This is a genomic window from Methylibium sp., from assembly GCF_035762065.1.
Classification (GTDB): domain Bacteria; phylum Pseudomonadota; class Gammaproteobacteria; order Burkholderiales; family Burkholderiaceae_C; genus Methylibium.
This window is the reverse complement of record NZ_DASTPW010000002.1, coordinates 222,766-276,543: the sequence shown is the minus strand read 5'-3', so window position 1 is coordinate 276,543 and position 53,778 is coordinate 222,766. Positions and strand designations below refer to the sequence as shown.

The 53,778-nt window shown below is 69.7% G+C and carries 57 protein-coding genes, 2 tRNA genes and 1 pseudogene (2 of these 60 cut by a window edge); 18 read left to right on the top strand and 42 right to left on the bottom strand.

The features are described from left to right. Window positions 1–476: the 5' portion of a class I SAM-dependent methyltransferase gene (locus VFR90_RS01520; RefSeq protein ID WP_326404170.1), read on the bottom strand. Its footprint begins 238 nt before the window's first position; only the first 476 of its 714 coding nucleotides appear in the window; its start codon is at window positions 474–476; its stop codon lies off the left edge, out of view. Between the two features lie 173 nt (window positions 477–649). Between VFR90_RS01520 and VFR90_RS01515 the strand changes: the two genes are divergently transcribed. Together VFR90_RS01515 and VFR90_RS01510 are read left to right on the top strand one after the other, a co-directional pair. Beyond that, window positions 650–1,033: a response regulator gene (locus VFR90_RS01515; RefSeq protein WP_326404169.1), complete on the top strand. Its 384-nt coding sequence runs from the start codon at window positions 650–652 to the stop codon at window positions 1,031–1,033. 303 nt (window positions 1,034–1,336) lie between these two features. Further along, window positions 1,337–1,828 (top strand): hypothetical protein, encoded by a 492-nt coding sequence (locus tag VFR90_RS01510; RefSeq protein WP_326404168.1) that lies wholly within the window; start codon window positions 1,337–1,339, stop codon window positions 1,826–1,828. Between the two features lie 213 nt (window positions 1,829–2,041). Here VFR90_RS01510 and VFR90_RS01505 read toward each other — a convergent pair whose 3' ends face one another. The 11 genes from VFR90_RS01505 to VFR90_RS01455 all read right to left on the bottom strand — a co-directional run bounded on the left by VFR90_RS01505 (window position 2,042) and on the right by VFR90_RS01455 (window position 12,280). Then, the gene (locus VFR90_RS01505; RefSeq protein WP_326404166.1) at window positions 2,042–5,251 is read right to left on the bottom strand and encodes a hypothetical protein; all 3,210 of its coding nucleotides are present in this window, start codon (window positions 5,249–5,251) and stop codon (window positions 2,042–2,044) included. Beyond that, window positions 5,251–7,221: a hypothetical protein gene (locus VFR90_RS01500; protein ID WP_326404165.1), complete on the bottom strand. Its 1,971-nt coding sequence runs from the start codon at window positions 7,219–7,221 to the stop codon at window positions 5,251–5,253. Before VFR90_RS01500 ends, VFR90_RS01505 begins: the two co-directional genes overlap by 1 nt. A gap of 71 nt (window positions 7,222–7,292) precedes the next feature. Next, window positions 7,293–7,586, bottom strand: a complete 294-nt coding sequence (locus tag VFR90_RS01495) for a hypothetical protein (protein ID WP_326404164.1) — start codon at window positions 7,584–7,586, stop codon at window positions 7,293–7,295. Window positions 7,587–7,591: 5 nt separating this feature from the next. Next, a complete protein-coding gene (locus VFR90_RS01490; RefSeq protein WP_326404163.1) occupies window positions 7,592–8,131 on the bottom strand; it encodes a hypothetical protein in 540 nt (179 codons plus the stop codon). 29 nt (window positions 8,132–8,160) lie between these two features. Further along, window positions 8,161–9,093, bottom strand: a complete 933-nt coding sequence (locus VFR90_RS01485) for a terminase small subunit (RefSeq protein WP_326404161.1) — start codon at window positions 9,091–9,093, stop codon at window positions 8,161–8,163. Next, window positions 9,083–9,427: a single-stranded DNA-binding protein gene (locus VFR90_RS01480; RefSeq protein ID WP_326404160.1), complete on the bottom strand. Its 345-nt coding sequence runs from the start codon at window positions 9,425–9,427 to the stop codon at window positions 9,083–9,085. Before VFR90_RS01480 ends, VFR90_RS01485 begins: the two co-directional genes overlap by 11 nt. Window position 9,428: 1 nt before the next feature. Then, window positions 9,429–9,665 carry a hypothetical protein gene (locus VFR90_RS01475; RefSeq protein ID WP_326404159.1) on the bottom strand — a complete coding sequence of 79 codons (237 nt, stop codon included), beginning with the start codon at window positions 9,663–9,665 and terminating at the stop codon, window positions 9,429–9,431. Between the two features lie 246 nt (window positions 9,666–9,911). Further along, on the bottom strand, window positions 9,912–10,886 hold the full coding sequence (locus tag VFR90_RS01470) for an AAA family ATPase (protein WP_326404157.1): 975 nt from the start codon (window positions 10,884–10,886) through the stop codon (window positions 9,912–9,914). A gap of 125 nt (window positions 10,887–11,011) precedes the next feature. Next, window positions 11,012–11,455, bottom strand: a complete 444-nt coding sequence (locus VFR90_RS01465) for a hypothetical protein (protein WP_326404156.1) — start codon at window positions 11,453–11,455, stop codon at window positions 11,012–11,014. Between the two features lie 222 nt (window positions 11,456–11,677). Then, entirely contained in the window at window positions 11,678–11,941 is a 264-nt protein-coding gene (locus VFR90_RS01460) for a hypothetical protein (protein WP_326404155.1), read from the bottom strand. A 3-nt stretch (window positions 11,942–11,944) separates the two neighbouring features. Beyond that, a complete protein-coding gene (locus tag VFR90_RS01455) occupies window positions 11,945–12,280 on the bottom strand; it encodes a helix-turn-helix transcriptional regulator (protein WP_326404153.1) in 336 nt (111 codons plus the stop codon). A gap of 327 nt (window positions 12,281–12,607) precedes the next feature. Here VFR90_RS01455 and VFR90_RS01450 point away from each other — a divergent pair, with 327 nt between their 5' ends. Together VFR90_RS01450 and VFR90_RS01445 are read left to right on the top strand one after the other, a co-directional pair. Beyond that, window positions 12,608–12,793, top strand: coding sequence for a hypothetical protein (locus tag VFR90_RS01450; protein ID WP_326404152.1), 186 nt, complete (start codon window positions 12,608–12,610; stop codon window positions 12,791–12,793). Between the two features lie 8 nt (window positions 12,794–12,801). Further along, a complete protein-coding gene (locus VFR90_RS01445; protein WP_326404151.1) occupies window positions 12,802–13,362 on the top strand; it encodes a hypothetical protein in 561 nt (186 codons plus the stop codon). A gap of 209 nt (window positions 13,363–13,571) precedes the next feature. Here VFR90_RS01445 and VFR90_RS01440 read toward each other — a convergent pair whose 3' ends face one another. From VFR90_RS01440 to VFR90_RS01370, 15 genes are all read right to left on the bottom strand, one after another. Further along, complete coding sequence (locus tag VFR90_RS01440; protein WP_326404150.1) at window positions 13,572–13,949, bottom strand: hypothetical protein; 378 nt, start codon at window positions 13,947–13,949, stop codon at window positions 13,572–13,574. Then, window positions 13,946–14,686, bottom strand: a complete 741-nt coding sequence (locus VFR90_RS01435) for a hypothetical protein (RefSeq protein ID WP_326404149.1) — start codon at window positions 14,684–14,686, stop codon at window positions 13,946–13,948. The genes VFR90_RS01440 and VFR90_RS01435 overlap by 4 nt, the downstream gene beginning before the upstream one ends. A 262-nt stretch (window positions 14,687–14,948) precedes the next feature. Then, complete coding sequence (locus VFR90_RS01430; RefSeq protein ID WP_326404148.1) at window positions 14,949–15,287, bottom strand: YHYH domain-containing protein; 339 nt, start codon at window positions 15,285–15,287, stop codon at window positions 14,949–14,951. A 127-nt stretch (window positions 15,288–15,414) separates the two neighbouring features. After that, window positions 15,415–15,690, bottom strand: coding sequence for a hypothetical protein (locus VFR90_RS01425; protein ID WP_326404147.1), 276 nt, complete (start codon window positions 15,688–15,690; stop codon window positions 15,415–15,417). Then, entirely contained in the window at window positions 15,680–16,021 is a 342-nt protein-coding gene (locus VFR90_RS01420) for a hypothetical protein (RefSeq protein WP_326404145.1), read from the bottom strand. Before VFR90_RS01420 ends, VFR90_RS01425 begins: the two co-directional genes overlap by 11 nt. Continuing rightward, the gene (locus tag VFR90_RS01415) at window positions 16,014–16,208 is read right to left on the bottom strand and encodes a hypothetical protein (protein ID WP_326404144.1); all 195 of its coding nucleotides are present in this window, start codon (window positions 16,206–16,208) and stop codon (window positions 16,014–16,016) included. The genes VFR90_RS01420 and VFR90_RS01415 overlap by 8 nt, the downstream gene beginning before the upstream one ends. 142 nt (window positions 16,209–16,350) lie before the next feature. Beyond that, the gene (locus VFR90_RS01410; protein ID WP_326404143.1) at window positions 16,351–16,704 is read right to left on the bottom strand and encodes a hypothetical protein; all 354 of its coding nucleotides are present in this window, start codon (window positions 16,702–16,704) and stop codon (window positions 16,351–16,353) included. Window positions 16,705–17,073: 369 nt separating this feature from the next. Continuing rightward, window positions 17,074–17,640: an HD domain-containing protein gene (locus tag VFR90_RS01405; protein WP_326404202.1), complete on the bottom strand. Its 567-nt coding sequence runs from the start codon at window positions 17,638–17,640 to the stop codon at window positions 17,074–17,076. A 2-nt stretch (window positions 17,641–17,642) separates the two neighbouring features. Then, window positions 17,643–18,881, bottom strand: a complete 1,239-nt coding sequence (locus tag VFR90_RS01400; protein ID WP_326404142.1) for a tyrosine-type recombinase/integrase — start codon at window positions 18,879–18,881, stop codon at window positions 17,643–17,645. A 172-nt stretch (window positions 18,882–19,053) separates the two neighbouring features. Then, window positions 19,054–19,130 (bottom strand) — tRNA-Arg (locus tag VFR90_RS01395). A 28-nt stretch (window positions 19,131–19,158) separates the two neighbouring features. Next, window positions 19,159–19,665 (bottom strand): hydroxyphenylacetyl-CoA thioesterase PaaI, encoded by a 507-nt coding sequence (gene paaI, locus VFR90_RS01390; protein ID WP_414676474.1) that lies wholly within the window; start codon window positions 19,663–19,665, stop codon window positions 19,159–19,161. Between the two features lie 3 nt (window positions 19,666–19,668). Next, a complete protein-coding gene (gene paaG, locus VFR90_RS01385; RefSeq protein ID WP_326404140.1) occupies window positions 19,669–20,457 on the bottom strand; it encodes a 2-(1,2-epoxy-1,2-dihydrophenyl)acetyl-CoA isomerase PaaG in 789 nt (262 codons plus the stop codon). 51 nt (window positions 20,458–20,508) lie between these two features. Beyond that, window positions 20,509–20,585 (bottom strand) — tRNA-Pro (locus VFR90_RS01380). 21 nt (window positions 20,586–20,606) lie between these two features. Then, window positions 20,607–24,506: an ATP-dependent RNA helicase HrpA gene (gene hrpA, locus VFR90_RS01375; RefSeq protein ID WP_414676473.1), complete on the bottom strand. Its 3,900-nt coding sequence runs from the start codon at window positions 24,504–24,506 to the stop codon at window positions 20,607–20,609. Between the two features lie 48 nt (window positions 24,507–24,554). Continuing rightward, window positions 24,555–24,947, bottom strand: a complete 393-nt coding sequence (locus VFR90_RS01370; RefSeq protein ID WP_326404138.1) for a VOC family protein — start codon at window positions 24,945–24,947, stop codon at window positions 24,555–24,557. 128 nt (window positions 24,948–25,075) lie between these two features. Here VFR90_RS01370 and argA point away from each other — a divergent pair, with 128 nt between their 5' ends. From argA to VFR90_RS01350, 4 genes are all read left to right on the top strand, one after another. Further along, a complete protein-coding gene (gene argA / locus VFR90_RS01365; protein ID WP_326404136.1) occupies window positions 25,076–26,419 on the top strand; it encodes an amino-acid N-acetyltransferase in 1,344 nt (447 codons plus the stop codon). Window positions 26,420–26,448: 29 nt separating this feature from the next. Next, window positions 26,449–26,721 carry an oxidative damage protection protein gene (locus VFR90_RS01360; RefSeq protein WP_326404134.1) on the top strand — a complete coding sequence of 91 codons (273 nt, stop codon included), beginning with the start codon at window positions 26,449–26,451 and terminating at the stop codon, window positions 26,719–26,721. A gap of 121 nt (window positions 26,722–26,842) precedes the next feature. Beyond that, entirely contained in the window at window positions 26,843–27,901 is a 1,059-nt protein-coding gene (locus VFR90_RS01355; RefSeq protein WP_326404133.1) for a Fe(3+) ABC transporter substrate-binding protein, read from the top strand. Window positions 27,902–28,002: 101 nt separating this feature from the next. Beyond that, entirely contained in the window at window positions 28,003–28,341 is a 339-nt protein-coding gene (locus VFR90_RS01350; protein WP_326404132.1) for an H-NS histone family protein, read from the top strand. A gap of 123 nt (window positions 28,342–28,464) precedes the next feature. Here the strand turns inward: VFR90_RS01350 and VFR90_RS01345 are convergent, their stop codons facing one another. Beyond that, complete coding sequence (locus VFR90_RS01345) at window positions 28,465–29,382, bottom strand: DUF808 domain-containing protein (protein ID WP_326404130.1); 918 nt, start codon at window positions 29,380–29,382, stop codon at window positions 28,465–28,467. On the opposite strand from VFR90_RS01345, the gene VFR90_RS01340 reads away from it, so the two are divergent. Beyond that, window positions 29,372–29,857, top strand: coding sequence for a hypothetical protein (locus VFR90_RS01340; protein WP_326404128.1), 486 nt, complete (start codon window positions 29,372–29,374; stop codon window positions 29,855–29,857). The two genes, VFR90_RS01345 and VFR90_RS01340, sit on opposite strands and share 11 nt — an antisense overlap. A 7-nt stretch (window positions 29,858–29,864) precedes the next feature. On the opposite strand, the gene VFR90_RS01335 is transcribed toward VFR90_RS01340, so the two are convergent. The 6 genes from VFR90_RS01335 to VFR90_RS01310 all read right to left on the bottom strand — a co-directional run bounded on the left by VFR90_RS01335 (window position 29,865) and on the right by VFR90_RS01310 (window position 35,634). Then, window positions 29,865–30,239: a hypothetical protein gene (locus VFR90_RS01335; protein WP_326404127.1), complete on the bottom strand. Its 375-nt coding sequence runs from the start codon at window positions 30,237–30,239 to the stop codon at window positions 29,865–29,867. A 23-nt stretch (window positions 30,240–30,262) separates the two neighbouring features. Continuing rightward, the gene (locus VFR90_RS01330) at window positions 30,263–31,006 is read right to left on the bottom strand and encodes a hypothetical protein (RefSeq protein WP_326404126.1); all 744 of its coding nucleotides are present in this window, start codon (window positions 31,004–31,006) and stop codon (window positions 30,263–30,265) included. Window positions 31,007–31,074: 68 nt separating this feature from the next. Beyond that, complete coding sequence (locus tag VFR90_RS01325) at window positions 31,075–33,030, bottom strand: ABC transporter ATP-binding protein (RefSeq protein ID WP_326404125.1); 1,956 nt, start codon at window positions 33,028–33,030, stop codon at window positions 31,075–31,077. 150 nt (window positions 33,031–33,180) lie between these two features. Further along, window positions 33,181–33,726, bottom strand: coding sequence for a thioredoxin family protein (locus VFR90_RS01320; protein WP_326404124.1), 546 nt, complete (start codon window positions 33,724–33,726; stop codon window positions 33,181–33,183). A 10-nt stretch (window positions 33,727–33,736) separates the two neighbouring features. Then, window positions 33,737–34,633: a quinoprotein dehydrogenase-associated SoxYZ-like carrier gene (locus VFR90_RS01315; RefSeq protein ID WP_326404123.1), complete on the bottom strand. Its 897-nt coding sequence runs from the start codon at window positions 34,631–34,633 to the stop codon at window positions 33,737–33,739. Between the two features lie 5 nt (window positions 34,634–34,638). Then, window positions 34,639–35,634, bottom strand: coding sequence for an MBL fold metallo-hydrolase (locus VFR90_RS01310; RefSeq protein ID WP_326404121.1), 996 nt, complete (start codon window positions 35,632–35,634; stop codon window positions 34,639–34,641). Between the two features lie 177 nt (window positions 35,635–35,811). On the opposite strand from VFR90_RS01310, the gene VFR90_RS01305 reads away from it, so the two are divergent. The 3 genes from VFR90_RS01305 to VFR90_RS01295 all read left to right on the top strand — a co-directional run bounded on the left by VFR90_RS01305 (window position 35,812) and on the right by VFR90_RS01295 (window position 39,389). After that, complete coding sequence (locus VFR90_RS01305; protein WP_326404119.1) at window positions 35,812–37,833, top strand: S9 family peptidase; 2,022 nt, start codon at window positions 35,812–35,814, stop codon at window positions 37,831–37,833. 126 nt (window positions 37,834–37,959) lie between these two features. After that, complete coding sequence (locus tag VFR90_RS01300; protein WP_326404118.1) at window positions 37,960–38,775, top strand: phosphate/phosphite/phosphonate ABC transporter substrate-binding protein; 816 nt, start codon at window positions 37,960–37,962, stop codon at window positions 38,773–38,775. Then, complete coding sequence (locus VFR90_RS01295) at window positions 38,760–39,389, top strand: RluA family pseudouridine synthase (RefSeq protein WP_326404117.1); 630 nt, start codon at window positions 38,760–38,762, stop codon at window positions 39,387–39,389. The genes VFR90_RS01300 and VFR90_RS01295 overlap by 16 nt, the downstream gene beginning before the upstream one ends. Window positions 39,390–39,394: 5 nt before the next feature. Here VFR90_RS01295 and rsgA read toward each other — a convergent pair whose 3' ends face one another. From rsgA to VFR90_RS01275, 4 genes are all read right to left on the bottom strand, one after another. After that, window positions 39,395–40,501, bottom strand: a complete 1,107-nt coding sequence (gene rsgA / locus VFR90_RS01290) for a ribosome small subunit-dependent GTPase A (protein WP_326404116.1) — start codon at window positions 40,499–40,501, stop codon at window positions 39,395–39,397. Window positions 40,502–40,891: 390 nt separating this feature from the next. Beyond that, a complete protein-coding gene (locus VFR90_RS01285; RefSeq protein WP_326404115.1) occupies window positions 40,892–41,131 on the bottom strand; it encodes a hypothetical protein in 240 nt (79 codons plus the stop codon). A 214-nt stretch (window positions 41,132–41,345) separates the two neighbouring features. Next, entirely contained in the window at window positions 41,346–41,648 is a 303-nt protein-coding gene (locus VFR90_RS01280) for a high-potential iron-sulfur protein (RefSeq protein ID WP_326404114.1), read from the bottom strand. A 163-nt stretch (window positions 41,649–41,811) separates the two neighbouring features. Then, the gene (locus VFR90_RS01275; protein ID WP_326404113.1) at window positions 41,812–42,999 is read right to left on the bottom strand and encodes a glycerophosphodiester phosphodiesterase; all 1,188 of its coding nucleotides are present in this window, start codon (window positions 42,997–42,999) and stop codon (window positions 41,812–41,814) included. Window positions 43,000–43,117: 118 nt separating this feature from the next. On the opposite strand from VFR90_RS01275, the gene mnmH reads away from it, so the two are divergent. Both mnmH and cspE read left to right on the top strand, forming a co-directional pair. Continuing rightward, window positions 43,118–44,158, top strand: a complete 1,041-nt coding sequence (gene mnmH, locus VFR90_RS01270; RefSeq protein ID WP_326404111.1) for a tRNA 2-selenouridine(34) synthase MnmH — start codon at window positions 43,118–43,120, stop codon at window positions 44,156–44,158. A 219-nt stretch (window positions 44,159–44,377) separates the two neighbouring features. Continuing rightward, a complete protein-coding gene (gene cspE / locus VFR90_RS01265) occupies window positions 44,378–44,587 on the top strand; it encodes a transcription antiterminator/RNA stability regulator CspE (protein WP_326404110.1) in 210 nt (69 codons plus the stop codon). A gap of 87 nt (window positions 44,588–44,674) precedes the next feature. Here cspE and VFR90_RS01260 read toward each other — a convergent pair whose 3' ends face one another. Then, on the bottom strand, window positions 44,675–45,211 hold the full coding sequence (locus tag VFR90_RS01260) for a hypothetical protein (RefSeq protein ID WP_326404108.1): 537 nt from the start codon (window positions 45,209–45,211) through the stop codon (window positions 44,675–44,677). 205 nt (window positions 45,212–45,416) lie between these two features. Between VFR90_RS01260 and VFR90_RS01250 the strand changes: the two are divergent. Then, window positions 45,417–46,636: pseudogene (locus tag VFR90_RS01250) on the top strand (chromate transporter). Here the strand turns inward: VFR90_RS01250 and paeA are convergent. Then, a complete protein-coding gene (gene paeA / locus VFR90_RS01245; protein WP_326404104.1) occupies window positions 46,543–47,853 on the bottom strand; it encodes a polyamine export protein PaeA in 1,311 nt (436 codons plus the stop codon). The pseudogene VFR90_RS01250 and the gene paeA overlap by 94 nt on opposite strands. A gap of 55 nt (window positions 47,854–47,908) precedes the next feature. Further along, a complete protein-coding gene (locus VFR90_RS01240; protein WP_326404103.1) occupies window positions 47,909–49,648 on the bottom strand; it encodes a long-chain fatty acid--CoA ligase in 1,740 nt (579 codons plus the stop codon). 153 nt (window positions 49,649–49,801) lie between these two features. Between VFR90_RS01240 and VFR90_RS01235 the strand changes: the two genes are divergently transcribed. Then, the gene (locus VFR90_RS01235; RefSeq protein WP_326404102.1) at window positions 49,802–50,158 is read left to right on the top strand and encodes an FKBP-type peptidyl-prolyl cis-trans isomerase; all 357 of its coding nucleotides are present in this window, start codon (window positions 49,802–49,804) and stop codon (window positions 50,156–50,158) included. A gap of 5 nt (window positions 50,159–50,163) precedes the next feature. Here the strand turns inward: VFR90_RS01235 and VFR90_RS01230 are convergent, their stop codons facing one another. Beyond that, window positions 50,164–51,468 (bottom strand): EAL domain-containing protein, encoded by a 1,305-nt coding sequence (locus tag VFR90_RS01230; protein ID WP_326404100.1) that lies wholly within the window; start codon window positions 51,466–51,468, stop codon window positions 50,164–50,166. Window positions 51,469–51,693: 225 nt separating this feature from the next. Here VFR90_RS01230 and VFR90_RS01225 point away from each other — a divergent pair, with 225 nt between their 5' ends. Together VFR90_RS01225 and VFR90_RS01220 are read left to right on the top strand one after the other, a co-directional pair. Next, window positions 51,694–53,103: a TAXI family TRAP transporter solute-binding subunit gene (locus tag VFR90_RS01225; RefSeq protein WP_326404099.1), complete on the top strand. Its 1,410-nt coding sequence runs from the start codon at window positions 51,694–51,696 to the stop codon at window positions 53,101–53,103. A 108-nt stretch (window positions 53,104–53,211) separates the two neighbouring features. Further along, window positions 53,212–53,778 carry the beginning of an NAD(P)/FAD-dependent oxidoreductase gene (locus tag VFR90_RS01220; protein ID WP_326404097.1) on the top strand. It continues 828 nt past the right edge of the window, so 567 of the gene's 1,395 nt are visible here — the first part of the coding sequence; its start codon is at window positions 53,212–53,214; the stop codon falls past the right edge of the window.

Genomic DNA, 53,778 nt, shown 5'->3' with positions numbered 1-53,778 from the left:
TCCACCATGATCGCGAGATCGACCGTGCCGGCGGCGAGCCGCACGTCGTCCGGCGCGCCGAGCGAAGGCTTGATGAGCTCCAGCCCCGGCTCGCGCGAAAGCTTCTCGAGCATCCGCAGCATCTGCGGCTGCACGTCCACCGCGAGCACCTGGCCGCCCGGGCGCACCTGCGCCGCCATGCGCCGCGCCAGGTAGCCGGTGCCGGCGCCGATGTCGGCGACCACCATGCCGGGCGAGAGCTGCAACAGGCGCAGCAGCACGTCGGTGCGCTCCTCGCGCTCGCGCTCTTCGCGCTCGAGCCAGCCGGCGCCCTGCCAGCCCATCACGCCCGAGATCTCGCGGCCCATGTAGCGCTTGCCGATGCCGTCGAGGCTGGCGGGCCCGTTCTCGTACAGCTCGGCCGCGCGCAGCCCGCTGCCGAACGGGGCGAGGATGGCCACGGCGGCCGACAGCCATAGACGACGACTCGTGGGCAAGGCGGTTCTCCGGGTGGGGTGGGCGACAACGAAGCGCATGCTCGTCCGGTAGCGCGGCCGACATCAATGGTGCAAGCCCGGAGCCTGCGCCGGGCACGTGTCTTGCCGTACGGTCGCAGCGGTACCGCGCCATCGGCGCCGTGTCAGCAAAAACATCCGGGAGGCCGAAAGGCATGGACGACACGCGCTTGCACGATCGCATCCTCGTCGTCGACGACAACGAGGACGCCGCGATGCTGCTGGCCGCGCTGCTGCGCGCGCACGGCTACGAGGTGGATTGGTCCTGCGACAGCGCGCAGGCCTTGTTGCAGGCCGAACAGGCCGCGCCGGTGTGCGTGTTGCTCGACGTGCAGATGCCCGGCTTGAACGGCCTCGAGCTGGCGCGCACGCTGCGGCAGCGCCTGGGCACGGGCATCGTGCTGATCGCCGTCTCCGGGCTGCCGCCGAGCGACACGCTGGCGGCGCAGACCTTCGATGCGGTCGACTACTACCTGCAGAAGCCGATCGACGTCGACAAGCTCACGAGCATCCTGCCGCCGACGCACGTGGCCATGTGAGCGCGCGGGCCGCTTCGACTGCCCGGAGGAGATTGAACATCGCTATGCGGGCCTCGCCAATGCTCGCGCTGGGCACTGCGGCCCTGATCTGTTCCCCGGTTTGTTCCCCAGAAGTGCCAGCCCTACCGCTTCAGCATGTCCTCACCGCTTAGCGTGGCATGCTGCCTTCACTGGAGCATCACCATGGCTGGCGGCGGACACCACTACCCTCCCCTTGGACAAATCTTCTCGGACCCGTTCAGGCCTGCTCGGACCATTGACCCTCGGGAACTTGAACGCTGGTCGCACGGAGTAGCGGATCATTTGAAGCGACTCGATAAAGACGTCCGTCACCTGAAGCACGTGGAGGCTGTAGCCATGCAGAGCGCCCAGATTCAGGCAGTCAAGGAGCTGATGGACAAGCAGCAGAGCCAGGTGACCAGCTACAGCGCCATCATCATCGGGGTGGGCTACGCAGGATTCTTCGCGCTGTGGTCGCTGGTCAAAGACTACCCGTATCCCAAACTCCACGCGGTGGCGGGCATCCTGATCGGCGTTTCACTGCTGTTCTATGTTGGCTGGGAGATCGGCCACATGATTTACAGAGTGCTGCAGCTCAACTCGATCAGCCACGACTTTCGCGAGACGCCACCGATCGACCCCCTGAAGGCGCTGGGCGATCGACTCAACGCGATTGACCAAAGAGGATTCAAGGTGTGGCCGTGGGCGCTTATTCCGTCGGTTGTGACGGGACTGCTTGGCGGAGGCATCTTGCTGGCCATCTTCGTGCTCGAGCTGTCCCGAAAGTTGGCATAAGGGCAGTTGCACGCCCTCCAACGTTCACCCGCGGCAGCGTGCTGCGCTCAAGGCGGCGAACCTAGCCCAGGAGGCGTCGGGGAAGGTGTTGGCGCGGACCGTGCGGGGACATCCGCCGATCCGGTGGCCGGCCGTCTTGGACCGATCAGCGGCTGAGATCTCTGCTCAGCCTTCGACGACTCGGCAGCGCGCTTGATCACGCTCGCCGCGGCGTCATCGATCAGCCGCGCGTAGTCCAGCGCCGCTGCCAGCAGCTTCTTCGGGCTTGCTCGCATTCCGCTCTCCTGCCTCAATGATCCGTGCGATCGCGCGCTCGAAAGCGCGTGGACTGCGTGCATGCTGCTCCGCCGCTCGAGCAACCGCCTGGGAATCGTAGCGAAGCGCCTTCACGACGGCCTTGGCAGACTCCGCGTCGAGCTTCCCGAAGCGATGGGCGGCACGCCAGGCTGACTCGTCCACCTCGCGCACCGAGCCGACGGGGAGCGTGCGCGTGACACCGAGCTTCGCGGCCCTCGCTTCGAACTCCGCCCTCAACGTGTCGTCGACGGACTCGTCGGCGAGGCGCAAGTACTCCTCGCCGCGAATCGCGTCGGCAGCACGCTTCCGCTCGGCAACGATCTGCCGCTCGATGTCCTTGCGCACAGTGGCGTCGGATGTGCGATCGAGCAGGCGGCCGAGCTCCTGCTCGCGCGCCGTCGGTACCAGCGCATCGGCCTCGTCGGCCGACAGCTCACGCAACTCGCCCGTCGGGATCGAGCGCTCCGGCTCAGCCGTCGGAGCCTCCGGACGCAGTTCGGCCGCCTCGCCAACGGGGATCCGCTCGGACCGGAGCTTGTTCGCGCGCTCGATGAGGGCGGCCTTCAGCGCAGGGTCGAGCGTCTTGCGCGCGGTGGCCTCCAGGCTCTTGGCCTCTGCGTCTCGCGCTGCCTGCAGCTGGGCGACCCGCTGTTCGCGCTCGACCTCCTTGACGCGCGCGTCCAATACCTTGATCGTCTCGGGCGATGCGCCTTCACGCAGTCGATCGATCTCGTCGAGGCGCGCATCGCGCGGCCCGGCCGGTGCGGCAGCGCTGGCTGGCTGGCGCGCGGCACGGGCAGGCACGTCGACGTCGGGATCGAACGGCCGGGCATTCGGATCGACCTTGCGCAACAGCAGCGGCTTCGCCGGCTGCGCCAGTGCATCGTCGATACGCTTGTCGGTCTTCTTGGTCCGCCGCCAATCGTTGACGAACTTGGTCGCGGTCAGCCATGGCGCGCCGGTCGTCGCCATGTCCAACAGCATGCGCTTGACGTAGCTGCCGCTGTTGGACGAGTTGACCGAGTCGGCGGTCGGCGTGAACACGTCGCGCACGGTCTCGCCGAGGTCTCGCAACGTGACCGCACCCTGCTTGCCGAACAGCTCGTCGAGCATGCCCTTTTGGTCGAGCTGCTTGATCGCATTGTTCAGCGCGTTCGGTGATGCGATCGCGGCGCGCGCCTCGTTGCGGCTGCCGCCTCCGAAGGTCGCTTCGCGCAGTTGTCGTATCGCCGTGCCCTGCATCTCGCGCCAGGCCTGCTTGCCCTCGTCGCCTGCCGTGGTCAGCGTGCGCTTGAGGTTCTGCATGTCGGCCAGCGAGCCGCTCGAGGTCACGCGCTTGTAGACGTTCTCGAAGGCGACCGCGCGATCGGAGGTGTTCTTCTTTAGGCCGATCAGGTCGCGGATGAGGCCTTGCTCCTTGAACTCCTTCTGGTAGTCCGAGTAGAGCTTCCGCGCGGCCTTGAACAGGTCGCCGCCGGCACCATCCATCGACTCGTCGATGATGCGGCGCATGTCGCCGGCGAAGCTCTCGTTGGTCTTGTCCTTCTTCCCGCCGACGCCGATCGTCTTGCGCAGCTCGTCGAAGTCGTTGAGCGTGATGGAGCCTGACTCCAGCTTGCCGTCCGCGCCGCGCGTTGCAGCGCCGAGCCGGACCAGCTCGTCCTCCGCTGTTCCGAGCACGCCTGCATTGCGGGCCGACGCGCGGTTCTTGTCGAGGTAGCGCACCAGCGCCGCCGATGACACCGCCTCTTCCATCTCGCCGGCCTCGCGCGCAGCCGCGTAGGCCTCGTCGATCTCGACCTTGGCGCGCTCGGCCTTCGCGATGATGGGATCGACGATCGCCTTGCCGGCGGCGTCGAGCTGCGTGACCTGCGCGCCGGTCTGTTCCTCGAGCAGGTCGAAGTTCTTCAGCGCGTCAGCGTTCTGCTGGATCCGGAACGCGCGCAGCTTGCGGCCAGCATCCTGTTCCTTCGCCGTCTCGCGTTCGAACTGCTGCTGGCCGAGGTCGCCTGTGGCGTCGGCCTTGGTCAGCGCGATCGGCACGGGCAGCTGGGCGGCGCGCTCGCGCCGAAGCGTCTCGGCGTCCGTCCCTGCCGCGCCGGCACTGCCGGGCGTGCCAGCTGCCTTGGACTGCTCCCGCGCGCGACGAGGCGCGCGCACCTGGGGCGCGCCGACGGCCCCGCTGAGTGCACCCAGCGCCGCGCCGAGGCCGCCGCTGACGGCCGCGTTCGACTCGCTCTTCAGGTCTTCAAACTGCTCGCCCTCGGGCAGCGCCGCGTTCTCGGCCGCGACCACCGCCTTGTCGCCGGCCACGCCCAGCGCGGCGCCGGTCGCGGCACCGCCAGCTGCCGCAGCAGGCCGGCCACCGCCGAGGCGACGTTCGATCGCGCGGCCCGCCGCACCGCCGACTTTGATCGGCAGCGCGTTCGCTGCAACGTTCGCGACCGCCGTGACGCCGCCGGCGACGCCAGCTTCGCCGAGCGTGCCGCCACGCTCCACGACATCGGCTGATCGCTCGACGCCGCGGGCGATGCCGAGGCCACCGAGAAGCTCGGCCGGCAGCGAGGCGATGCCGCCCGCGACCTGGCCGGGCAGGCTCATCTCTTCGCCCTGCTGCGGATCGTAGAAGTCGCGCATGCTCTGCGCCGTCTCGTCGGTCGCGGCGAAGACGCGGTCCTGCGCGGCGCCGACGCCGGCCGCCATGTTGATGCGCATGCCCAGGATCGGCGCAACTGCGTCGGCCACGCTCACGGCTTGCTTGACGACTTCGAGGATGCCGGCCAGTCCCATGCCGGCCGTCCGGACAACCGGCGTCGCCGCGGAGCCGGCGGTGCGGGCTGCGGACTCGGCGAAGCCGACCTTCCGAGCTTGCGTGGGAGCAGCGGCCGGCCTGGTCAACGGAATGCCCGCGAAGATGTCGTCGGGCGGTCCGGGTACAGCGTCAGCGCCGGCGCCGCGCGCGGCAAGCGCGGTGGCTTGTGGTGCGCGAGGACGCTGCGGCGCTCGATCAGCAGCAGCAGGCCCTTCAAGCGACTGCGCTGCGGGGCTTGAGCGATTGACGGGCCGCGGTGGCGTCGGCGGGGGGCGCGGCCGTCCTGTCGGGATGTCGGCAAAGATGTCCTCCATCACGGACCTCCTTGAAGAACGCGTTGCACGGACTCGGGCGGATAACCGGCGCCGACCAAGCGCTCCGTGAGCATCTGCAAGTCGGCGCCCTGGCTGACGAGTTCCCTGGTGCGCCGGAAGTCGGCTTGCGAATCGCGGCCCGGTGCACGAAAGGTCCGCGGCGGCGCGCTCGCGGGTACGGCCGCACCAGCACCAAGCGCCGGGCCACCCGTTGGCGAGCCCGTGGCGCCGCCCTTCGTCGCGCGCGGCCCGGTCGTGAAGGTCGGCACGCCGCCCTCCGCATTGCCTGCCGCGATTTCCGCAGACTGGATCACGGCATCGAGCCGCTCTTGCTTATCTTTGATGGTGGCCTCGTCGTCGCCGATCTGCGGGAAGTAGGAGCGGCGGTATCCGATCAACTGCTCCCTGGTATAGGCGGCACCCGTGCCAAGCGTCAGCGCAGCGTCGAGAAGGTCGAGCTGTGCGGCTTCGACCTGCTGTCGCTCGGTGCTGGTGAGAAGGTTCGCTGCTGTGTCGCCGCCGATGTAGGGGATCGCGCGCGCGATCTCCGCCTTCAGCTCGGGTTTCGCTGCAGCGCCCGACTTCTGGAGCACGGTGCGCAGCTGAGCGGTCGAGCTGCGCAGCCGCGTCAGCAACGTGGCCGCCTTGCGTTCGCCCTCGGTCGTCTTGCCGCCGCCGGCGCCACCGCCGAGCACCAGATTGCGCCGGGCCTGCGTTGCCTCGTCCGGCGTGATGACGCCGGTGCGCTCGAGCCGATCGATCTGCCGCTCCTTCGTCCCCGCCTCCGTCGTCGCACCGCTCGACTTCGTCGGCGCGGCGGTCTTCGTGAGCGTCCGCGTCTTCAGCACCTCGCCCGTGGCGTCGTCGACCTCCTGCTCTTCGACGAAGCCGCCGCGGTCGACGCGCTCGCGGCGGATCTTCCGCTGGGGCGAGCTGCCGCCGATGCCGTAGAGATGCTCGAGGAACTGCTGCGGCCCGTCGCCGGCCTTCGTCTGCCCGGCTTCGATGCGCTTGCGCACGTCGGGTCGGTTGAGCACCTGCCCGAGCACCGAGAGCTGTCCGACGCGATCGAAGCCGTCCTTCATCGAGATCGTCTTCGGCACCGCATTCGGATCGCCGGAGTAGCTGCCTCGGCCCTCGGTGACGGGAGCCATGTAGCTGCCAATTGCGCCGTCGTCGCGGCGCACGGTGACCTTCAGCATCGGCACCACCTGGCTCGGATCGCTGGGATGCGGCACGAGCTGCACGATCTCCTTCGCGATGATCTCGTTGCCGTCGGGGCCGTCCTGGCCGACGCCGACCATCAGCTCCGGGGCCAGCAGCACGTTGACACCCTTGAGCGTGAGGTCGAGGTTGCCCGTCTTGATGCCCGCCTCGAAGTCGAGCGCTGCTTGCCGCACCTTCGATGGCGATCCGTTCGGTCCGTCGAGGAAGTCGCTCAGGTTGCGCCGCGCCATCACGGTCAGCGTGTGCACGAGCTCGTCGTCCTTGAGCTCGTCGATGCCGAGCTGCCCCGCTTCGATCCGCGACCACTTCTCGGCGGCGCTCTTCTTCTGGTCGAGCACGTCGGGCCCGAAGAATTCGGATCGGACCTTGTTGCGCTCGGCCCGCTTGGCTCGCGTGTCGGTGGTCCACCGCTGCCGCACGTCCTCGGGAATCTTGTCGTAGCTGCCGAACTGCTTTAGGTAGCCCTCGCCTTGCGTCTTCAGCATGCCGAGCTCCTCGTCGATCAGGGCCAGCTGGTCCTTGCGCTGCTGCCGCGCGTCCTGGCTCGCGAGGCGAGCTTCGGCCCTGTCTGCACGCGCCGCCTGCAGTCCGTACTGCTCACGCCGGAACGCGCGATCCTCGAGCTCGCGCTGCTCATCAAGCTCCGCTCGGCGCGCTCGATCCTGCTGGTCGAACAGCCGCAGGCCGAGGCCGAAGCCCGACTCGATGCCCTGAGCGGCCGCGCCGCCGATGCTGGTTGCCATGTTGGTCTCCTAAAGACAGATTCACAGACATCGAGGCCCGCGGCGCAAGCGTGGCGATGGCGCCGCCACGATCAGTCGCAATCCGGCACCAGCGGCACCAGCGGCGCGAGCGGCTCGGCGGGCTGCGGCTCGTAGGGCTTGCGTGTGGCGAGCCGACGAGCGGCGAGCCACAGCGCACGACGGAGAAGCCCCTCGGGCTCAGGCGCCTCCAGTGCACGCTGAACCCGTCGCTCGCGTTCCGCCGCGCGCTGCTCCTCGGTCATGGCGCGCCACCGCACGCACGCGAGGTGCAGACGCTCGGTGACGCTGGCCACCGGGCCGGCATCCTCTTCGAGGCGGGCGATGCGGCTTTCGAGGGTTGCCATTGCGATCACTCCGCAGCGTGCTTCGCGATCAGGTCTTCGAGGATCGCGACGCGTTTCTTCAGCTGACCCACTTCGAGCCACTGCTCGAGCTTGCCGATGCGCCTTTCCAGCTCGAACTCGTCGGCTGGCTGGGCTAGCGGGATGAGCCGCACGGCGACCGCGCCGAGGTCGCCCGTCGCGCCGACCTTGCCGTGACTTCCATCAGCGAAGCTGACGCACTCGGAGTACATCGAGTCGAAGGCTCGGTCGGTCCAGTAGTCCTCTCTCCGGAAGAGCGTCGGAGCGATGGTGAAGAGCAGCGCCGCCACGGCAGGGGGCGGCAGTTGGCCGTTCGCTCTCTTGGCCCAGGCCGTCGCCTGCTTCCACGGCATCTTTGCGGTCTCGGGCCTGTCGTTGAGCAGCACGATCGCGGCGTGCGTGCCGTCGGGCAACGTGATGACGCCGCAGAAGGTGCCGCCTTCAAAAGGCTGCTTCAGCGCCGGCAGGCTGTGCAGCGGGATGGCCTTCAACGCGGTGGCCGAGTCGAGATCGCGTTCGTCGTGCATGGTTCTCTCCGTCGTGGTGGTGGGATGGTTCACGGCTTGCGCGAGCCTTCGAGCGCTGCGACACGCGCCTCCAGCTCGGTGGTCTCGATCAGCTTCGCCAACGTGCCCAGGCCGGCCAGCAGCTGGGAGGTCTGCGTGAGCGTGAGATCGCCTCGCAGGCCGGCCGCAAGGAGCGCGCGCGCCTGGTCGGGCAACGAGCCCTGCGCGCTCGCGAGAAGCGCCTCGGTCGCCACGGTGTTGGCCTTCACCGCGTCGTACAGGCCGAGATGGCGCATCAGCTTCTCGGCCGCTGCCAGCTTGTCGTGCATGCGGACCTCGGTGCCGCCGTCGCGGGTCTGCTTCACGCCTGCATACAGCGCCGCCGCTGCCGGCGACAGTCGCCGCGTGTCGTTGACGCGCGTGCGGCCGATGCCGGCGCCGAAGCACTCAGGGCACTCGGGGTTCGGCTCGCGGCGGGCGTCGAAGCCGCCGCCGCCCTGCTCGTCGAAGGCCTTGCGCTTGGCCTGCAGCATGCCCTCCGCTGCTGCTTCATGCCGGGCGCGATCGCGCTCCACTTCGCTCGCGGTGCGCTGGTATCGGAACGCTCGACCCCAGCAGTGCCGGCAGCTGCCGACGTGGTGCTCGACCAGCTCACGAGGGTCGGCGACCAGGATCTGCCAGGCCTCGGCGACGACGCGCTCGGCCGTGATTTCGAGCTTCGCCGACACCTTGGCACGGGCCGCGTCGATTGCAGCCCGCACCTGAGCGTTCCTGAGCAGTCGCGATCCGTTGACCTCAGCCGCGTTGCCGGTCGCCTCGTAGCCCGCGCGCCGGTACGCCGCCGACGCGTTCAGGTCGATCAGGTACTCGGCGACGAAGCGCTCCTGCTTCGGGCTCAGACCACCAGCCGACCTGGCCGGTGCCGACACGCCGGCGGCCGGGCTCTCGGGCGCCGCCTGCTTGCGAGTTGCACTACTCGCCATCGCTCGCTCCCCGCGGCGTCGACGCCTTGCGCCGCTGGCCCGCCTCGTACACGGTCATCACGCGCGACGCGGTGACCTTCATGCCGACGCGGTGCTCGCCGTTCTTCTCCCACTGGCTCAGCGCGGCGTGGCCCGCGACCGCTACGGCGTCCCCGCTGGCCAGCGCGAGCAGCGCCTCCGCGGCAGAAGCCGAGAACGCGATGACGCTGCACCAGACGGCCTCACCGTCCTCGCCGGCGCAGCGCATCTGCGCCGTCACGAAGGCGGTGCCGCGCGCGCTGGTGCGCGATACGGGTGCGGCCGTCACGGTGCCTTCGATGAGGACGCTCAACACGTCAGACCTCCAGCACCGCGGCGTGGAGGCCGAGCTCCGCGGCGACCTCGCGAAACGCGGCGTCGCGCCCGGCGCGGTACTCCTCGAGCTCCGCACCCGACAAGCGCACCGGCACGTCGGGGTCCCACTCCATCACGGCGTGCAGATCGCGCCCCGCCGCCAGCCGCGGCACCGCCAGGGTGACTGTGCGGCTGCCGACCTTCCACAACCGGAACACGATCGGCATCTCATCGCTCACGGCTGTCTCCTGGCTGGGTTGTCTCCTCTGTCTCCTCCCTAAAGGGAGAGGAGACAGTTGGAGACAGAGAAAACCGCGTCTCCGAAAACACGTTGGAGACACGTTGGAGACTGGGGAGACAGGCCGCGAAGCCGCGCCGTTGCTTGCTTTCAGCCGTCGGGCGAGTTGGAGACACCGGAAGCGTTGGCTCGAAGCTCGAACGCCGCCTTGCTGCTGCCTCATTTTTCAGCAGTTGGAGACAACCTTTCACGCCCCCGGCCCTGCCTTCCCGGGCAACGCGACCACGCCGGCGACCTCGATCAAGAGCCCGGCGTCGAGCATCTTGTTGAGCTCTCGGTAAACCGAGCCGCGCACGTAGCGGCCCTCGAAGTGCTTCGCGAGCGCCCCGCGCAGGCAGCCGGCACCGCGCGCTGTGAGGCACTCGATGATCGCGCCGGAGATCTCGCTCGGCCGCTTGGGCCTCGTCGCCTTCAACGGCGCGTCCGCTGCGATGACGACGCACGAGCCGCGTTCAGTGCCCCAGCGGTTGCGTCCGAGCGTGACGGGCGCCAGCCTGAAGCCGATGCGGTCGCCCTTGCCAGGCAAGTCGCGCTGCTTCGTGACCTCAGCGGTGCGCAGGCCGGTCGTCTCGTCGACGGTGACCTCGATCTCGGTGTCGGTGGCTGCGCGTAGCCCGGACCATCCGCGCATGCCCTTGGCGGCGTCCTTGCCGGTGTGGTGGACGACGAGAAAGGCCGCGCCGGTCGCCGAACGGATGGCGTCGATGTTGCGCACGACGACGCCCATGTCCTCGCCAGCGTTCTCGTTCGCGCCGACGGCGAGCCGGGCAAGCGTGTCGCCGATGATGAGCGCGACCTTGATGCCGTGTTCCGTCTCGAGCTCGCCGACGAGGCCCACGACCGCTGCAGTGTCGGCGCGTCCGTCGAACAAGTTGATCGGCGATCGCACGATCACGAAGCCGGGCACGCGGACCGAGTGATGGCGTTGGTAGGCGCGCAGCCGCATCTGCACCGAGGCCGGCGCCTCTGTGGCGAGGTACACCACTAAGCCGCCGTCGGCGGGCTTGCCGAGCCAGGGCTGGCCCCGGCAGACCGCCGCGCCGATGTCGATGGCGGCGAACGTCTTGCCGCTGTTGCTGTCGCCGTAGAGGACCGCCATGGCGCCGCGGCCAAGCAGGCCTTCGATCAGCTCGTCGTCGAACTGCTCGTCGACGTCGGCCAAGTGCGCCGCCATGACGTAGTCGAGCCGACGAACCATCTCGGGCTGCTCGCGACCTCGGCGTGCGCGTTGCACGACGCCGGCTGCGCCACCATCCCGCTCGATCTCGGCGTCGAGGGCTTGCAGCGTCATGCGCGTGCCTCCGAGCGCAGCATCGATACCCGCGCGGCGCCCAGCAGCAGGCGCTCGCGCGTCACGGCGTCGAGCGGCCTGCCCTCGGCAAGGTCGGCAGCGCAGACCCAGGCAAGCGTCATCTCTTCGTCGAGCAGGTCGAGCGCCTGGCCGGCGGTCAGCATGCGACGCCGCTTGAGAGGCGCGCTGCCGCCGCCGGCCGCGGTGCGGGGCGGGAAAAGGTCATGCAACTCGAGGCCGACGGCGCCCGCCACCTCGTCGACGGTGCAACCGTGCCAACACCGCAGCAGCACCTGGTCTCCGGCACCGATGCCGATCGACAGCGCGCTCGGGTTGCTCCCGCCATGCGCAGGGCAGCAGGCGCGCCATCGGTCCCGGCCGTTCTCGCGCAGCTTGTGCCCTTCGAGCCGCGCCAGCACCGCATCGATCGGGCGTGTCACCGCATGCCTCGCGCGACGTCGGCCTGAGCCCAGGCTTCGGTCAGCTGCCGGTCGACGAGCTCGAGCGATCGCCACTCGACGAGCGGGCTCGGCGCCGGCGGCGTGGCGGACTCGATCGCCGCGCGAGGTGCGCGTGGTGCCCGTCGCTGCCGGCCTGCGCCGGTCGTGCCTGATGCGTCCGTAGCGCGCGCAGCGGCGCCGGGTGAAGCCTGCGTCATTTCATCAGCCATGGTGGCCTCCAATCTGGCGCAGCACCGCAGCAACCGCGTCGAGCTGGCGAAGCTCGCGGGTGTAGGCCCAGCGGGACAGGTAGTAGGCCGGCAGGCCGTCGTCGTGCTCGCTCGTGGTCAGGGAGAAGCCTGCGAGCGCGGCCTCGGCTTGCAGCGTCGCGAAGGTCTTCGGCGGGTCACCCGCTCGCGCGGCGCGTGCGCGGACGACGAGATGCGGCTCGTTGCTCGCCTCGGCGAGTTGAAGGTGGGCCTGCATGGCTCACCTCGCGGCCTGGTCGTTGAGCCAGCGGCGGATAGCGCCGGCTTTGAACCTCGTGCACCTTGGTCCGAGTCGAATTCCCGGCGGGAAGCCGCCTTCGCGGGACATGCGTGTAAGGGTGGAACGGCTCAACGCGCACATCGCGACCACGACAGGCCACGGCAGCAGCGCATCGTCGTCCTGTGCGGCGGCGATCTGCTCCGGGGTGACGGCCGTGCGGCCTGCGCCGGCCTTCTCGACCGGCTCAGGTTGCGGGACCTTGTCGGTGGCGACTCGGGCTGAAGTGGGCGTCGGCGCGACGGGTCGAGCGCGCTCGATCGCGCTGGGGGTGCTCATGAGGCGAACCTCCGATCCATGTGGATGCAGACGGGCCGATGCCGATTCGCGGGAGCGATGGCAGCGCGGGCGGGCGGGTCGAGAGCCGGTGCCGATTCGCCGAGCGATGGCGCCGTGTGCTTGCCGGTGGCGGCGCGGCCGATGCCGATTCGCGAAAGCGATGGCTGGCGGTGCGGGACCGGGCGACGTGCTGGCCAAGATCAGGTGATCAACCTGGGCTCACCGATGCACGAAGAAAAGGATAGCCCCTGATTCAGCGTGCCGCAAGCGTGCGCGAGTTGCCTTCCATCAAAGCGCGCGCTGCTACGCTTCGAGCCAGAAGAGACCATGGCGAACACGTACACCGAGACGGACCTGCTGCAGTTCCGCGCGATCGCGGCGGCACTCGATCGCGACGATGAGGTGGACGCCGGCCTTGCGCTCCCCTTCAAGATGTCCGGATGGTTGCGGCAGGTCGGCATCGACCCTCCCCGCTGGGAGGTGACGGAGTTCGGGCGCAAGCACCTCAACTGATGCCGGCGATGCCGCCCGAGTACTGCCTGCTGTGGATCAACTGGTGGCCGCTGTGCATGACGAAGGCCGAGTGGTCAGGCTGGGTTCAGGCCATCGGCTCGATCGCCGCGATCCTGGCCGGCTTCTTCTTCATCAATCACCAGCACGTCCTCCAGCAGCGAGCCGTACTCGCCGGCGAGCGCAGGCGACGCTCGGAGCTTGCGCTTTCGCTGGCGTCACGCATCGAGCAACTGCGACGTTCGTTCGAAGCGGCTTCCGCAGAGTGGCTGCGCGGTGGCGACGTGACGAACGAGGACCGAGTGCGGATGAGCAACCAGCTGACGGTGCTGGTTAAGGCGCCTTTCCCGGAGCTCTTGCCTGCATCCATGCAACACCAGTTCTTGACGGCACAGGTGGTGGCGCAGGCTGCGTGGATGAAGTACGACCAAGACGTTCTCGACGCTTCGATGCACAAGCCCGTGGCGCTTGAGATACGTGGCGGAGTTTTTCGCAGAGCGGCGCAGATCCTGAGCGAGGTCGAGACGATCTACACCAACTACACCAGGTTGGAATCGGACGTGACGTTGTAGGGAGCGGCCTGCAGCTCGGCCTCGCCCTTCGCGCGGTCAGCACCGCGTGTAGTTCAAGGTACTGCTCGACCGCGCCGGCTTGGCCGTAGTCGCCCACGAAGCGGCTGCCCGAGCTGACGAGCTCGAGCACGGAGTACTTCGAAAGGTCGGCGAGCTCGTTTGGGTGCATGCTTTCATGCGCCCCCGCAATCAACAGCTCGGACTGAGTGTCAAGAAGAAGCCGCAGCGCACACCTTGGCTGCAAAGGCCGCGGTGGACATGGCCTCTGCCTGATCGACCGCTTCGGCAAGGTGATAGTCCGCCTTCACCCGAAGAGCCCTGGTCGTGTTCACCATGTAGCCGATGCTCTTCGACTTGTTCCGCAGCGCGCCCCCGACCGTTGGGTTCGTGAGGCTGTTGATGAGCACCGAGTGCATGCCCTTGGCTGGCCCAGCTGAGCCCGGCGAAGCGAGCTGCGAGTGCCACCGTTGTGCGGTGTGGTAGCCGGCATAGTAGGACCGGCCGATGGAAGCGCGCCAGTGCAGCTCGTCAGGCGCCTGTGCAAGGGCTTCGCCCAACGTCAGGAGGTCGGCCTCGCAGATGCTCACGATGCCGCCGGCCGCTGCTTCGAGACGAAGGCGACGGTGACGAACGGAAAGATCAAGTCATCCTCGGCGAGCCGCTCTGCCAGCGCCCAGGTCATCTCCGCGGCCTCAGCCGGCTCCACGTCCACGCGGTAGTTCAAAGCAAAGAACGGGTGAGCTGCCGGCGTGCTCGAGGCTATGAGGTCTGGCATGAGGTTGGCCCATAGGAGACGGCGAGCCCGCATCAGCTCGCCGGCCCTGTCCATCATCGAGCGTACGTTCTCCTCCGGCACGCCAAGCGCGCGAAGAGCGTCGCGCGCTTGAGCGCTTCGTCGCAGAACGTCTTGCTCTTCCAACTTTGTGTCTTCCTTGGCCCAGCGATCAGCGGCCTGCAGCATCTCAGAGAACGAGCCACACGCGATGCCGTGCGTCAGGTTCAGCCGAGCGAGCGAATCGTCGTTGGCGATGGTCTCCCGGTAGGACTTCGACGCTTCCGTCACAAACCCTAGGTCTGAGTACATGGCAAAACGTGTGCCCCTCACGCTTTCGCCGCCACCGTTCTGCTCGGCATTCGTCAGCCACCGCTCCAGGCCCTCCAGATCGCCGGCGAGACCCGCCAGCGATGCCTTCATCAAGCTGGCGTTCACGGCATCGACTTTCTGAAGCTTGTCGCACTCGCGCCACAAGCTCTTGAATTCGAACGACGCCGAATCAAGGAAGTGACAGGCGGCTTCCACCGTCTGGCGCACACGGATGCCCAAGTCCTCTGCGATCGTTTTCGGTACACCGGACGGCATGCGGCGCGGACTGTAGCGGCTTCGGGCTGGCCGCACATGCCCTAGACGAATGATCTGGCGACATTCCGAACGCTTAGCCGCTGTCCCACGGCGCCTTGGCCGAGAGCGTGTCGCTAGGGGGACCTGAAGGGGCATGGCGGCAGTGAAGAGCGCCGCAGACTGAGCAACGGCGCCATTTCGCAAAGATCATGAGGCCGACGCTCTCGCCAGGTATGCGACGGTGAGCTCAGCAGCCGCCGTAGTTCTTCCGTCCGCTCGCGGTGATCGTGTAGGTGCCGCCGCGCGGGCCGACGTAGCAGGCCGGTCGATGTGGCGCCGCCGCCGCGGCGCGCTGCGGAGGCTGGCCACCGTCGCGCAGCGTCTGCTGCGGCGAGTGCAGCGGCTCAGACTTCACGACAAGGGGCTGCTGCTTGCTCACCGCTGGCACCGGCGCGCGGTGGCAGTGGTAGTCCCCGGTCTTGCGGTTGTGGTGGCAGCCCTCGGCGTTGAGTCCGCCGCCGTGCGCGCGCGCTGGCGTACCGCACACGGCTCCCATCAGCGCGACGATCAGCACGGCTCTGCGCATGGCGCCTCCCAAGACCTGGGAAGCTACAGCCGCGGCGCGGAGCCGTGTTCAGGATCCGCCCGCAGCCGTGCGCACGAGTTCGCGGTCGCGGCGCCCGCACTGCCCCGACGAAGCCGTGTCTTCGGTGCTAGCGCCGCCGGGCGTGACGACCACGCCCAATGGCCGCCTTCGCCTTCACCCGCTCGATCAACTCATGCGCGTCGAGCTCACTCATGGCCCTCTTCAGCGCCTCGAAGGCGACGCGGTCATCCTCAGACCCTTGAGGCAGGCTCAGCACGAGCGCCCATCGCTCAGCGCTCGATTGCGAGCGAACGCGATCAACGGTTTCTTCCTTCAACAGCGCGCCGAATGTGCCGTAGTGAAGGATCGAAGGTGCGAACAGCCGGTCGCGATCACTCTGCATGGCGACCTCCGATCGTCTTTGCTTCAGCGCGTCCGGCAAGCACCAGAGACCAATCTGCGGCAAGGCGTGCTGCGCGTTGCAGGTCATTCGCGCACTCGCCAGCGGTCTCGGCAAACCATCCTGATCTGCCCGGCCGAATCGCCACCCAGCACAGCCCCGACAACTGACCCTGTTCCGCCGCGGATAGCAACCGCTCGAGGTGGCGCACCACCTCCGCATTCACCGTTCGGAACTGCAGCACTGCACCATCGCCTGTGGCTTGTCGGCGCGGCGATCGCCGGCGCTGCTGCAGACGCACGACGTTCGTCCCCTCGAACGGTTGCTCAGGCATGGCGCACCTCGTTCCACGAGACCGCGCCCTGGGTGTCGGCGGTACCGAGCCAGTCCTCGAAGGTCCAGTTGCGGTACGACGCCGGGTCGGCCGCCCCGGCCTCGTAAGCCATGCCCAGAAAGTCGGTGATGACCGCCTCGAAGCCCTCGGCTGCATGCGGGGCGAGCAAAGCGAGTTGCGGCGTCAAGGCAGCCAGATAGCGCGGCTGCGATCCCGGTCGACCAACCCCTTCGATGCAAGCGTGCGCTGCAGTGCGCTTCACCATCTCGAGAAACGAGATCGCAGCGTCTCTTCCGCGTGTCCAGTTGCGGCGACGGACAGCAGTGCTCTCAGCCATGGGTCACCTCTACAAGCTTGCAAGCAGAAGGCGCCGTTGAGTGCACACCCTTCGATGTCGATCGCCTTCTAGGCCGCAACGGCTTTTGGCCACCGAACGGAATCAAGTTCTCGTCGGAGACCCAGCCGCCGCGCAGGTATCGCCTCTCGGATCTCTTGTAGATCATCGCGCCTTGGATCTCGACAACCCACTGACCTTGGTGATCCTCGTCCTCACGCTCGATGTGCTTGATGAGCACGACGCGACCGAGGGCCTCCTTGAAGACGCTCCCAGTCAGCCAAGCAAGATCGCCGGGGCGGCAGCGACGCTTCACGGTCGCGGTGGTGATAGCCTCATTCGTAGCCATGGTGCACGGTCCTTCTTCGGTTGGTGCGTTGTGGTCAGGCCGGCCGAGCGTTGCACCGCTCGGTTCGGCCGCTTTGCCTCAGGGCCGCTGAGGCGCCGGGTTCAGTCCTCCGGCTCCCGCGCCTTGTCGATGCGCGCTCGTACCCACGGCGCGCCGCCGAGGCGCTGCAGCTTGTCGCGCTGATCGGTCGTCATCTTGATGCTGACGGGCACCGTCGCCGAGTCAGGATCGAGAGGCTTTCGCCCCTGACCTCGGCCCGCACCGCCTCGAGTCGGCTTCGTGGTTTGCATGCCGACAGAGTAGTACGTTATCAAGCAGCAGGCAACTTGTTTCGGTGTGACGTATTCATCACTACCGACAGCTTGGCTGCTACGCCGCGGGGCGCATGAGATAGGCAGCGTCGAACGCTGACTCAAGCCGCGGCGATGCACCGCGCAGGCCGTCGACCACGCACTTCGCCCAGTCGAAGTACTCCTGCCGGCGCTCAAGCGGCCAGTCGGCCGGCGGCGCGCTGGCGACGTCGCGCAGGTTGCAGATCTTGTCGGCCAGCTTCACCAGCGCCGCGCCGCGGCTCAGGTGTGGCGCATGCTCGACCTGGAGCCGCTTGCGCTCGGCCTTCGGCAGCGCCTTGTCGTCGGTGACCTCGGCGACGATGCCGCTCACCGCGCGCCCGAACTCGCGCGACAGCTCGTCGAGCGTGGTGTCGGTGTCCTCGACCGTGTCGTGCAGGAGAGCGGCGCAAAGCGTCACCGGGTCGGCCACCCCGCCCTCCTCCGACAGCACGCGCGCGAGTGCCAACGGGTGGTTGATGTACGGCGAGGCGTCGGCGTCCTTGCGGCGCTGGTTACGGTGCTTATGCGCAGCGAATGCCGCGGCGCGGATGATGAGCGCGGTGCCGCTTCCCGCCTCCTGCGTGGCCACCGACTCGGCTTGCATGCTCACGCCGCCCGGATCGGGACAACGTCCGCGCCGACGCGCAGCCGGTCGAGGTAGCCGGCCCACATCACCATCATCTGGCGGCGTTGCTCCACGAACTCCGCACGGTCGTACGCCATGCCGAGCGGCCCGCTCTTGCCGTGTGCGAGCTGAGCCTCGATCACGTCCGGCTGCACGTTGAGCTTTTCGACCATGATCGTGCGAGCCATTGCTCGAAAGCCATGCGGCGTCATCGTGTCGTTGTCGTAGCCCATCCGGCGCAGCGCTGAGCGCAGCGTGTTCTCGCTCATCGGCCGCTCACCGGTGAGCAGGCTCGGGAAGACGAATCGCCCATGGCCCGTGAGGGGGTGCAGCTCACGCAGCACCTCGACCGCCTGCGGAGCAAGCGGCACCAGGTGCGGCCGCCCATTCAGCTTGCCGGCCTTCGTCCGCTTCATCTTCGCCGCTGGGATCGTCCACATGGCTGCGTCCAGGTCGAGCTCGGCCCACTCCATCTCGCGAACGTTCCCCGGCCGCTGGAACAGGAGCGCCGCGAGCTGCAGCGCTGCGCGGGTCGACGGCTGTCCCTGGTACGAAGCGATCGACCGCATGAGCTCGCCGGCCTTGATCGGATCGAGCACCGCGGCCATGTGCTTGGTGCCAACCGGCTTCAGCGCGTCGCGCAGGTCGGAGGCCGGATTGCGTTCAGCGCGGCCCGTCGCCACGCCGTAGCGGAACACCTGGCCGCACGCCTCCCGCAGGGAGTGCGCGAGCTCCCGCACGCCGCGGCTCTCCACGCGCCGCAGTGTCTGCAGCAACAGCGGCGCTGTGATCTCGGCCAGCTCCAGCGCTCCAATCCAGGGGAACATGTCCTTTTCCAAGCGTTCGAGCCAGCGCTGGGCGTACGTCTCGCTCCAGCCGCTGCGCTTGGCGGCGTGGAACTCGCGCGCCACCGCACTGAAGGATCGTGCGTTGTCGCCCTTGCGGGCAAGCTTGTCGAGCTGTCGCTTCTGCGCGGGATCAATGCCCTGGCGCTGCAGCTTGCGTGCGTCGGCTTGACGCTCGCGCGCGACCTTGAGCGTCATCTCGGGATAGCCGCCGAGGGCCAGACGCTTCTCTTTGCCGTCGAACAGGTACTTCCAGAACCAGCGTCGCGAACCGCTCGGCGCGACCTCGAGGTACAGGCCGCCGGCGTCGGTGAAGCGAGCGCGGGCTCGACCCTCAGGGCACGTCGCGTTCTTGCAGTGTGTGTCGGTAAGCATGGGGAACAACCGGCCCGCGAGGCCGGATTGGCTGTCCTGTTCCCCAGACTCTGCCCCGTGTTCCCCTGCTCTGCAACGGGGGAACCTGACGCAACGTGATTCGAAGAATGCTTGCCGCCTCAGGCGAGTTCCAAGCTTTTGACTCAACGTGCTGCACCAGGAACGCTTCGGATGGCCTGCCCGGAGGGACTCGAACCCCCGACCTGCTGCTTAGAAGGCAGCTGCTCTATCCGGTTGAGCTACGGGCAGCCGTGGCGGCCGAGTCTACGGGCCGGCTTCAGCGCGACGGTGCTGGCGGCGCGTCAAGCACCGCCGTGCCCACCTCGCGGCAACGGCCGCGGAAGACGGCCAGCGTCGTGCCGGCTTCGTCGCTGATGCGCACGTCGTAGACGCCGTTGCGGCCGGCGCTCGCGCATTCGGCAGCCTCGGCCCGGAGCAGGTCGCCCTCCCGGGCGGGCGCGAGGTAGTCGATCGAGCAGCCGGCCGCCACCGCGGTGCGGTTGCGGCTGTTGCAGGCGAAGCCGAAGCAGCTGTCGGCCAGCGCGAACAGGATGCCGCCATGGCAGGTACCGACGCCGTTGAGCATGTCGGGCCGCACCCGCATCGTCATCACCGCGCGGCCGGGGCCCACTTCGTCGAGCCGCATGCCGAGCGCGCGCGAGGCGGCGTCGCGCTGCCACATCGCGCGGGCGCAGTCCTCGGCGAGGACTTGCTCGGCGTCGTCGGGCGAGGCAACGGCTGCGCCGAAGGCGCGCGGGTCGAAGCTGCGGGGATCGAGGTTCATCGGTCAGCGCCCGGTGAAGCGCGCGGGGCGCTTGTCGAGGAAGGCGGCGACGCCCTCGGCGTAGTCGGCGCTGCGGCCGAGCTCGCGCTGCGCGTCGCGCTCGGCATCGAGCTGCTCGTCGAGCGTGTGCCGCCAGCTCGATTGCAGCAGCCGCTTCGTCGTCGCGAGGCCGCGGGTCGCGCCGGCAGCGAGCCGGGCGGCGAGCGCATCGACTTCCTGCGCGAAAGCCGCGTCGTCGATGCAGCGCCAGATCAGCCCCCAGCGCTCGGCGTCCTCGGCGGACAGCTTGTCGCCAAGCAGCGCGAGGCCGGCGGCTCGCGCGGGGCCGACGAGCCGCGGCAGCGACCAGGTGCCGCCGGCATCGGGCACCAGGCCGAGCCGGCAGAACGGCTGGATGAAGCTGGCCGAGCGCGCGGCGACGACGAGGTCGCAGGCCAGCGCGACGTTGCAGCCGGCGCCAGCCGCGACGCCGTTGACGGCGGCGATCACCGGCTTGTCGAGCGCGCGGATCGCGCGCACCAGCGGCGCGTAGAACCGATCGATGGTCTCGCCCAGGTCCACCGCCTCGGCGCCCGAGCTCATGCGCCGTTCGCCCAGGTCCTGCCCGGCGCAGAAGCCCTTGCCGGCGCCGGTCAGCACCACCACGCGCACCTCGGCGCGCTGCGCATCGGCCAGCGCCTCGCGCAGCTCGCCGTGCATCGTGGCGGTGAAGCTGTTGAGCTTGTCGGGCCGGTTCAGCGTGATGCGGGCGATGCCGTCGCGGGCTTCGTGGACGATCTGCTGGTAGGGCATCGGCGCCTCGCGGGTGCGGCGTGGAGGACGCGGCGCGGGGACCGCGATCCATGGTCGGGGCGGCGGGATTCGAACTCGCGACCTCCTGCTCCCAAAGCAGATGCGCTACCAGGCTGCGCTACGCCCCGACGGACGCACGATTGTAGGAGTCAGCGTTCGATCAGGGCCCAGGCTCGATCGAGTCGCTTGACGCTCACCGGCTGCGGCGTGCGCAGCTCCTGCGCGAACAGGCTCACGCGCAGTTCCTCGAGCAGCCAGCGGAACTCGTCGAGCCGCGCGTCGGCCGCGCCCTTGCGTTCGGCGAGCTTGCGGCGAAAGGCCTGCTCCAGCGGCCGCAGCTCGGCGAGGCGCTGCGCGTCGCGCACCGGGTCGGCGCGCCACTTGTCGAGGCGCAACGTCACCGCCTTCAGGTAGCGCGGCAGATGCTGCAACGCCGGCCAGGGCGTGTCGATCAGGAAGCGCTCCGGCACGAGCCGCGCGAGCTGCGCGCTCACGTCGTCGGCCACCTCCTTGGCGGCGCGCGTGTCCTTGAGCTTGCGTGCGGCGATCGCGTGCTCGGCGAGCACCGCCGCGGCCTGGCGCGCGACGTCCTGCGCGACGAGATTGAGCCGCGCGCGGCCCTCCTCGAGCCGCGCGGCGAAGCTCGCCGCATCGGTGGGGAGCGGCTCGGCGAGGAAGGCGCGGTCGAGCGCGACCGCGACGATCTGCTCGCGCAGCGCCTCGGTGCTGCCGCCGAGCGCCATGACGGCGACGCCCATGCGCGTCAGGTCTGGAATGTTCTTCTCCAGGAACTTGAGCGGCTCCTTCAGCTGCAGCGCCAGCAGGCGGCGCAGGCCGGCACGGTGCTTCGCGGCGGCGGCTTCGGGCTCGTCGAACACTTCGATCTCGACATGCGTGAGCTTGTCGATCAGCGCCGGGAAGCCGACGAGGCTTTGCGCGCCGCGGCGAATCTCCATCAGCTCGGGCAGCTCGCCGAAGCTCCACGCGGTGTAGCGCGCCGACGGGCTTTCGCCGAGCGTCGAGGCCGCGGCGGCGGTTGGCGCCGCCGCGGCCGGCAGGTCCGGCCCGGCCGCAGGCGCGCGGCTCGGCAGTTTCAGGCTCGCGAGCGCCTGGAACGCCGAGCGCGCCTGCGAGCCGAGCTCGGCCTTGAGCGTCGGCAGGTGCCGGCCGATGCCGAGCTGCCGCCCGTGCTCGTCGACGACCCGGAAGTTCATGAACAGGTGCGGCGCCAGCGTCTCCAGCTTGAAGTCGTTGCGCTGCACCGCGAGCTGCGTGCGCTCGCGCACCGCCTTCAGCAGCGCGTCGATCAGCGAGCCTTCGCCGAAACGCGCGAGTTCGCAGAACTCGGCCGCGTAGTCGGGCAGCGGCACGAGCCGGGAACGCGGGCGCTGGTGGAGGCTTTTCACCAGCGCGAGCACCTTGTCGCGCAACAGCCCGGGCACCAGCCACTCGCAGCGCTCTTCGTTGACCTGGTTGAGCGCGTAGATCGGCACGGTGACGGTGAGGCCGTCCTTCGCGTCGCCAGGCTCGTGCAGGTAGGTCGCCGCGCAATCGATGCCGCCGAGGCGGATCGTCTTCGGGAAGGCCGCGGTCGTGATGCCGGCGGCCTCGTGGCGCATCAGCTCGTCCTGCGTGAGCATCAGCAGCCGCGGCCGGTGCTTCACCTCGTGCCGGTACCAGCGCTCGAGGCCGGCGCCCGAGTGCACGTCCTTCGGCAGCTGTTGGTCGTAGAAGGCGTGGATCAGTTCGTCGTCGACCAGCACGTCCTGACGGCGGGACTTGTGCTCCAGCTCCTCGACGCGCGCGATCAGCTTGCGGTTGTGCTCGAAGAAGGGCAGCTTCGTTTCCCATTCGCCTGCGACCAGCGCTTCGCGGATGAAGATCTCGCGGGCCGCGGCCGGATCGACAAGCCCGAAGTTCACGCGCCGGCCGTTGTAGACGACGAGGCCGTAGAGCGTCGCCCGCTCCAGCGCAACCACCTCGGCCGCCTTCTTCTGCCAGTGCGGCTCGAGCAGTTGCCTGTGAAGCAGGTGCCCGGCGATCTGCTCGATCCACTTGGGCTCGATCGCCGCCAGCGCCCGCCCGAAGAGCCGCGTCGTCTCGACCAGCTCGGCCGCGATCAGCCAGCGCCCCGGCTTCTTCGACAGGTGCGCGCCCGGATGGCGCCAGAACTTGATGCCGCGCGCACCGAGGTACCAGTCCTCGTCGTCGCTCTTGACGCCGACGTTGCCGAGCAGCCCTGCCAGCATCGCGAGGTGGATCTGCTCGTAGGTCGCAGGGCCCGTGTTGAGCTTCCAGCCGTGCTCGGCGACGACGGTGTGCAGCTGGGAGTGGATGTCGCGCCACTCGCGCACGCGGCGCGGGCTGACGAAGTGCTCGCGCAGGCGTTGTTCCTGCTGGCGGTTGGACAGCTTGTGAGCGGAGGCGTCCGCGTTGCCGCGGCCCTGCTCGATCCAGCGCCACAGCTTCAGGTAGCCGCTGAACTCGGAGCGCTCGTCGTCGAAGAGCCTGTGCTTCTCGTCGGCCTGCTGCTGCTGTTCGAGCGGGCGGTCGCGCACGTCCTGCACGCTCAGGGCGCTCGCGATGATCAGCACCTCGGTCAGCGATTGACGCTCGCGCGCCGCGAGGATCATCCGGCCGACGCGCGGGTCCAGCGGCAGTCTCGAAAGCTCGTGGCCGATCGGCGTCAGCTCGTTGGCGTCGTCGGTCGCGCCCAGCTCGTTGAGCAGCGCGTAGCCGTCGGCGATCGCCTTCTTCGGCGGCGCTTCCAGAAACGGAAAGTCCTCGACGCTTCCAAGCCCGAGCGCCTTCATCCGCAGGATCACGCCGGCCAGCGAGCTGCGCAGGATTTCGGGATCGGTGAAGCGCGGGCGGCCGGCGTGGTCCTGCTCGTCGTAGAGCCGGATGCACACGCCGTTCGCGACACGGCCGCAACGCCCGGCACGCTGGTTCGCCGCGGCCTGGCTGATCGGCTCGACCTGCAGCTGCTCGACCTTGTTGCGGTAGCTGTAGCGCTTGACCCGCGCAGTTCCGGCGTCGATGACGTAGCGCACGCCGGGCACGGTCAGCGAGGTCTCGGCGACGTTGGTCGCGAGCACGATGCGCGGGGCGCCGCCGGTCTCGAAGACGCGGTCCTGCTCCGCCTGGGACAGCCGCGCGAACAGCGGGAGGATGTCGGCGTGCCGCTTCGCCGGCTGCGGCGCGAGGTGCTTGCGCAGATGGTCGGCGGCCTCGCGGATCTCGCGCTCGCCAGGCAGGAAGACGAGGATGTCGCCGCCCGGCACGCCCGGCCAGAGTTCGTCGACCGCATCGCCGATCGCGTCGTTCAGATCGTGATCGCGGCTCTCTTCGAACTTGCGCCAGCGCTGCTCGACCGGGAACAGCCGGCCGCTCACCTGGATCACCGGCGCCGGCCCGCGCGCGCCCTCGAAGTGCTTCGCGAAGCGCTCCGCGTCGATCGTCGCCGAGGTCACGATGACCTTCAGGTCGGGCCGCCTCGGCAGGATCTGGCGCAGGTGGCCGAGCAGGAAATCGATGTTGAGGCTGCGCTCGTGGGCCTCGTCGACGATCAGCGTGTCGTAGGCCGAGAGCAGCGGGTCGCTTTGGGTTTCGGCGAGCAGGATGCCGTCGGTCATCAGCTTGATCGACGTGCTCGCGCTCAGGCGATCCTGGAAGCGGACCTTGTAGCCGACGACTTCGCCGAGCGGCGTCTTCAACTCCTCGGCGATGCGTTTGGCGACCGAGCTGGCCGCGACGCGACGCGGCTGTGTGTGGCCGATCAGGCGGCGGCGCTCGCCGGGTTTGGCGTTCGCCGCGCCGCGGCCCAGCGCGAGCATCAGCTTGGGCAGTTGCGTCGTCTTGCCCGAGCCGGTCTCGCCGCAGACGATCACCACCTGGTGCGCCTGGACCGCGCGGGCGATCTCGTCGCGCCGCGCGGAGACGGGCAGCGCTTCGGGGAAGGTGATCGGGGGCAGCGCTCGTTCGGGCCGGCCGCGCTTCGCAGGCTCGGCGGGGGCCGCGAGCGCCGGCTCGGAGACGGGCGACTTCACGGGGCGCGCATTATCCCGGCGGCCCGGCTCAGGCCGGCGTCGCGGGCTTCATTCGCCGGTCGGCGGGTCGTAGGTGATGAGGCTCAGCAGCGCGCCGTCGGGGTCGGCGATCACCGCGAAGCGGCCGACGCCGGGGATCGGCGTCGGCGGCAGGTGCACACGGCCGCCCAGCTTGGGCACCGCCTCGACGCGCGCGTCGAGGTCGTCGACCGACACGTAGCTGCCCCAGCTCGGCGGCATGGCCGGAGCGCCGGGCGGCGAGCTCATGATCCCGCCGATCGCGGTCTCGCCGACCTTGATCACGCGGTAGGTGCTGCCGGTGATCTCCATCGCGTCGAAGCTCCAGCCGAGCAGCTTGGCGTAGAAGTCGGCGGCGGCGGCCGGGTCGGCCGTGGTCAGCTCGGACCAGCTGAAGGCGCCGTGCGTCTGAAACGGGTCCATGTCGTTCTCCTGTCGAGCGATGAGGGTCGGGCGATGCTGGAGTCGGGCTTGCACGGCGTCAATCCTGCGCAGGACGCTGCGGCAAAATCGCGCGGCCGTTTCGCGTCTCGCGCCTGCCGCGCGCTGCCATGGATCTCGTCTTCCCGCACACCTTCGTTCCGTGGTTCCGCTCGGTGGCGCCCTACATCCACGCCTACCGCGGCAAGACCTTCGTCGTCGCGATCGCCGGCGAGCTCATCGCTGCGGGCAAGCTGAGTTCCTTCGTTCAGGACATGGCGATCCTGCACGCGATGGGCATCAAGCTCGTGCTCGTGCATGGCTTCCGGCCGCAGGTGAGCGAGCAGCTGCGCGCGAAGGGCCATCCGGAGCGCTTCAGCCATGGCATTCGCGTGACCGACGCGGTCGCGCTCGATTGCGCTCAGGAAGCCGCCGGCCAGTTGCGCTTCGAGATCGAGGCCGCGTTCTCGCAGGGCTTGCCGAACACGCCGATGGCGAACGCGACGGTGCGCGTGGTCTCGGGCAACTTCCTGACCGCACGTCCGGTGGGCATCGTCGACGGCGTGGATTTCATGCAGAGCGGGCTGGTGCGAAAGGTCGATGCGACGGCGATCCGGCGCGCGATCGACATCGGCGCCGTCGTGCTGCTGTCGCCCTTCGGCTTCTCCCCGACCGGCGAGGCCTTCAACCTGCCGATGGAGGACGTCGCGACCAGCACCGCCATCGCGCTGCAGGCCGACAAGCTGCTGTTCCTGACCGAGGTGCCCGGCATCCGCGAGCAGCAGGACGACGAGGAAAGCCCGATCGATACCGAGCTTGCGCTCATCGATGCCAAGCGCCTGCTCGGAAAGCTGCCGCGCGCCGAGCGGCCGAGCGACGCGGCCTTCTACCTGCAGCACTGCGTGCGGGCCTGCGAAGGCGGCGTCGAGCGCTCCCACATCCTGCCGTTCGCGGTGGACGGCGCGCTGCTGCAGGAGGTCTACACGCACGACGGCATCGGCACGATGGTGGTCGACGAAAAGCTGGAGAGCCTGCGCGAAGCGGGCTCGGACGACATCGGCGGCATCCTGCAGTTGATCGAGCCCTTCGAGCGCGACGGCACGCTGGTCAAGCGCGACCGCACCGAGATCGAACGCGACATCGGCCTGTACAGCGTGATCGAGCACGACGGCGTGATCTTCGGCTGCGCGGCGCTCTACCCCTACCCCGAGGCGCGCACCGGCGAGATGGCCGCGCTCACGGTGAGCCACAACGTGCAGGGCCAGGGCGACGGCGAGCGCATTCTGAAGCGCATCGAGCAGCGCGCGAAGGCCCAGGGGCTGGACAGCATCTTCGTGCTCACGACGCGCACGATGCACTGGTTCATCAAGCGCGGCTTCGAGCAGGTCGACCCCGAGGCCTGGCTGCCCGAAGCCCGCAAGCGCAAGTACAACTGGGACCGGCGTTCGCAGGTCCTCGTCAAGCGGCTCGCCTGACGCCCCCGACGAATCAAGGAGACGACGACATGGCCCGCACCGTGAACTGCGTGATGCTGAAGAAGGAAGCCGACGGCCTCGACTTCGCGCCCTACCCCGGCGAGCTCGGCAAGCGCATCTACGACAACGTGTCGAAGGAAGCCTGGGCCGCCTGGCTCAAGCACCAGACCATGCTGGTCAACGAGAACCGGCTCAACCTCGCCGATGCACGCGCGCGGCAGTACCTGGCGCGGCAGATGGAGAACTACTTTTTCGGCGCCGGCGTGGACCAGCCCGCCGGGTACGTGCCGCCTAGCGCCTGAGACGCGCTGCAGCGCGCACCAGGCACCGCGCGCGGCCCGGCAGCGACACGCCGGCAAGGCTTCAACGCGAATGATTCTCGTTGGTGGCTATAGTGCGACTCCCTCGTCGCAAGGAGCCTCCATGTCCCTCATCCGTCATTCGGTCCGCGCAACGGCCGGTGCGGCTTTCGCCGCCCTCGCCTGGTTTTCGGCGCCGACCGTGTTCGCGCAGGAGCAGGTGCTGAATCTGTATTCGGCACGCCACTACCATACCGACGAGGCGCTCTACACGGGATTCACCAAAGCCACCGGCATCCGCATCAACCGGGTCGATGCGGACGACGCCGGGCTGCTCGCGCGGCTGAAGAGTGAAGGCGCGTCGAGCCCGGCCGACGCGATCCTGCTGGTGGATGCCGCCCGGCTGTATCGCGCCGAGGCCGACGGCCTTTTCCAGCCGGTCAAGTCCAAAGTGCTGGAGTCGCGCATCCCGGCGCAATTGCGCGGCGCCGACGACGGCAACGGTGCCCAATGGTTCGGCTTCTCGACGCGCGCGCGGGTCGTGGTCTACAACAAGGCGGCGGTCAAGCGCGACGACGTCGATACTTACGAGGAACTCGGCGACCCGAAAAACAAGGGCAAGCTGTGCACCCGCTCGGGCTCACACCCGTACAACCTTTCGCTGTTCGGTGCGCTTTACCAGCACCTGGGCGCCGAAAAAACCGAGGCGTGGCTCAAGGGGATGGTCGCCAACATGGCGCGCGATCCGAAGGGCGGCGATACCGACCAGATCAAAGCCGTCGCCAGCGGCGAATGCCAGGTCGCCTTGACCAACAGCTATTACCTCGCGCGGCTGCTGCGCTCGGAGAAGCCCGAGGACCGCGCGGTCACCGAGAAGATCGGCGTGGTCTTTCCGAACCAGGCTTCCTGGGGCACCCACGTGAACGTCGCCGGCGGCGCGGTGGCCAAGCATGCGAAGAACCGTGAGGCGGCTGTCAAGTTCCTGGAGTACTTGGCCGGCGACGCGGCGCAGAGCTACTTCGCCAACGGCAACAACGAATACGCGGTGGTTCCGGGCGTGAAGCTCGCGAATCCGGCGCTCGACGCGATGGGCGAATTCAAGGCTGAATTGATCCCGATCTCGGTGGTGGGCAGGAATTCGGTGACGGTGCAGCGGCTGCTGGACCAGGTCGGGTATCGATGAAATACATGTTCCAGTCGGATGAAAGGGTGGCGGGCGGAAACCTCGCTTAAACTCGCCCCGCTCGTTGGGACGAGCCCCATCATTCGACAGGAGAATCGCGCATGAGCACGTACCAGGAACTGGTTGCAAAAAAGCAGGCCTTGGAGAAGGAAACTGCGGAGATTGCCGAGAAGATCAAGGCGGCCCGCGCGAGCGAACACGCCGATGTCGTCAACAGGATCAAGTCGCTGATGAGCGAGCACGGCATCAGCATGGCCGATCTCGGTGGACGCGGCGGCCGCGGCAAGCGCACGCCCACCCCGAAAACCGGCGGCGGCAAGGTCGCGCCGAAATACCGCAATTCCGCGACCGGGGATACCTGGACCGGCCGCGGGCTGCAGCCGAAATGGCTGAAGGCACTGCTCGCCTCGGGCCGCAAGATCGACGAATTCAAGATCTGAAGGGGATTCAAGCGCCCCGCTCGGCCCTGAAGCCGGCCCTGTGCCGGCTTCGTTGTTCTTGCCACGTCGGCCGCCTGACGGCTTTGCCGTCCCCCGGCGCCAGCGTGGTGCCGACTTCGCCCTTCAGGCCGCCGCAGGCTTCTTCTTGACGACACGCGTCACCGCACCAACCCCGAGCAGACAGACCGCGCCGGCCAGCACGCCGAAGAGGCCGTTCAGCAAGGCTGGCAACACGGCGGCGAACACGCCACCGACCTGCGCGGTGATCGCCTCGATTGCGTGGTGCACCGGCGCGATGCCATGCGTCAGGATGCCGCCGCCGACCAGGAACATCGCCGCGGTGCCGGCGACCGACAGCAGCTTCATCAGCCACGGCGCCGCCGCGAGGATCGCGCGGCCGGCGCCCTTCGCGAAGGCCGATGCGCGGCGGCTCAGCCACAGCCCCGCATCGTCGAGCTTCACGATGCCGGCGACGAAGCCGTAGACACCGACCGTCATCACCGTTGCGATCGCCACCAGCACCCCGACCTGCTTGGCCAGCGGCTCGCCGGCGACGACGCCGAGGGTGATCGCGATGATCTCGGCCGAGAGCACGAAGTCGGTCCGCACCGCGCCCTTGATCTTGTCTTTCTCGAAGGCGACCGGGTCCACCTCGACCGGCTGCAGCGCCGCAAGCTTCGCGCGTGCATCGTCGGCTTCGCCACGATGCAGGAACTTGTGCGCCAGTTTCTCGAAGCCCTCGTAGCAGAGAAAGGCCCCGCCGACCATCAGCAGCGGAGTCACCGCCCAGGGAGCGAAGGCGCTGATCGCGAGCGCCAGCGGCACCAGGATCAGCTTGTTGACGGTCGAGCCCTTGGCGACCGCCCAGACCACCGGCAGTTCGCGGTCGGCGTTGACGCCGGTGACCTGCTGCGCGTTCAGCGCGAGGTCGTCGCCCAGCACGCCGGCCGTCTTCTTGGCGGCCACCTTGGTCATCACCGAGACGTCGTCGAGCAGCGTGGCGATGTCGTCGATCAGAGCGAGCAGGCTGGTGGCGGCCATCGGTGACGTTGAAGAAGAGGCGGTGCGGACGAATGTAGCCGGGGCTCCGGCATCATCGACACCCGCCGTGAGAGGCCAATGCACGATGAGCCCGATGACCCTGTCCCGTTTGCATTGCCGAGCGTTCGCCGCGCTGGCCGCAACCTTGTTGACCACGGTCGCGGCGCATGCCGCGACCCCGAACGCCACGTGGACCGTCGCCGGCCGGCAGGGAATCATCCAGATGGTGATCGTGCCGGTCGACAAGGCCCAGGATCGGGCCGCCTACGAGCAGCAGATCGCCGCGCTGTGCAAGGGGCAGGAGACCTGCTTCATCAACTTCTTCACCAACTCGACGAACGCCGCACTGGCCGTGCCGCTGCCGGATGCGATCGCCGCGGAGCCGACCGCCTTGCTGCGCCGCTCGGCCAAGCAGGGCGTCAATGGTTTTCGCTGGAGCTGCCGCCTGAAGCGGCCGGAGCTGGACTGCTTCTGAAGCCGGCTCAGTCGATGAACTGGGCCTTGGCGATGCGCCATTCCTGCGTGCCGCCGTCCAGCGTGCGCGAGCAGCCCAGCGCCTCGGGCTCGCCGCGCGGCACAAGGTCGCTGCGCGAGCGATCGCCGGTGCCGACGTTGCGCGAGAAGCGGTCGAGCCAGACCCGCAGCTTGCGCGTCGGGTGCGTGCTCTTGACCAGCAGCTGCACGCCGTTGCGCGAGGTGCAGGTGCCGGAGAACTCCTCGACGAAGGCGACGTAGCGCTTCGGGTCCTCGTCCTGCGCGCGGGCGGCGCCAGCGAGGCCGAGCAGGCTGCAGGAAAGCAAGGCGAGCCGCACGGGCGCGGCAACGTTATAGAAGGCGACAAGCGGGGCGAACTTCATCGCCGGATGCTAGGCGAAGCGCCTCAGCGCTTGGATTTGCCGCCGAAGAGCCCGCGCAGCAGCCCCGGCTCGGAACGCGCGGCCGGGTGGCTGCGGGTGACGATGAGGTCGGAGGTCAGGTACAGGCCGTTCAGCAGCCGCGCGGCGCGCTCGACGTTCATGCCAGGCCAGCTCGCGATTTCGCGTAGCGAGACCGACTCGCGGCGCAGCTTCTCGACCGCCGACCCCATCGCGCCGGTGACCGGCGGGCGCTCCTGCCGCACGGCGGCGCGGTAGGCTGCCGTGCCGCCGATTTCCGACAAGGGCTGCTTGCGCGGCCCGTTCAGGCTCATCGCCCACAGCAGCGGCTCGAGCGGCCGGTAGTGGGCCGCCTCGCCGACGCGCTCGTACTTCCAATGCCCCGGCGGCTTGACGCCCGGCGGCTCGACCGCCAGCACCTGCAGACTCGCCATGCCGCTCGCCGAGGCCTGGCTCATGTCGCGCGGCGAGTGGTAGAGCATCTCGTTCGGGAAGATCGATACCGGCCAGACGAATTCGTCGTGGCGCAGGCACAGCAGCGCCGGCTCGCGGTGGCGCACGCAGGCGGCGATGACTTCGAGCGCGTCGCACTCGTCGTGCGTGCGCTCGAGCCGGCCCAGGTCGGCGAGCAGCGTGCTCGGCAGCATCGTCGGGCCTTCGAGGCGCACGAAACCGCTGCCGCCGGTTTCGTTGCGCATCCGTTCGAAGGCGCTCAGGCGCCACAGGGTCGTGTCTTCGAAATCGCGCATCGCGGTCGCAGTTCAGGTGAGGCGAAACCTTCGACGATGCAGCAGGGGCGCCGGCCGTGTCTACTTCGTCACTTCGCCAATGCGCCAGCTTGCGTCACGTCGGCATCCGAACGTCTCCCAAGGCTTAGGGATCGGCGTTCGAGGGCAAGTGACGCGCCCGCATCGGCGGCTTCGACGGCCTCCGCCTGCGTCGCTTCGTCGCCCGCACCGAGAAAGCCGCCGCTCTGATGCGCCCACAGCCGCGCGTAGAGGCCGCCGCTCGCAAGCAGGCTCGCGTGGTCGCCCTGCTCGACGATGCGGCCACGGTCGAGCACGATCAGCCGGTCCATCGCGGCGATCGTCGACAGCCGGTGTGCGATTGCCACAACGGTCTTGCCCTCCATGAGCCGGTAAAGGCTGGCCTGGATCGCCGCCTCGACTTCCGAATCGAGCGCGCTGGTCGCTTCGTCGAGCAGCAGGATCGGCGCGTCCTTCAGCATCACCCGCGCGATCGCGATGCGCTGGCGCTGGCCGCCGGACAGCTTCACGCCGCGCTCGCCGACGTGCGCGTCGTAGCCGCTGCGGCCCTTGGCGTCGTGCAACTGGCCGATGAAATCGTGCGCCTCGGCGCGCTCGGCCGCCGCGCGCATCGCCGCGTCGTTCGCATCGGGCCGGCCGTAAAGGATGTTGTCGCGCACCGAGCGGTGCAGCAGCGAGCTGTCCTGCGTGACCATGCCGATCTGCGCGCGCAGGCTGTCCTGCTGGACGAGCGACACGTCCTGCCCGTCAATCAGCACCCGGCCCGACTCGACGTCGTAGAAGCGCAGCAGCAAGTTGACGATCGTCGACTTGCCGGCCCCCGAGCGGCCGACCAGCCCGATCTTTTCCCCCGGCCTGATGTGCAGGTCGAGCCGGTCGATCACCGCGCGGCCGCTGCCGTAGCCGAAGCTCACCTGCTCGAAGCGGATCTCGCCGCGCGTGACCGCGAGCGTCGGCGCGCCGGGCTTGTCGAGCACCTCGCGCGACTTCGACAGCGTGCCGATGCCGTCGACCACCGTGCCGATGTACTCGAACAGCGAGGCCATCTCCCACATGACCCAGTGCGAGATGCCGTTCAGCCGCAGCGCCATCGCGGTTGCCGCCGCCAGCGCGCCGACGCCCACCTGCCCCTGCGACCACAGCCACAGCGCGACGCCCGCCGTCGAGACGATCAGCGCCATGCTCAAGGCGTGGTTGACGATCTCGAAGCCGGTCACCAGCCGCATCTGGCCATGCACCGTGACCAGGAACTCCTGCATCGCGCTCTTTGCATACGAGGCTTCGCGGCCCGCGTGCGAGAACAGCTTGACCGTCGCGATGTTGGTGTAGGCGTCGGTGATGCGGCCGGTCATCAGCGAACGCGCGTCGGCCTGCGACTGCGCCACCTTCGCGAGCCGCGGCACGAAGAAGAACAGCGCGCCGATGTACAGCGCGACCCAGCCGACAAAGGGCAGCAGCAGCCAGGCGTCGAAGCCGCCGAGCACCGCCAGCAGCGTCACGAAGTAGATGACGACGAAGACCAGCAGCTCCGCCAGGATCATCCAGGTATCGCGCACCGCGAGCGCGGTCTGCATCACCTTCGTCGCCACGCGCCCGGCGAACTCGTCCTGGTAGAAGCCCATGCTCTGGCCAAGCATCGCGCGGTGGAAGTTCCAGCGCAGGCGCATCGGGAAGTTGCCGGCGAGCGTCTGCTGCTTGATCAGCGACTGCAGCGCGATCAGCCCGATGCTGGCGATCAGCACCGCGGCCAGTGCGATCAGCGTCGTGCGCTCGCGCAGCCACAGCTCGGCGGGCGGCACCGCGGCGAGCCAGTCGACGATCTTGCCGAGCATGCTGAACAGCAGCGCCTCGAAAGCGCCGATGCCCGCGGTCAGCAGCGTCATGCCGAGCAGCCACGGCCGCATGCCTTCGCTGCAGGCCCAAAGGAAGCGCAGCAGGCCCTTCGGCGCAGCCGGCGGCGGCGTGTCGGGATAGGGATCGAGGCGGTCTTCGAAGGCGCGGAACACGCGGGTTCTCCGGTGGGCGGTCGGGCGCGGCCCGGCTCCTGGTCCAGGCGCGCGGCGCGGCGCAGGGGGTGCCCGGCGCCGGCCAAAGCGCGCGAGCTTACGCCCGCATCGCGACGCGAACCGTCGCCGCGGCGAAGCCCCGCGGCGGCCTCACTGCTCCAGGCGCAGGATCTCGAGTTGCTCGGGCACCGTCTCGAAGGTGCCGGCGCCCGAAGGCATCTGCATCAGCGGCTTCAGGTCCGCATCGAACAGCCACACGTTCGGGTAGACGAGCAGCCTCGCGCGCTCGTCGCCGATCGAACGCTGGAAGTCAGCGTAGCCCAGGCTGCGGCCGCCGGCCTTCAGCTGCAGCTGCGCGCCGGTGACCATCAAGGCGCTGCGCAGATCGACGACCAGGTACTTCTGCGCATCGAACTGCGGCACCAGCGCGCCGGCGTTCCGTTCGAGAAACGCCTCGTAGCGCCGGCAGAAGCGGCAGTCGCCGGCGCCGAGGTAGACGTACAGCCGCTTGCCTTCGCGGCGCGCACGTTGCAGCGCAGGCTCCAAGTCGAACTCGACGCGGTCGCCGCGGTTCGCCGGCTCGACCACCATCGGCCGGTAGGCCGACGGAAACCCAGCGGCCACGGCGGCACGCGGCGCGAGCCCCGCAACAAGCCCGGCGAAGGCCAGCGCGGCGAGCCAGGTGCGCCGCTTCATGCGCACCGGCTCAGGTCGCCGCCGCCATGCCCGGCTGCACCGGGAGCCGGCCGACGAAGCGCTGCTCCTTCGAATCCTCGACCTCGGCGCGCAGCTCCTGCATGCCCGGCCGGCCGACGAAGTGAAAGCGCAGCGTCGGGTTCTCGCTGAGCGAGAAGTCGAGGTCGGCATCGAACAGCAGCTTGTCCGCGTAGCTCACCTTGATCGAACGGACGAAATGCGGCGGGATGAACATCACCGTCTGGTTGTTCAGCTCGAAGCCGGTGTCGTTCGGGTGGATCACCGTCACCTCGGCGAGGTTGGTCGCGCCCGGCTTCGCGCCTTCGGGCAGCTTGAACACCGTCTTGCCGATCAGGTGCAGCGCGTCGCGGTTCGGCGGCGCGGAGCAGCCGCCCGAGGTCTTCACGTAGCGCGCGTCGGTGTGCAGCGTGCCGTCGGACAGTTCGGCGACCACGCGCACGTGGCTGTACTCGTCCACGCGCAGCCGCGTCTCGAAATCGGCCTGGCCGAGCTCGGGCGTCAGCTCGATCGTCGCGGCGATCGGCGAGGGGTTCTTGTCCACCAGCAGCACGACGCGCTTGACGTACAGCTCGGGCGTCTGTGCGAGCTTCGAGACGATCTTCACCGGCACCGACGCGCCATACGCAGCGCGCAGCGGCGCGATCAGCTGCACGCGGCCGGACGCGGCATCGACCTTCCGGTCGCCGTACAGCTTGGCGCGCAGCTTGTCCCATTCGGGCGAGGCGTCGGCATGGCCGGTGTTCGACGGCAGGCCGCCGGGCGCGCCCATCGCATGCCGGGCCGGCACGAGCGTGCCCAACGCGCCGAGCAGCGCCAGCGCCTTGCGGCGGCCCGCATCGCGTGGACGGCCCGCGGCGCGGGCAAGAAGGTTTCGACGGTCCTGCATGTCCTTCATCCTTCGTTTCCCTTCATCAGCTGGTCCCGCTCCATGCGCACGAACAGGATCGAGGCGTTGCGCCGATGAACGATCGCGTACTGGTCCCAAGTCTCGTAGCCGGGCAGCGACGCCGCATCAGGCACTTCACTGAGCGCCGCGTCGGCTTGCAGCAGCGCGAGCAGCCGAGCCTCGAGCCGGTCGAGGTAGCGCTGCACCTCCGCGACGGCCTGCGGCCCGCCGACCGGGCCGTGGCCCGGGACGATGCGGCGCGGCGCGAGCGTGCCCAGCGCCTCGAGCGCGCGGCGCCAGCCGGGCAGCTCCGCGTCCTGCACGTCGGGGATGCGGCGGTGGTCGATCAGGCCGCCGGCGAACAGCGTCGCGCTGGCTTCGTCGAGCACCGCGGTGTCGCCGGGACCGCTGGAGTGGCCGTAGCTCAGCACGCGCACCGGCCGGCCGATCGCCGTGCTCGCCTGCATGCTGATCGCGGCCGCATCGTCGAACGCGAGGTCCGGCTCGAACATGGCCGTGCCGCGCATCGCCTCTTCGCCAAGCACGCGGTTCAGGGTCTTCAGGCAGCCGTCGCAGCGCGCCTTCATCAGCTTCGCGGCCTGCGCCTGCATCGCGATCGGGATGCCGCGCTCGCGAAACGGCGCGCTGCCGAACACGTACTCCTGCCGCGCGTGCGTGAGGATCGCCAAGCGCACCGGCAGCTTCGTGACCGCTTCGATCGCTTCGAGTCGCTCGCGCCCTTCGCGCGCCGAGACGCCGGTGTCGACCACCAGCACGCCGCGCTCACCGACGATGAAGCCGCCGTTGCCGATGCGCCCGAGCGTGCGCTCGTCGACTTCCCCCGGTTGCCCCTGCAGCATGAAGACGCCCGGCGCCAAGCCTTCGGCGCGCCGCGGCGCCGCCAGCGCGCAGCCGGCGAGCGGAGCCGCAGGCACCGCGGCCAGCACCAGGCCGCGCGCGATGACGCGCCGTCGGCCCATCGAAGAAGGTCGCTCGCTCATCGGCGTCGCTTGTCCTCATTTGCAAAGGCAATGTAGCCAGGGCATGCGCGACACGGCGGCAAGCCCCTGCCGTTCCCGAGCGGGACAGTCGGCACAGCGGCTTCGTCCCAGAATCGCGCCGCGGTCACCGCCGCGCGCCCATTACTCCGCCGCGAGCCGACCGCCCGCTCCTCGACGATGCGCCCTTCCCTGCACCGCACGACCGCTTTCACCCCGCTGCTGATCTCGGCGCTCGCGCTGGCCGGCTGCGCCTCGACCGCGCCGGGCACCGACGTGCTGGAGCCGAACCCGAACCTCGTCTTGCAGGGCATCCCGCCCATCCCGATGTCGCTGGTGCGCACGGTCGAGCGCTACACCGAGTTCCGCGGCCACGGCTTCGTCGATTGGCATCCGGCGCGCGAAGAGATGCTGGTCACGCACCGCGAGGCCGGCGCGAGCACGCCGCAGCTCTACCGGCTGGGCGCCGCGCTGGCCATGCCCGAGCGGCTGACCGACGGCGCGGAGCCGGTCACCGAGGGACGCTACGAGCCGCGCGATGGCCGGTATCTCGTCTTCACTCGCAGCGCCGGGGGCAACGAGGCTTTCCAGCTCCATCGACTCGACCTCGACACGAAGGCGACGACACCGCTGACCGACCCCGATCAGCGCCACGCCTTCGTCGCCTGGCTGCGCGGCGGCGGCGAGCTGATCCACACCTCGGTGCCGCTCGACCGCACCGCCGGCGCCGGTGGCCGCAGCGAGCCGGCCACCACGCTGTGGCGCATCGACCCGGAAAAGCCGGCCGAGCGGCGACGCGTCGCCGAACTGCCCGGCACCGGCTGGTTCGACGGCGTCGTCTCGCGCGACGACCGCTGGCTCGCGCTGCGCCGCTATGTCTCGATCAACGAGTCGGAGATCTGGCGCATCGAGCTGACCGACGGCCGCGCGACGCGCCTGCTGCCGGCGGCCGGCACCGACGCGCCTCGCGCCACGCACGAGCCAGTCGACTTCAGCCTCGACGGGCGCGGCCTGTTCGTGCTGAGCGATCGCGCGGGCGAATTCGTCGAGTTGATGCGGCTCGATCTCGCCGGCGGCACGCTGAGCCGCGTCACCGCCGGCATCCCCTGGGACGTGAGCGGCGCCGAGTTGTCGAACGACGGCCGGCGCCTCGCGGCGCAGGTCAACGCCGACGGCCGCAAGGAGCTGCGGCTGTTCGATGCGACGACGCTCGCCGAGCTGCCGCGGCCCGCCGTGGCTGCCGGCAGCGTCGGCCGCTTCGGCTTCCACCGGCGCAGCGGCACGCTGGCCTTCGACCTGGACAGCGTGCGTTCGCCGGCCAGCGTGCATGCGCTCGATGCGAACGCGGCGCGCAGCACGCCGTGGACGCAGCCGTTCATGCCGGCCGGCATCGACGTGGCGGGGTTCCAGGAGCAGCGCATCGTGCGCTGGAAGAGCTTCGACGGCCTCGCGCTGTCGGCGATCCTCAACCCGCCGCCGGCGCGGTTCAAGGGCCGGCGGCCGGTGCTGGTGAGCGTGCACGGCGGGCCGGAGGCGCAGGCGACGGCCGGCTTCGTCGGGCGCTGGAACTACCTCGTCAACGAACTCGGCTTCGCGCTGCTGCAGCCGAACGTGCGGGGGTCGGCCGGCTACGGCAAGACCTTCGTCGCGCTCGACAACGGCTACAGGCGCGAGGACTCGGTGAAAGATCTCGGCAGCCTGCTCGACTGGATCGCGGCGCAGCCCGATCTCGATGCCTCGCGCGTGGTGGTCTACGGCGGCAGCTACGGCGGCTACATGAGCCTGGCGGCGAGCGTGCATTTCGCCGACCGCATCGCCGGCGCGATCGACGTGGTCGGCATCTCCAACTTCGTCACCTTCCTGGCCAACACCGAAAGCTACCGGCGCGACCTGCGCCGCGTCGAGTACGGCGACGAGCGCGACCCGGCGATGCGGGCCTTCCTCGAGCGCATCTCCCCGCTGGCGAACGCCGGGCGCATCACCAAGCCGCTGTTCGTGGTGCAGGGCAAGAACGATCCGCGCGTGCCGTGGACGGAGGCCGAGCAGATCGTCGCGCGGGTGCGCGGGCAAGGCGGCACGGTCTGGTACCTGCGCGCCGACAACGAAGGCCACGGCTTCCGGCGCAAGGAGAACGCCGACTACCAGTTCTACGCGACGCTGCTTTTCCTGCAGGCGACGGCGCTGGCGCCGCCACGACGTTGAAGCGGCGGCCGTTCGTGAAAAGCGGCCGCGAACACCGATCACTGACATCGCGTTACGCCGGCCCTGATCGGCCCGCGCAGGCCGCTCCCGAGAATGCGGCGCATCCCTTGCTGTCGGACACCCCCGATGTACTTTGCCGCCCTGCGTGCCGCCCTCGTCGCCATCCTTGCGCTCCATGCCTCCTGGGCCCAGGCGCTGGTGTTCGCCGTCAACGAGGGCGTGACCTACCGCGTGCCGCCGGAGCAGATCGCCGCGCGTTACGCGGCGATCGCCGCGGACTTGAGCAAGCTGCTCAAGCAGCCGGTCACGGTCGAGCCGGTCGGTGCCTACCCGACGCTGCGCCAGGGGCTGGCGGCCAAGAGCTACGACATCGCGATGGTCCACCCGGCTCACCTGTCGATCGTCGCGATGAAGCAGTCGGGCTACAAGCTGATCGCGGTCACCAAGGGCTTCCAGAACTACAGCGCCAACTTCCTGGTGAAGGCCGACTCGCCGCTGAAGACGCTGAACGATCTGAAGGACAAGCGGCTCGGCGCGCCCGACGAGGATTCGATCACCTCCTGGATGGTGCGCGCGACGCTGCGCGACGCGCTCGGCGACGCCCAGCTCGTCAAGTACAGCTACACGCGCTACCAGGATGCGGTGCCCTTCTTCGTCGAGAACAACCTGACGCAGGCCGGCGCCACGGCTTCGGGCTCGGTGATCAAGGACTGGCAGGCCAAGGGCGGCAGGATCCTCGCGAAGTCGAAGCCGGTGCCGATCAAGCACCTGATCGCCGCGCCGAGCCTGAGCGCCGAGCAGGTCGCGGCGCTGCGCGACTACTTCGTCAACCTCGACGCCAGCGACGAAGGCAAGAAGAAGCTCGAGCCGATCAAGCTGCAGGGCTTCGCCGCCTACGACGAAGCGGCGCTGCTGCAGCTGGGCGCGTGGCTGGGGCTGTAGGCGCGCTGGAGGTCGTTCACTGCGACGACGCGCTGATCGTCGTCGCGAAGCCAGCCGGCTTGCTGAGCGTGCCCGGCCGCGGCGCGGACAAGCAGGACTGCGCCGCCGCCCGAGTGCAGCGGCGCTGGCCCGATGCGCTCGTGGTGCACCGCCTGGACGAGGCCACCTCCGGCCTGCTGCTGTTCGCGCGCGGGCTGGAAGCCCAGCGGCGCCTGAGCCGCGCCTTCGAGACCGGCATGGTCGACAAGCGCTATGTCGCGGTGGTGCAAGGCCGCGTCGACGCCGAAGCCGGCCGCATCGAGCTGCCGCTTGCAGCCGACTGGCCGAGGCGGCCGCGCCAGCGTGTTGCGCACGACGACGGCAAGCCGGCCGCGACCGACTGGCAGATGATCGAGCGCGGTGCGGCGACCACGCGGCTCGCGCTGCAGCCGCGCACCGGCCGCACGCATCAGCTGCGGGTGCATCTCGCGGCGATCGGCCACCCGATCCTCGGCGACGCGCTGTACGGCGATGCCGGCTCGGCCACGCGCCTGCTGCTCCACGCGTGCGAGCTGTCCTTCGTGCATCCGCGTGACGCGACGCGCAGCCGCTTCGAGTCGCCCCCGCCCTTCTGACCCGCTCAGCGTTCGCCGCGCTTGGCGCGAGCGCGCTCGGCGCCCTGTCGGCCGCTGAACGCCCACTCGGCGCGACGGCGGCGGTCGAGCGCGGTCATCGTGTCGCGCCCCAGCTCGCGCCGCAGCTTGTGGAAGTTGCGCAGCCGGTCGGCATCGACGCCGTCGCGCACCGCGCAGCCGGGCTCGCGATCGTGCGTGCAGTCGCGGAACCGGCAGCGCGGCGCGAGCCGGTCGATGTCGTCGAAGCTGCGCGCCAGCGTGTCGGCGTCGACGTCCGGGCGCAGGGCGCGCAGGCCGGGCGTGTCGATGACGCAGGCGCCGCCGGGCAGGCGATGCAGCGAGCGCGCGGTCGTGGTGTGCTGGCCGCGCAGGTCGCGCACGCGCACCGCGCCGGTGTCCTGCTCGCGGCGCGCAAGCAGCGCGTTGGTCAAGGTCGACTTGCCCGCGCCCGACGAGCCCAGCAGCACCAGCGTGTGCCCCGGCTCGAGCCAAGGCGCCAGCACGAGCGCGGCCGAGGGCGACGTGGCATCGACCGAGACGACGGGCAAGCCCCCGCCGAGCCGCGCAAGCAGCGCATCGCGCTCGTCGGCCACCATGGCCTCGCGGACCTGGGGGTCCGGCGCGACCAGATCCGCCTTGGTCAGCACGACCACCGGTTGCACGCCGGGCGGCGCGAGCAGCAGGTAGCGCTCGATGCGGCGCGGGTTGAAGTCGGCGTCCAGGCCCATGACGAACAGCGCGGTGTCGACGTGGCTCACGATCGCGTGGCGCCGGCCGTCGGCGTCGCGCCGCGTGATCGCCCGGCGCGGCGCGAGGCGCGCCTCGATCCACGCGTTGCGGTGGGCGTCCTTGCGGGCGAGCACCCAGTCGCCGACGGCGAGCACGGCGTCTTCGAAGCGCAGCGTGCGCTCGAAGGCCGGCAGTGCGCGCACGCCGAAGCTCGCGTGGCCGTCGTCGGCAACCAGGCGGTCGCGATGGACCTCGGTCAGCCGCAGCAGGCGCAACGAGGCGGCTGCGGCGGCGTCGCAGCACGTGAAGGCGGTGGCCAGAGCGTCCGCGAGGCGGTCGTTCCAGCCGATGCGCCGCAGCGCATCGAAATCGAAATCGAACATGGTGGTGAAGACCCGTTCCAGGCGATGGCCGCGTGCGGCCATGAAGCGTCGGCGCGCGGTGCGCGACGACGGCGAGGAGGAGTCGACTGCGCCCTGCGGCGCGGGAAGCAGATGCCGCGCGAAGCTCTGCGGATCAGCGCTCCGTGCGGAAGCAGGCAGCCGACGGCAGCGACGAAGAGAAGACGGCGTGGGACTGGTTCATTTCGCGTCTCCTCGATGGGCTCGTGGCGGACTGCGCTTCGCGCAGGTGAGGTCGGCGCTTCGCGCCGGGCCGCGAGTGTGGTTCCGCACGGCCGAAGCCGTCAAGGCGGAGAAAAAGGCCGCACCGGGCCTGCGCCCGGCGCGGCTGAACGGCAGGGGAGTCTTGGCCTGCCGGTGTGAACGCGGGAATCAGCAACGCTGCGTCGCGAGCTCGCAAGGATCGTCGTTGGCCGCCTGACGCGAGGCTTTGAGTCTTTGGCCGACCACGACGACCCGGTCGAACTGCACCACCTGCGCATAGGCCGACACGCTGCGCTGCTGTGCGAGCGCATCGACGCCGTAGAGCAGGCTGCCGGTGAAGCCGAGCGCGAAGAGGCAGGCGGCGGCACGCACGGAGATCGACGAGGCGGCGACGGACGGGCGGTTCATGCGGGGCTCCTTGCGCGGCCGCTGCGGCCTGCGATGAAGCGCAGTGTCGACAGCGACCGCACGCGGCCCCAGCGGTTTGCGACGAAGCGCGGCAAGCCGCGGACGAAGCGCCGTCAGGCGCGACGGCTCGGCGCCGCTCGACGCCGAGCGGGCACGAAAAAGGGGCCTCGCGGCCCCTGGTTCTTCGAAGCGGCCCGTGCACCGGACCGCGGTCTCAAGTCTTCTTCGCGTAGGCACTGCACCAGCCGGCCTTCGCGACCTGCTTGCCCTGGAACAGCGGGCAGCCGCCCCACTCGGCGTCCTTGCCTTGATAGAGCTGGCAGTTGCCGCAGTTTTGGCCGGCCGCGTAGTTCTTGTACTTGGCCTTGTCGGCCTTGCCTGCGTCGTGCACGTAGCCGAGTGCGACGGCCTGCGGGTCCTTTTCGTCGAGCTTCGCCTGGGCGTGCGCATGGCGCGCGGTCATGGCCGCGAGGCCGACGACCGGGATCCATTGGATGAACTGGCGACGGGCTGTCATCGAGGTCTCCTTTGATGAGGGTGGCTGCTTGAACGCCGAAGCCGAGAGCCCCGACGACACGCCATGTTAGGAAGCCCTCGCGCATGCCAGCAAAACGCAAGCTCCATACCCGAGCAAGCCGACGGCACTGCGAAGCGTTCGCAACGCCCGCAGCGCCGCGCGATCAGCGCCGGCCGACGAAGGCGTCGCGCGCCTGCTTGCCGAGGAAGGGGTGGTCGGTGAAGAAGCCGTCGATGCCGAGCTTCAGGAAGACCTCGATCTGCCCGGCAAGGTCGCCGAGCGCGCCCGGCTCACTGCCGCGATCGAACTCGTTCGGCAGGAAGTTGTTCTCCGCGCGGAAGGTGTAGGGATGCACCTTCAGTCCGGCCGCATGCGCGTCCTGCACCAGCGAGCCCGGTATGCCGAGCGTGCCGGTGGCCGTCAAGGGCACGATCAGCGTCGTGGCCGGACCGATGCCTTGCGCGTAGCCGGCCACTTCGGCCAGACCCACCGGCTTGGCGAGGTCGCCATAGGTGCGCGGATCCTTGGCGACGACGAAGTCCCAGGGCCGCGCGGTCGCGCCGCCGTAGAGCTGGACCAGCGGCACCCGCGTCATGCTGCGCAGCTTGCGCAGGTTCGCGACTTCGAACGATTGGACGAACACCGCCGAGTCGGCTCGCTTGTAGCCGTAGCGGTTCAGCAGCTGCACCAGCGGCTCCTCGAGCGGCAGGCCGATGCCCTGGAAGTAGCTCGGATGCTTGGTCTCCGGGTAGACGCCGATCGGCGCCACCTTCGCGCGCTTGCGGCCTTCGGCCTTCGCCTCGTTGCGCCGGCGCTCGTTGGCCTGCTCGACCAGTTGCAGGATCTCCTCGAGGGTCGGCACCTCGAACATGCCGTCGAAGCGCGTGTTCGCGACGCGCAGCGCGGGCAGCCGCTCGCGCGCGCGCAGCGTTTTCAGTTCGGCCAGCGTGAGGTCTTCGGTGAACCAGCCGGTGATCGCGACGCCATCGATCGACTTGGTGGTCTTGCGCGAAGCGAACTCGGGACGCTCGGCGATGTCGGTCGTCGCTTCACGGATGCTGCCGTCGGCGTTGAGGATCGCGATCGCGTTCTCGTGGCGCGCGACCAGCACGCCATCCTTCGTCGCGACCAGGTCGGGCTCGACGTAATCGGCGCCCTGCTCGATCGCGAGCCAGTACGCCGCGAGCGTGTGCTCGGGCACGTAACCGCTGGCACCGCGGTGGCCGATGACGATCGGCGCAGGCTTCTCGTGGCGTGCGAAATTTGCGGCAGGCTGCATCGCGCAGGCGCTGCCGGCCAGCGCGACGGCGGCGGTGATCAGCAGCGTTCTCATCGGGCGGGGGAGTTTCATCAGTCTATGCTCCGGTGGCTTCGTTCGAGACCGCGAGAGGCTAGGCAGCGGCCATGACCTCGGCGTGACGCCCGGCATCGAGCGACGAGCTCGCCCGCCCACCGCCCCGCCCTGTTCGATGAGCCCTCGCCCCGTCACCGTCTGCGACCTCCCCACCTTCGACACGCTGATCGACGTGCGCTCGCCGGCCGAGTACGCCGAGGACCACATCCCCGGCGCGATCAATTGCCCGGTGCTCGACGATGACGAGCGGCGCAGCGTCGGAACGACCTATGTGCAGGTCTCGGCCTTCGAGGCGCGCAAGCTGGGTGGGGCGATCGTCGCGCGGCGCATCGCGCAGCACCTGGAGGACCCGCGTTTCCTCGATCGCCCGAAGAGCTGGCGTCCCTTGCTGTATTGCTGGCGCGGCGGCCAGCGCAGCGGCAGCTTCGTCGCCTGGATGCGCATGATCGGCTGGGACGCGCAGGCGCTGCAGGGCGGCTACAAGAGTTGGCGTCGCCACGTCATCGCGCAGATCGACGCGCTGGCGCCGCGGCTCGCGATGAGGGTCTTGTCCGGTCCGACCGGCAGCGCGAAGACGCGGGTGCTGCGCGAACTGGCACGGCGCGGCGAACAGGTCCTCGATCTGGAAGCGCTGGCCGCGCATCGCGGCTCGGTGCTGGGTGCGATCCCCGGAGAAGCGCAGCCGTCGCAGAAGGCCTTCGAGACGCGGCTCGTGCACGCGATGGCCGGCTTCGATCTCGCGCGGCCGGTGTGGGTCGAGTCCGAGAGCCGCAGGATCGGCCGCCTCGCGTTGCCGACGCCGCTGCTCGACGCGCTGCGCGCCGGCGCGGTGACCGAACTGCGCGCGCCGGTCGAGGCGCGGCTCGCCCATCTGCTCGACGACTACGCGGCGCTCGGCGACGACCGCCCCGCACTGGCCGACAAGCTCGCGCTGCTTGCGCCGCTGCATGCGCGCGAAACCATCGAGCGCTGGCAGGCCTGGGCCCATGCCGGCGCATTGCCGGCGCTGTTCGAGCAACTGGTGCTGCAGCACTACGACCCGCTGTACGCCCGCTCGCAGCGGCGCGACTCGGGGACGCCGGCGGTGATCGACACGCCTCGGCTCGACGAGCCGGCGATCGCTTCGATCGCCGCGCGCCTGGCGGCCGGTTCCTGAGGGCGTCGAGGCCGCGCACGCAGCGACGGCTACACTCGACCGCGTAGATATACCAAGATCGTGTTCCTCAGGTGTGCGTTCAATCCGGTCGTCGCGTCTCGCTCGAGCTCGTTGCGGCTGTCCCGTTCGTCTTCCCCCAAGCTCAATTTCTTGCGTGTCTCTGCACGGGCACGGCATGTCGCCGCGCCCGTTCTACTCTGATCGATCGATAGGAAAGTTATGTCCGCGCAAACCGGCACCGTGAAGTGGTTCAACGAAGCCAAGGGCTTCGGTTTCATCGCCCAGGACGGCGGTGGTCCTGATGTGTTCGCGCATTTCCGCGACATCACCGGCACCGGCTTCAAGACGCTGCAGGAGAACCAGCGCGTCGAGTTCGAGGTGAAGCAGGGCCAGAAGGGCCCGCAAGCCGCGAACATCCGGCCGCTGTGATCCCCTGATCCAGCGCTGAACGCGAACCGCGGCCTGGCCGCGGTTGCCTTGAAGACGCGGCCTCGGCCGCGTTTTTTGTTCCGACCGCTACTTGCCGCGCTGGATCGCGAAGTAGTCGGCCTCGTCGTAAGGACGGTCGGCGCAATCGGCCTGCCAGACGTCGCGCGACTGCTTCAGCGCCTGCACCTGCGCGTTGAAGGGCGCGAGCTTCGCGTTGTAGGCATCGACCTTCCGGTTGCGCTCTTCCTCGCGCTCGCGGCGCTGCAAGAGCTTGGCGTTGTAGGCGTCGACCGAGGCGGCATCGGTCATCACCACCTTCGCGCGCTCGGCCTCGAGCTCACCGGTCTGCTGGGCCAGCGCCGCATCGAGCTGGCCGATCGCCGCCTTGTCGGCCTCGATCGCGGTCTGCAGCTTGGCGGCTTCGCCGTCGCGCTGCTCGAGCTCCTTCTGGCTCACGAGGCAGCCGCGCAGCTGGTCGCGCGTGAGCAGCTTGCCGCCTGGTTTGCCGCCGCCGACCGACAGCACGTTGCCCTTCTTCGCGGCGGGCTTGGACGCTGGGTCGGCGGCCTGCGCGATCGACAGCAGCGAGAGGATCGAACAGCACAACAGCAGGCGCTTGGGCATCGCGGGTCCGGGCAGCTGGGGGGCAGCAAATGATGCCAGCCGCGCGATACCCACCGGCGCAACGGCGCTGTGCGCATGGGGCCGGCCGGACCGTCGACGCGATGACCGAAGACCCGACAAGATCGACCTGCCGCTTGCCGAGCCTGCCTCTTGCACCGAGCTCTTCGTCGCCGTCACCGGTCTCGCGCTGCAGGGTTTCGGCGGCGTGCTGCCGATCGCGCAGCGCGTGCTGGTCGAGCACCGGCGCTGGATGACGGGTCCCGGATTCGTCGAACTGCTCGTGCTCGCGCAGGTGCTGCCGGGCCGAACGTCTGCAACCTCGCGGTGATGGTCGGCCACCGTTACTTCGGCCTGCGCGGCGCGCTCGCCGCGTTGGCCGGCATGCTCTCGGCGCCGCTCGCGGTGGTGATGGCCGTGACGCTGCTCTACGCGCCCTTCGCGGACGAGCCGCCGGTAGCCGGCGCCTTGCGCGGCATGGGCGCGGCTGCGGCCGGGATGATCGGCGGCATCGCCTTGAAGCTGGCCAACTCGCTGCGCGGCAGCGCGCTCGGGCCCTGGGCGCTCGCGGCGCTCGCGGGAGCGAGCTACGGCGCGATCGCGCTGTTGCGCTGGACTCGTCGCGGTGCCGCTGGTGCTGGGGCTCGCGGGCGGCACGCTGGCATGGTGGCGGCTGCGCCGCCCACCGCAGGGCGCCGCGTCATGACGATGCCGCCGCTCGATGTGCTCGGTCCGATGTTCGGCCACCTCCTGCTGCTGTCGCTGCTGTCGATCGGCGGCGCGATCTCGAGCACCCGAGATGCACCGCCGGATGGTCGAGGACGCCAAGTTGATCGACGACACGCAGTTCGCCTCGGCCATGGCGATCGCGCAGGCCGCACCGGGTCCCAACCATCGGCGTGCGCGCGTTCAAGCTCGGCATGGCGCCGGTCACGCTGGCGTTGGTCGCCGCCGCCGGCTTCCTGCTCGCAGCGCCGCTCGACGGGCGCGGCCGCCTGCCGCACTGCTGTGCGCGCTGGTCTTGTGGCGCACGCGACCGCATCTGCTGGTGCTGATCGGCGCCGGCGCACTGCTCGGCATGCTTGGCTGGGTGTGAACGAAACCACGCTGCACGCAGGCAGCGGTGACACCTCGAAGCCGTTCTTGCGCCGGCCCCTCGATCGCGGCATGGCGCCGTCACACAAGGCGCCTACGATGGCCGCACGTCGGCTCGAAGCGGTTGTCCGAGACGACACGGGTCGAGCCTCCGGGCCCTGGCGCGCTCCGGCGCGCCACCAACAGGAGCACCAACAAGCAGCCCCTGCCGCGCCGATCGCGCCGCAGGGGCTTCGCTTTCAGGCGGCCGCCGCCAGCGGCTGCGCGGGCAGCCTCGTCACCATCACCTGGTCGATCTTGTGGCTGTCGACGTCGAGCACCTCGAAGCGGTAGCCGCTCGCGACGACCGCGTCGGTGCGCCGCGGGATGCGCCGCAGCATCACCATCATGAAGCCCGCCAGCGTGTCGTACTGGCCCGCGAGCGGCAGCTCGTCGAGACCGAGCGCATGCAGCACGTCGGGGATCGGCGTCACGCCGTCGATCAGCCACGAGCCTTCGTCGCGCCGCACGATCAATTCCTCGACCCAGGGCGCCACCAGGTCGCCCATCACCGTGCTCATCACGTCGTTCAGCGTGATCACGCCCACCACGAGGCTGTACTCGTTCATGATCACCGCGAAGTCGTCGTGCGCCGCGCGGAACTGCTCGATCACCTCGGCCAGCGTCAGCCGGTCGGGAATGACCAGCACCTTCTGCAGGAAGCCTTCGGCGCACAGGTCGATCGGCTGCTCGTTGAGCACGCGGATCAGCAGGTCCTTCGCGTCGACGTAGCCGAGCACCTTGTCGATGCCGCCCTCGCAGACGAGGTAGCTCGAATGCGGGCTCGCTGTCACGCGCGCGCGGATCAGCGCGGGCGCGTCGTCCTTCAGGAAATAGGCGATGCGATCGCGTGCGGTCATCGCGCTTTCGACCGTGCGGACGTCGAGGTCGAAAACGTTGGCGATCAGCTGCTGCTCGTCCTTGGCCAGCACGCCGGCCGCGGTGCCGGCCGCGGCCATCGCCAGGATGTCGGCGTGCGTCACGCGGTCGTCGCGCACCGACTTCAGGCCGAGCAGCTTGAACAGCGCGTCGGCCGCCTTGTCGAAGACCCAGACCACCGGCTTGAGCACCGCCATCAGCGTGCGCATAGGGCCGATCAGCTTGAGCGCGACCGCCTCCGGGTTGCTCAAGCCGAGCCGCTTCGGGAAGAGATCGGCGAACAGGATGAACAGGCTGGTGATCAACAAGAAGGACGCGACGAAGCCGGCCGTCTGCGCCGTCTCGGGCGGGAGCACCGACCCGGCGGCGCGTGCGAGCGCCGGTGTCAAGGCGCCTTCGCCGACGATGCCGCCGAGGATCGCGACCGCGTTGAGCCCGATCTGCGCGACCGTCACGTAGTGCCCCGGCCGCTCCTGCGCGGCGATCACCAGCAGCGCGCGGCCGTCGCCGTCGTCGGCGAGCTGACGCAGCCGCGGCCGGCGCGCGGCGGCCAGCGACAGCTCGGCCATCGAGAAGAAGGCGCTGGCGGCGATCAGCACCGCGATCAGGAAGATGCTGCTGCCGGCGTCCATCGTCGCGGCAGTTTAGGTGCGCAGCTGCACGCCGCCCGTGCCCCGACGGGCGCGGTCAAGCCCGCGTCTTCGCGTCCTCGCGGTCCTGCAGCACGCGCCACAGCACCTTGCCGGCGCCGGATTTCGGCAGCGCCTCGACGAACTCCACCTCGCGCGGCGTCTTGTAGACGGCCATCTGCTCGCGCGACCAGTCGATGATCTGCTGCGCGCTCGCGTCGGGGTGGTCGTGGCGCTTCACGACGACGGCCTTGACCGATTCGCCACGGTAGGCGTCGCGCGTCGCGATCACGCAGGCCTCCTGCACCGCCGGATGCTTGTAGAGCATCAGCTCGACCTCGGCCGGCCAGACCTTGAAGCCGCTCGCGTTGATCATTCGCTTGAGCCGGTCGGTCAGGAAGAAGTAGCCCTCTTCGTCCATGCGGCCGAGGTCGCCGGTACGGAAGTAGAGCTTGTCGCCGGCGCCGGGCGCGTCGATCTTCACGAAGGCCGCTGCGGTCGCTTCGGCATGGCGCCAGTAGCCTTTGAAGACCATCGGGCCGTGCGTGACGATCTCGCCGATCTCCCCCGGCGGCAGCTCACGCAGCGTCTCGGGATCGACGATGCGCGAATCGACGCCGTAGAGCGGGATGCCCAGGCATTGCAGCTTCGCGCGTTCCGGCGGGTTGCCGTGGCTGGGCGCGGCGGTCTCGGTGAGGCCGTAGCCCTCGGCGAACGGCAGGCCGAATTCGTCGAGCAGCCGCTGCGCCACCGCCTGCGGCATCGCCGCGCCGCCACCGCTCAGGTAGCGCAGGCTGCTCAGGTCGAAGCTGCGGTAGTTCGGGCTGCCGAAGAGGTCGATGATCATCGTCGGGATGCAGGTCCAGTGCGTCACGCGATGGCGCCTGATCAGCGCAGCGGCCAGCTCGCGATCCCACCGCGGCATCAGCACCACGGTGCTGCCGAGCACCACCGCGCCGAGCACCGAATACATCATCCCCGTGATGTGGAAGAGCGGCACGACGCCGAGCGAGACCGACTCCGGACCGCCGTAACCCCAGGGCCCGCCGCCGACCGCGTTGCTCATCAGCGTGCGGTGCGTGTGGATGCAGCCTTTGGGCGCGCCGGTGGTGCCGGAGGTGTAGGGCAGCAGCGCGAGGTCGTCGGGCTGCGCGGTGTGCGGGCCGGGCACGTGGCCGGCGGCGAGCACGTCGAGCCAGCGCGAGATCGGCAACTCGGCCGACCCGCCATGCGGCAGCGGCGGATCGGCCGCGAGCCACTGCGCCATCGCCGCGGGCACCGGCAGGTCGGCCGGCAGCGCCGACGGCAACGCGTCGGCGTAGCGGGTGACGACGAGGTGACGCAGCCTGCGTTCGGCCGGCTGCTGCGCATCGGCCGCGGCGACGTGTGCGGCCAGGTCGGCGCTCGCGAACACCACCACGGTCTCCGGATCGGCGATGTAGTGACTGAACTCGTCGGCCTTGTTCATCGGGTTGACCGGCACCACCACCGCGTTCGCGCGCAGCACCGCGTAGTACGCGACCGCGTACTGCGGGCAGTTCTGCAGGTACAGCGCGACGCGGTCGCCGGCCTTCACGCCGGCGACCTGCTCGAGCCAGCCCGCGAGCGCCTCGGCCTGGCTGAAGAGCTCGCGATAGCTCAGCGTGCGGCCGAAGAAGACGTAGGCCGGCTTGTCGGGGTAGCGGCGCGCGCTGACCTCGAGGTTGAACCACAGGCTCGTCTCGGGCACGACCAGCTCGCGCGGCAGCCGCGCCGGCCAATGCTTCAGGTGCGGTCGGTCGGCGGGGACTGCGCTCATGCGACCGGTATACCCGCGGGGGCGGCCGAGAGACATCGGGTGCGGCACGGGGCCGGTGGGCGGCTCGGCCCCAGACGGTGGACGCCCGGCGCCTTCCCGCCGCGCCCAGCCCCCGCCGTATCCTCGCCGCCCTCATCGCAACCAGGACCCGCCATGCCCACCACCACACCCTCCGGCCTGCAGATCGACGACACCACGGTGGGCAGCGGCGCGACCGCGCAGGCGGGCCAGGAGGTCCGCGTGCACTACACCGGCTGGCTGTTCGACGACGGCAAGGCCGGCCGCAAGTTCGATTCGAGCAAGGACCGCGGCGAGCCCTTCGAGTTCTCGCTCGGTGCCGGCCAGGTCATCCGCGGCTGGGACGAAGGCGTCGCCGGCATGCAGGCCGGCGGCACGCGCCGGCTCGTGATCCCGCCGCAGCTCGGCTATGGCGCGCGCGGTGCCGGCGGCGTGATCCCGCCGAACGCGACGCTGTTGTTCGAAGTGGAACTGCTCGGCCTGCGCGACTGAGCCGCTCAGCTGAAGTCGCCGCAGACGACGCGCACCGTGCCGTCGGCGCAGCGGAAGGCGATCGACGCCGTCTCGCACAGGTGGGCGCCGTGCAACGTGCGGTAGGGCCGGCTGATCTGCACCGTGCCGACGGCCGCCATCGCGCGGCGGAAGTAGGGCCGGCTGGCCCAGCAGGCGCCGCGCGTGTCGTGCACCGGCGCGAAGGCCGCACCGCTGGCGAGCGCGGCGTTCGCGCCCGGCCGGTTGCGGCCGATCTGGCGGCCGGTGGCGTCGAGCAGGTAGCACAGCTCGGTGCGCGGCAGCGCACGGAAGCCTTGGGTCGCTTCGTCGAACGGCCGGCCGACGGCCAGCTGCGCCGCGGCCTCGGCGATCGCGGCGCGGTAGGGACGCACGCGCTCGCGGTAGCGCGCCTCGTCGCCGCGCCAGCGGTCACCGAAGGCGAGCCAGAGCTTGTCGATCGATGCACGCGCGTGATCGGGCGCCACCAGCTCCGGCTGCGGCCGCGCGAAGAACCAGCCCTGCACCAGATCGACGTCGGCCTCCAGCGCGAACTGCGCCTCGGCTTCGGTCTCGACGCCTTCCATCAGTACCAGCGCGCCGCATTCGTGCAGCAGCGAAACCATCTGCGTGACGACGCGGCGTGCGCTCGGCTCGGCGGCCGAGCGCGCGACGAGGCTGCGGTCGAGCTTGACGATCTCGGGGCGCAGGCGCCAGACGCGGTCGAAGTTGGAATGGCCAGCGCCGAAGTCGTCGAGCGCGATCAGCCCGCCCTGCCCGCGCACCAGCGCGACGGCGGCGTCGAAGTCGGCGTCGTCGCGTACCGCGTCTTCGAGCACTTCGAGCACCAGCGCGTGCGGCGCGAGCCCGAAGCGCGCGGCGGTGCGGGCGATGAAGTGGTCGAGCTTCGACGCCTGCGGCTGCGCGAAGACCTGCGGATGCAGGTTGAGGAACAGCCACTGCTCGGCCAGCGCCCGGCGCGCGTAGTTGGCCGCGTGCACGGTGCGCGCGAGGCGATCGCGCCAGAGCAGTTCGTGCGCATCGGCCACGTTGAAGAAGCGCGGCGGCGCGACGGGCTGGCCTTCGGCGTCGCTGGCGCGCAGCAGCGCCTCGTGGCCGACGACGCGGCCGTGCGCGAGGCTCACGATCGGTTGGAAGTGACTTGCGAGGGTGTAGCCGCCGTGCGCCGCGATCCAGGGCCGGGCGGCGGCTTCGCAAGCGCGGACCTCGAGCCGGGCGAAGGCGGTGTCGGCATCGCCGGCCGGGTCGATCGACGGCTCGGCGGGCGGCGAAACGAGGGACAACGGGCTCATGGCGGCGCGAGGCGCAGGACGACGACGGGTTTTTCCAAGCTGAGCATTTCGGCAAGCAAGTCCTTCGCCTGAGGCCTTCGACGCGCATCCCGGGCTGCTCCGGGTGAAGCGCGTGAACCCCTGCCGCGCGCCGCCCCGCGCTGGTGAGCGCGTACGCGGCGACGCGCCGGGGCAGTGCATCAGAATCGGCCGCCTTCCGGCAACCGGCCGCCCGCGGCCCTGGCGATGCCCCGACTCCAGCTTCCTCCGCTGTCGCGCCTGCCGATCCGCGGCGCGCTGCTCAGCGTGCGCGACCTGCTCGCCACCGGCGGTCCCTTCATCCTGCTGGCGATCGGCCTCGTCGTCGCGGCCTACTGGCTGCTCGATCCCAACCCGCCCCGCCAGGTGACGCTGGCCACCGGCGCCGACCAGGGCGCCTACGCCGAGTTCGGCCGCCGCTACCGCACGGCGCTCGCCCGCTACGGCATCGACGTCGTGCTGCGGCCGACGCAGGGCTCGGGCGAGAACCTCGAGCTGCTGCAGAAGGAGCACGACCCGGTCGACCTGGCCTTCGTGCAAGGCGGCGCCGACCGCATCGGCGAGGCGAACGACGACGAAGGCGCGAAGCTCGTCTCGCTCGGCAGCCTGTTCTACGAGCCGGTGTGGCTGTTCTACCGCGAGGCCGCCGCGAGGCAGAAGCTCGGCGGCAAGCCGCTGGAGAGCCTGATGCAGCTCAAGGGCTGGAAGGTCGGCATCGGCGCGGAAGGCAGCGGCGTCACGAACCTGAGCTACCGGCTGCTGGAGATGAACGGCATGTCGCCGAACGACATCGTCGGCCAGCGCCAGGGCCAGACGCAGGCGGTGGTGAGCCTCGTGACCGGCGAGTCCGACGCGATCGTGCTCACCTCCGCGCCCGAGGCGCCGCTGGTGCAGCTGCTGCTCGTGACGCCCGGCATCAGGCTGATGAGCTGGGCGCAGGCCGAGGCGTATTCGCGCCGGCTGCCGATGCTGGTGCCGGTGACGCTGCCGCGCGGCGTGGTGCAGCTCGCGCAGAACAACCCGCCCGAAGACGTGGAGCTGCTCGCGCCGATGGCCATGCTGGCCGCGCGCGCCGACACCCACCCGGCGCTGCAGCAGCTGTTCGTGCAGGTCGCCAACGAAATCCACAGCGAGGCCGGCTGGTTCCAGCGCCGCGGCGAGTTCCCGAACCGCCGCGCGAGCGACCTGCCGATGTCGAAGGTCGCCGACCGCTTCTACGAGAACGGCCCGCCGTTCCTGCAGCGCTACCTGCCGTTCTGGCTGGCCAACCTGATCGACCGGATGTGGGTCGTGATCGCCTCGCTGATCGTCGTGCTGCTGCCCCTGTCGCGCGTGCTGCCGCCGCTGTACGAGCTGCGCATCCGCTCGCGCGTGTTCCGCTGGTACGCACGGCTGCGGCAGATCGAGGCCGGGCTCGCGCCGGCCGAGCCGGGCGCGGCGGCGAGCGCGACACCCGAGCAGGCGCAGGCGCTGCTGGAGGAGCTCGACGACCTCGACGCGCGCGTCAAGCGGCTGTCGGTGCCGCTGGCCTACACCGACGAGCTGTACGCGCTGCGCAGCCACATCGACCTGGTGCGCACGAAGCTGCGCGGCTCCACGCCGGCGCCCGCCGCCTAGCGGCAGCGCCGAGCCGGTGCGTCGCCGCGCGCGCTGGCACAGTGCCCGCAACCGGCCCGTTCGGCGGTTTTCTCCAACCACGAACGACACGAACGACAACAACGCGCCATGAACGCTTCCCCCTCCAGCGCGGCCACCGGCCGGCCCCGCGTCGTGATCGTCGGCTGCGGCTTCGGCGGCATCGAGGCGGTTCGGGCGATCGCGCGGATCGACGCCGAGATCACGCTGATCGACCGCACCAACCACCACCTGTTCCAGCCGCTGCTCTACCAGGTGGCGACCGCCGGGCTCACCGCGCCGTCGATCTCCGGGCCGATCCGCCACATCCTGCGCCGCGAGATGCGCACCGGCCGGCTCACCGTGCTGCTCGGCGAGGTGACCGGCATCGATGCCGCGCAGCGCGACGTGATCGTCGCGGCGCCCGACGCCTCGGGCCGCGAGGAGCGCATCGCCTACGACCACCTGATCGTCGCCGCCGGCGCGACGCACAGCTATTTCGGCCACGACGAGTGGGCCGTGCACGCGCCGGGCCTGAAGACGCTGGCCGACGCCTTCGACATCCGCCGCCGCGTGCTGCTGGCCTTCGAGCGCGCCGAGCGCGAGTCCGATCTCGCCGAGCGCCAGGCCTGGCTCACCTTCGCGGTCGTGGGCGCGGGGCCGACCGGCGTCGAGATG

What these genes read in the sequence shown, in the direction of transcription:
- VFR90_RS01515 (WP_326404169.1), top strand. Translation starts at nt 650, where the DNA reads ATGGACGACACGCGCTTGCACGATCGCATCCTCGTCGTCGACGACAAC.
- VFR90_RS01505 (WP_326404166.1), bottom strand. Translation starts at nt 5,251, where the DNA reads ATGGAGGACATCTTTGCCGACATCCCGACAGGACGGCCGCGCCCCCCG.
- VFR90_RS01500 (WP_326404165.1), bottom strand. Translation starts at nt 7,221, where the DNA reads ATGGCAACCAGCATCGGCGGCGCGGCCGCTCAGGGCATCGAGTCGGGC.
- VFR90_RS01495 (WP_326404164.1), bottom strand. Translation starts at nt 7,586, where the DNA reads ATGGCAACCCTCGAAAGCCGCATCGCCCGCCTCGAAGAGGATGCCGGC.
- VFR90_RS01490 (WP_326404163.1), bottom strand. Translation starts at nt 8,131, where the DNA reads ATGCACGACGAACGCGATCTCGACTCGGCCACCGCGTTGAAGGCCATC.
- VFR90_RS01485 (WP_326404161.1), bottom strand. Translation starts at nt 9,093, where the DNA reads ATGGCGAGTAGTGCAACTCGCAAGCAGGCGGCGCCCGAGAGCCCGGCC.
- VFR90_RS01460 (WP_326404155.1), bottom strand. Translation starts at nt 11,941, where the DNA reads ATGCAGGCCCACCTTCAACTCGCCGAGGCGAGCAACGAGCCGCATCTC.
- VFR90_RS01455 (WP_326404153.1), bottom strand. Translation starts at nt 12,280, where the DNA reads ATGAGCACCCCCAGCGCGATCGAGCGCGCTCGACCCGTCGCGCCGACG.
- VFR90_RS01450 (WP_326404152.1), top strand. Translation starts at nt 12,608, where the DNA reads ATGGCGAACACGTACACCGAGACGGACCTGCTGCAGTTCCGCGCGATC.
- VFR90_RS01445 (WP_326404151.1), top strand. Translation starts at nt 12,802, where the DNA reads ATGCCGCCCGAGTACTGCCTGCTGTGGATCAACTGGTGGCCGCTGTGC.
- VFR90_RS01430 (WP_326404148.1), bottom strand. Translation starts at nt 15,287, where the DNA reads ATGCGCAGAGCCGTGCTGATCGTCGCGCTGATGGGAGCCGTGTGCGGT.
- VFR90_RS01425 (WP_326404147.1), bottom strand. Translation starts at nt 15,690, where the DNA reads ATGCAGAGTGATCGCGACCGGCTGTTCGCACCTTCGATCCTTCACTAC.
- VFR90_RS01420 (WP_326404145.1), bottom strand. Translation starts at nt 16,021, where the DNA reads ATGCCTGAGCAACCGTTCGAGGGGACGAACGTCGTGCGTCTGCAGCAG.
- VFR90_RS01410 (WP_326404143.1), bottom strand. Translation starts at nt 16,704, where the DNA reads ATGGCTACGAATGAGGCTATCACCACCGCGACCGTGAAGCGTCGCTGC.
- VFR90_RS01405 (WP_326404202.1), bottom strand. Translation starts at nt 17,640, where the DNA reads ATGCAAGCCGAGTCGGTGGCCACGCAGGAGGCGGGAAGCGGCACCGCG.
- VFR90_RS01400 (WP_326404142.1), bottom strand. Translation starts at nt 18,881, where the DNA reads ATGCTTACCGACACACACTGCAAGAACGCGACGTGCCCTGAGGGTCGA.
- paaI (WP_414676474.1), bottom strand. Translation starts at nt 19,665, where the DNA reads ATGAACCTCGATCCCCGCAGCTTCGACCCGCGCGCCTTCGGCGCAGCC.
- paaG (WP_326404140.1), bottom strand. Translation starts at nt 20,457, where the DNA reads ATGCCCTACCAGCAGATCGTCCACGAAGCCCGCGACGGCATCGCCCGC.
- VFR90_RS01370 (WP_326404138.1), bottom strand. Translation starts at nt 24,947, where the DNA reads ATGGACCCGTTTCAGACGCACGGCGCCTTCAGCTGGTCCGAGCTGACC.
- argA (WP_326404136.1), top strand. Translation starts at nt 25,076, where the DNA reads ATGGATCTCGTCTTCCCGCACACCTTCGTTCCGTGGTTCCGCTCGGTG.
- VFR90_RS01360 (WP_326404134.1), top strand. Translation starts at nt 26,449, where the DNA reads ATGGCCCGCACCGTGAACTGCGTGATGCTGAAGAAGGAAGCCGACGGC.
- VFR90_RS01355 (WP_326404133.1), top strand. Translation starts at nt 26,843, where the DNA reads ATGTCCCTCATCCGTCATTCGGTCCGCGCAACGGCCGGTGCGGCTTTC.
- VFR90_RS01350 (WP_326404132.1), top strand. Translation starts at nt 28,003, where the DNA reads ATGAGCACGTACCAGGAACTGGTTGCAAAAAAGCAGGCCTTGGAGAAG.
- VFR90_RS01345 (WP_326404130.1), bottom strand. Translation starts at nt 29,382, where the DNA reads ATGGCCGCCACCAGCCTGCTCGCTCTGATCGACGACATCGCCACGCTG.
- VFR90_RS01335 (WP_326404127.1), bottom strand. Translation starts at nt 30,239, where the DNA reads ATGAAGTTCGCCCCGCTTGTCGCCTTCTATAACGTTGCCGCGCCCGTG.
- VFR90_RS01330 (WP_326404126.1), bottom strand. Translation starts at nt 31,006, where the DNA reads ATGCGCGATTTCGAAGACACGACCCTGTGGCGCCTGAGCGCCTTCGAA.
- VFR90_RS01320 (WP_326404124.1), bottom strand. Translation starts at nt 33,726, where the DNA reads ATGAAGCGGCGCACCTGGCTCGCCGCGCTGGCCTTCGCCGGGCTTGTT.
- VFR90_RS01315 (WP_326404123.1), bottom strand. Translation starts at nt 34,633, where the DNA reads ATGCAGGACCGTCGAAACCTTCTTGCCCGCGCCGCGGGCCGTCCACGC.
- VFR90_RS01310 (WP_326404121.1), bottom strand. Translation starts at nt 35,634, where the DNA reads ATGAGCGAGCGACCTTCTTCGATGGGCCGACGGCGCGTCATCGCGCGC.
- VFR90_RS01305 (WP_326404119.1), top strand. Translation starts at nt 35,812, where the DNA reads ATGCGCCCTTCCCTGCACCGCACGACCGCTTTCACCCCGCTGCTGATC.
- VFR90_RS01300 (WP_326404118.1), top strand. Translation starts at nt 37,960, where the DNA reads ATGTACTTTGCCGCCCTGCGTGCCGCCCTCGTCGCCATCCTTGCGCTC.
- rsgA (WP_326404116.1), bottom strand. Translation starts at nt 40,501, where the DNA reads ATGTTCGATTTCGATTTCGATGCGCTGCGGCGCATCGGCTGGAACGAC.
- VFR90_RS01285 (WP_326404115.1), bottom strand. Translation starts at nt 41,131, where the DNA reads ATGAACCGCCCGTCCGTCGCCGCCTCGTCGATCTCCGTGCGTGCCGCC.
- VFR90_RS01280 (WP_326404114.1), bottom strand. Translation starts at nt 41,648, where the DNA reads ATGACAGCCCGTCGCCAGTTCATCCAATGGATCCCGGTCGTCGGCCTC.
- VFR90_RS01275 (WP_326404113.1), bottom strand. Translation starts at nt 42,999, where the DNA reads ATGAAACTCCCCCGCCCGATGAGAACGCTGCTGATCACCGCCGCCGTC.
- mnmH (WP_326404111.1), top strand. Translation starts at nt 43,118, where the DNA reads ATGAGCCCTCGCCCCGTCACCGTCTGCGACCTCCCCACCTTCGACACG.
- cspE (WP_326404110.1), top strand. Translation starts at nt 44,378, where the DNA reads ATGTCCGCGCAAACCGGCACCGTGAAGTGGTTCAACGAAGCCAAGGGC.
- VFR90_RS01260 (WP_326404108.1), bottom strand. Translation starts at nt 45,211, where the DNA reads ATGCCCAAGCGCCTGCTGTTGTGCTGTTCGATCCTCTCGCTGCTGTCG.
- paeA (WP_326404104.1), bottom strand. Translation starts at nt 47,853, where the DNA reads ATGGACGCCGGCAGCAGCATCTTCCTGATCGCGGTGCTGATCGCCGCC.
- VFR90_RS01240 (WP_326404103.1), bottom strand. Translation starts at nt 49,648, where the DNA reads ATGAGCGCAGTCCCCGCCGACCGACCGCACCTGAAGCATTGGCCGGCG.
- VFR90_RS01235 (WP_326404102.1), top strand. Translation starts at nt 49,802, where the DNA reads ATGCCCACCACCACACCCTCCGGCCTGCAGATCGACGACACCACGGTG.
- VFR90_RS01230 (WP_326404100.1), bottom strand. Translation starts at nt 51,468, where the DNA reads ATGAGCCCGTTGTCCCTCGTTTCGCCGCCCGCCGAGCCGTCGATCGAC.
- VFR90_RS01225 (WP_326404099.1), top strand. Translation starts at nt 51,694, where the DNA reads ATGCCCCGACTCCAGCTTCCTCCGCTGTCGCGCCTGCCGATCCGCGGC.